The 56,693-nt window shown below is 74.4% G+C and carries 48 protein-coding genes and 1 pseudogene (1 of these 49 running past the window's edge); 25 read left to right on the top strand and 24 right to left on the bottom strand.

The window, feature by feature from the left end:
• Together D7318_RS23870 and D7318_RS23865 are read right to left on the bottom strand one after the other, a co-directional pair.
• Positions 1–1,063, bottom strand: partial view of a phytoene desaturase family protein gene (locus D7318_RS23870; RefSeq protein ID WP_120699247.1) — the 5' portion only. The gene continues 527 nt to the left of window position 1, outside the view; 1,063 of the gene's 1,590 nt are visible here — the first part of the coding sequence; its start codon is at positions 1,061–1,063; the stop codon falls past the left edge of the window.
• On the bottom strand, positions 1,060–2,088 hold the full coding sequence (locus D7318_RS23865; protein ID WP_120699286.1) for an NAD-dependent epimerase/dehydratase family protein: 1,029 nt from the start codon (positions 2,086–2,088) through the stop codon (positions 1,060–1,062). The genes D7318_RS23870 and D7318_RS23865 overlap by 4 nt, the downstream gene beginning before the upstream one ends.
• A gap of 252 nt (positions 2,089–2,340) precedes the next feature.
• Between D7318_RS23865 and D7318_RS23860 the strand changes: the two genes are divergently transcribed.
• Positions 2,341–3,162, top strand: coding sequence for a SigB/SigF/SigG family RNA polymerase sigma factor (locus D7318_RS23860; protein ID WP_120699246.1), 822 nt, complete (start codon positions 2,341–2,343; stop codon positions 3,160–3,162).
• Between the two features lie 218 nt (positions 3,163–3,380).
• Here D7318_RS23860 and D7318_RS23855 read toward each other — a convergent pair whose 3' ends face one another.
• Entirely contained in the window at positions 3,381–4,526 is a 1,146-nt protein-coding gene (locus tag D7318_RS23855) for a methyltransferase domain-containing protein (RefSeq protein ID WP_120699245.1), read from the bottom strand.
• Positions 4,523–4,735 carry a hypothetical protein gene (locus D7318_RS23850; RefSeq protein WP_183091756.1) on the bottom strand — a complete coding sequence of 71 codons (213 nt, stop codon included), beginning with the start codon at positions 4,733–4,735 and terminating at the stop codon, positions 4,523–4,525. Before D7318_RS23850 ends, D7318_RS23855 begins: the two co-directional genes overlap by 4 nt.
• Before the next feature lie 173 nt (positions 4,736–4,908).
• Here D7318_RS23850 and D7318_RS23845 point away from each other — a divergent pair, with 173 nt between their 5' ends.
• Together D7318_RS23845 and D7318_RS23840 are read left to right on the top strand one after the other, a co-directional pair.
• A complete protein-coding gene (locus D7318_RS23845) occupies positions 4,909–5,259 on the top strand; it encodes a Scr1 family TA system antitoxin-like transcriptional regulator (protein WP_183091577.1) in 351 nt (116 codons plus the stop codon).
• Positions 5,259–5,459, top strand: coding sequence for a DUF397 domain-containing protein (locus D7318_RS23840; protein ID WP_120699244.1), 201 nt, complete (start codon positions 5,259–5,261; stop codon positions 5,457–5,459). The genes D7318_RS23845 and D7318_RS23840 overlap by 1 nt, the downstream gene beginning before the upstream one ends.
• An 85-nt stretch (positions 5,460–5,544) precedes the next feature.
• Here the strand turns inward: D7318_RS23840 and D7318_RS23835 are convergent, their stop codons facing one another.
• Positions 5,545–7,365, bottom strand: coding sequence for a thiamine pyrophosphate-requiring protein (locus D7318_RS23835; RefSeq protein ID WP_120699243.1), 1,821 nt, complete (start codon positions 7,363–7,365; stop codon positions 5,545–5,547).
• 74 nt (positions 7,366–7,439) lie between these two features.
• Positions 7,440–8,537 (bottom strand): NAD-dependent epimerase/dehydratase family protein, encoded by a 1,098-nt coding sequence (locus D7318_RS23830; RefSeq protein WP_120699242.1) that lies wholly within the window; start codon positions 8,535–8,537, stop codon positions 7,440–7,442.
• 217 nt (positions 8,538–8,754) lie between these two features.
• Here D7318_RS23830 and D7318_RS23825 point away from each other — a divergent pair, with 217 nt between their 5' ends.
• From D7318_RS23825 to D7318_RS23800, 6 genes are all read left to right on the top strand, one after another.
• Complete coding sequence (locus D7318_RS23825) at positions 8,755–9,708, top strand: NAD-dependent epimerase/dehydratase family protein (protein ID WP_120699241.1); 954 nt, start codon at positions 8,755–8,757, stop codon at positions 9,706–9,708.
• A 97-nt stretch (positions 9,709–9,805) separates the two neighbouring features.
• The gene (locus D7318_RS23820) at positions 9,806–11,485 is read left to right on the top strand and encodes a carbamoyltransferase family protein (protein ID WP_120699240.1); all 1,680 of its coding nucleotides are present in this window, start codon (positions 9,806–9,808) and stop codon (positions 11,483–11,485) included.
• Positions 11,482–12,618, top strand: coding sequence for a glycosyltransferase family 2 protein (locus tag D7318_RS23815; protein WP_120699239.1), 1,137 nt, complete (start codon positions 11,482–11,484; stop codon positions 12,616–12,618). Before D7318_RS23820 ends, D7318_RS23815 begins: the two co-directional genes overlap by 4 nt.
• Positions 12,619–12,676: 58 nt before the next feature.
• Positions 12,677–13,255, top strand: coding sequence for a D-glycero-alpha-D-manno-heptose-1,7-bisphosphate 7-phosphatase (locus tag D7318_RS23810; protein ID WP_230424014.1), 579 nt, complete (start codon positions 12,677–12,679; stop codon positions 13,253–13,255).
• On the top strand, positions 13,252–14,370 hold the full coding sequence (locus D7318_RS23805) for a glycosyltransferase family 9 protein (protein WP_120699237.1): 1,119 nt from the start codon (positions 13,252–13,254) through the stop codon (positions 14,368–14,370). The genes D7318_RS23810 and D7318_RS23805 overlap by 4 nt, the downstream gene beginning before the upstream one ends.
• Entirely contained in the window at positions 14,367–15,335 is a 969-nt protein-coding gene (locus D7318_RS23800; protein ID WP_120699236.1) for a glycosyltransferase, read from the top strand. Before D7318_RS23805 ends, D7318_RS23800 begins: the two co-directional genes overlap by 4 nt.
• Positions 15,336–15,354: 19 nt before the next feature.
• Here the strand turns inward: D7318_RS23800 and D7318_RS23795 are convergent.
• Positions 15,355–15,732: pseudogene (locus D7318_RS23795) on the bottom strand (zinc ribbon domain-containing protein); the annotation flags it as partial.
• Positions 15,733–15,815: 83 nt separating this feature from the next.
• Between D7318_RS23795 and D7318_RS23790 the strand changes: the two are divergent.
• The 4 genes from D7318_RS23790 to D7318_RS23775 are packed head-to-tail and all read left to right on the top strand — an operon-like array spanning position 15,816 to position 20,178.
• Positions 15,816–17,072 (top strand): glycosyltransferase, encoded by a 1,257-nt coding sequence (locus tag D7318_RS23790; protein ID WP_120699235.1) that lies wholly within the window; start codon positions 15,816–15,818, stop codon positions 17,070–17,072.
• Positions 17,073–17,132: 60 nt separating this feature from the next.
• Positions 17,133–17,777 carry a D-sedoheptulose-7-phosphate isomerase gene (locus tag D7318_RS23785; protein WP_120699234.1) on the top strand — a complete coding sequence of 215 codons (645 nt, stop codon included), beginning with the start codon at positions 17,133–17,135 and terminating at the stop codon, positions 17,775–17,777.
• Positions 17,774–19,204, top strand: a complete 1,431-nt coding sequence (gene rfaE2 / locus D7318_RS23780; protein ID WP_120699233.1) for a D-glycero-beta-D-manno-heptose 1-phosphate adenylyltransferase — start codon at positions 17,774–17,776, stop codon at positions 19,202–19,204. The genes D7318_RS23785 and rfaE2 overlap by 4 nt, the downstream gene beginning before the upstream one ends.
• A complete protein-coding gene (locus D7318_RS23775; RefSeq protein WP_120699232.1) occupies positions 19,201–20,178 on the top strand; it encodes a glycosyltransferase family 9 protein in 978 nt (325 codons plus the stop codon). Before rfaE2 ends, D7318_RS23775 begins: the two co-directional genes overlap by 4 nt.
• 1,067 nt (positions 20,179–21,245) lie before the next feature.
• Here D7318_RS23775 and D7318_RS23770 read toward each other — a convergent pair.
• Positions 21,246–21,791, bottom strand: coding sequence for a hypothetical protein (locus D7318_RS23770; RefSeq protein ID WP_147437791.1), 546 nt, complete (start codon positions 21,789–21,791; stop codon positions 21,246–21,248).
• 137 nt (positions 21,792–21,928) lie between these two features.
• Here D7318_RS23770 and D7318_RS23765 point away from each other — a divergent pair, with 137 nt between their 5' ends.
• Entirely contained in the window at positions 21,929–23,116 is a 1,188-nt protein-coding gene (locus D7318_RS23765) for a helix-turn-helix domain-containing protein (protein WP_120699230.1), read from the top strand.
• A gap of 11 nt (positions 23,117–23,127) precedes the next feature.
• On the opposite strand, the gene D7318_RS23760 is transcribed toward D7318_RS23765, so the two are convergent.
• Complete coding sequence (locus D7318_RS23760) at positions 23,128–24,027, bottom strand: glycosyltransferase family 2 protein (RefSeq protein WP_120699229.1); 900 nt, start codon at positions 24,025–24,027, stop codon at positions 23,128–23,130.
• Positions 24,014–24,895: a glycosyltransferase family 2 protein gene (locus tag D7318_RS23755; protein ID WP_120699228.1), complete on the bottom strand. Its 882-nt coding sequence runs from the start codon at positions 24,893–24,895 to the stop codon at positions 24,014–24,016. The genes D7318_RS23760 and D7318_RS23755 overlap by 14 nt, the downstream gene beginning before the upstream one ends.
• A gap of 91 nt (positions 24,896–24,986) precedes the next feature.
• Here D7318_RS23755 and D7318_RS23750 point away from each other — a divergent pair, with 91 nt between their 5' ends.
• Complete coding sequence (locus tag D7318_RS23750) at positions 24,987–25,952, top strand: polysaccharide pyruvyl transferase family protein (RefSeq protein ID WP_120699227.1); 966 nt, start codon at positions 24,987–24,989, stop codon at positions 25,950–25,952.
• Between the two features lie 74 nt (positions 25,953–26,026).
• A complete protein-coding gene (locus D7318_RS23745) occupies positions 26,027–28,183 on the top strand; it encodes a catalase (protein WP_120699226.1) in 2,157 nt (718 codons plus the stop codon).
• Positions 28,184–28,383: 200 nt separating this feature from the next.
• Here the strand turns inward: D7318_RS23745 and D7318_RS23740 are convergent, their stop codons facing one another.
• A complete protein-coding gene (locus D7318_RS23740) occupies positions 28,384–29,694 on the bottom strand; it encodes an NAD(P)/FAD-dependent oxidoreductase (RefSeq protein ID WP_120699225.1) in 1,311 nt (436 codons plus the stop codon).
• A 129-nt stretch (positions 29,695–29,823) separates the two neighbouring features.
• Positions 29,824–30,519: an ANTAR domain-containing response regulator gene (locus D7318_RS23735; RefSeq protein WP_120699224.1), complete on the bottom strand. Its 696-nt coding sequence runs from the start codon at positions 30,517–30,519 to the stop codon at positions 29,824–29,826.
• Between the two features lie 81 nt (positions 30,520–30,600).
• Here D7318_RS23735 and D7318_RS23730 point away from each other — a divergent pair, with 81 nt between their 5' ends.
• Positions 30,601–31,767, top strand: a complete 1,167-nt coding sequence (locus D7318_RS23730) for a PAS domain-containing protein (RefSeq protein ID WP_120699223.1) — start codon at positions 30,601–30,603, stop codon at positions 31,765–31,767.
• Here D7318_RS23730 and D7318_RS23725 read toward each other — a convergent pair.
• Together D7318_RS23725 and D7318_RS23720 are read right to left on the bottom strand one after the other, a co-directional pair.
• Positions 31,664–32,227, bottom strand: a complete 564-nt coding sequence (locus D7318_RS23725) for a DUF6328 family protein (RefSeq protein WP_220729778.1) — start codon at positions 32,225–32,227, stop codon at positions 31,664–31,666. The genes D7318_RS23730 and D7318_RS23725 overlap by 104 nt on opposite strands.
• Positions 32,228–32,231: 4 nt before the next feature.
• Positions 32,232–33,041 carry a SigB/SigF/SigG family RNA polymerase sigma factor gene (locus tag D7318_RS23720; protein ID WP_120699222.1) on the bottom strand — a complete coding sequence of 270 codons (810 nt, stop codon included), beginning with the start codon at positions 33,039–33,041 and terminating at the stop codon, positions 32,232–32,234.
• A 295-nt stretch (positions 33,042–33,336) separates the two neighbouring features.
• Here D7318_RS23720 and D7318_RS23715 point away from each other — a divergent pair, with 295 nt between their 5' ends.
• Together D7318_RS23715 and D7318_RS23710 are read left to right on the top strand one after the other, a co-directional pair.
• Positions 33,337–34,944, top strand: coding sequence for an SLC13 family permease (locus tag D7318_RS23715; RefSeq protein WP_230424013.1), 1,608 nt, complete (start codon positions 33,337–33,339; stop codon positions 34,942–34,944).
• A 131-nt stretch (positions 34,945–35,075) separates the two neighbouring features.
• Positions 35,076–35,279: a hypothetical protein gene (locus D7318_RS23710; protein WP_147437789.1), complete on the top strand. Its 204-nt coding sequence runs from the start codon at positions 35,076–35,078 to the stop codon at positions 35,277–35,279.
• A 143-nt stretch (positions 35,280–35,422) separates the two neighbouring features.
• Here the strand turns inward: D7318_RS23710 and D7318_RS23705 are convergent, their stop codons facing one another.
• Together D7318_RS23705 and D7318_RS23700 are read right to left on the bottom strand one after the other, a co-directional pair.
• Positions 35,423–36,589 (bottom strand): Gfo/Idh/MocA family protein, encoded by a 1,167-nt coding sequence (locus D7318_RS23705; protein ID WP_120699219.1) that lies wholly within the window; start codon positions 36,587–36,589, stop codon positions 35,423–35,425.
• Complete coding sequence (locus D7318_RS23700; protein ID WP_120699218.1) at positions 36,586–37,359, bottom strand: sugar phosphate isomerase/epimerase family protein; 774 nt, start codon at positions 37,357–37,359, stop codon at positions 36,586–36,588. The genes D7318_RS23705 and D7318_RS23700 overlap by 4 nt, the downstream gene beginning before the upstream one ends.
• A gap of 612 nt (positions 37,360–37,971) precedes the next feature.
• Here D7318_RS23700 and D7318_RS23695 point away from each other — a divergent pair.
• From D7318_RS23695 to D7318_RS23680, 4 genes are read left to right on the top strand one after another with little or no spacing between them, the layout of a single operon-like run.
• The gene (locus tag D7318_RS23695) at positions 37,972–39,030 is read left to right on the top strand and encodes a PhnD/SsuA/transferrin family substrate-binding protein (RefSeq protein WP_120699217.1); all 1,059 of its coding nucleotides are present in this window, start codon (positions 37,972–37,974) and stop codon (positions 39,028–39,030) included.
• Positions 39,027–39,893, top strand: a complete 867-nt coding sequence (locus D7318_RS23690) for an ABC transporter permease (protein WP_120699216.1) — start codon at positions 39,027–39,029, stop codon at positions 39,891–39,893. The genes D7318_RS23695 and D7318_RS23690 overlap by 4 nt, the downstream gene beginning before the upstream one ends.
• Positions 39,869–40,645, top strand: a complete 777-nt coding sequence (locus D7318_RS23685) for an ABC transporter ATP-binding protein (RefSeq protein ID WP_120699215.1) — start codon at positions 39,869–39,871, stop codon at positions 40,643–40,645. Before D7318_RS23690 ends, D7318_RS23685 begins: the two co-directional genes overlap by 25 nt.
• On the top strand, positions 40,642–41,985 hold the full coding sequence (locus D7318_RS23680) for an LLM class flavin-dependent oxidoreductase (RefSeq protein ID WP_120699214.1): 1,344 nt from the start codon (positions 40,642–40,644) through the stop codon (positions 41,983–41,985). Before D7318_RS23685 ends, D7318_RS23680 begins: the two co-directional genes overlap by 4 nt.
• A 92-nt stretch (positions 41,986–42,077) precedes the next feature.
• Here the strand turns inward: D7318_RS23680 and ssuE are convergent, their stop codons facing one another.
• The 7 genes from ssuE to D7318_RS23645 form a co-directional block, all read right to left on the bottom strand.
• The gene (gene ssuE, locus D7318_RS23675) at positions 42,078–42,635 is read right to left on the bottom strand and encodes an NADPH-dependent FMN reductase (RefSeq protein WP_120699213.1); all 558 of its coding nucleotides are present in this window, start codon (positions 42,633–42,635) and stop codon (positions 42,078–42,080) included.
• A gap of 56 nt (positions 42,636–42,691) precedes the next feature.
• A complete protein-coding gene (locus tag D7318_RS23670) occupies positions 42,692–43,828 on the bottom strand; it encodes an LLM class flavin-dependent oxidoreductase (RefSeq protein ID WP_120699212.1) in 1,137 nt (378 codons plus the stop codon).
• 450 nt (positions 43,829–44,278) lie between these two features.
• A complete protein-coding gene (locus tag D7318_RS23665) occupies positions 44,279–46,024 on the bottom strand; it encodes an ABC transporter ATP-binding protein (RefSeq protein ID WP_120699211.1) in 1,746 nt (581 codons plus the stop codon).
• Positions 46,021–47,553 (bottom strand): ABC transporter transmembrane domain-containing protein, encoded by a 1,533-nt coding sequence (locus tag D7318_RS23660; protein ID WP_120699210.1) that lies wholly within the window; start codon positions 47,551–47,553, stop codon positions 46,021–46,023. Before D7318_RS23660 ends, D7318_RS23665 begins: the two co-directional genes overlap by 4 nt.
• A gap of 40 nt (positions 47,554–47,593) precedes the next feature.
• Positions 47,594–49,525 carry an ABC transporter ATP-binding protein gene (locus D7318_RS23655; RefSeq protein ID WP_230424012.1) on the bottom strand — a complete coding sequence of 644 codons (1,932 nt, stop codon included), beginning with the start codon at positions 49,523–49,525 and terminating at the stop codon, positions 47,594–47,596.
• Between the two features lie 16 nt (positions 49,526–49,541).
• A complete protein-coding gene (locus D7318_RS34150) occupies positions 49,542–50,000 on the bottom strand; it encodes a hypothetical protein (RefSeq protein WP_230424010.1) in 459 nt (152 codons plus the stop codon).
• A complete protein-coding gene (locus D7318_RS23645; RefSeq protein WP_120699209.1) occupies positions 49,906–52,155 on the bottom strand; it encodes a type I polyketide synthase in 2,250 nt (749 codons plus the stop codon). Before D7318_RS23645 ends, D7318_RS34150 begins: the two co-directional genes overlap by 95 nt.
• 497 nt (positions 52,156–52,652) lie before the next feature.
• Between D7318_RS23645 and D7318_RS23640 the strand changes: the two genes are divergently transcribed.
• The gene (locus D7318_RS23640) at positions 52,653–53,927 is read left to right on the top strand and encodes an FAD-binding protein (protein ID WP_120699208.1); all 1,275 of its coding nucleotides are present in this window, start codon (positions 52,653–52,655) and stop codon (positions 53,925–53,927) included.
• 76 nt (positions 53,928–54,003) lie between these two features.
• On the opposite strand, the gene D7318_RS23635 is transcribed toward D7318_RS23640, so the two are convergent.
• Positions 54,004–55,659 carry a cellulase family glycosylhydrolase gene (locus D7318_RS23635; protein WP_120699207.1) on the bottom strand — a complete coding sequence of 552 codons (1,656 nt, stop codon included), beginning with the start codon at positions 55,657–55,659 and terminating at the stop codon, positions 54,004–54,006.
• Positions 55,660–55,846: 187 nt separating this feature from the next.
• Here D7318_RS23635 and cutA point away from each other — a divergent pair, with 187 nt between their 5' ends.
• Positions 55,847–56,170, top strand: coding sequence for a divalent-cation tolerance protein CutA (gene cutA / locus D7318_RS23630; protein ID WP_120699283.1), 324 nt, complete (start codon positions 55,847–55,849; stop codon positions 56,168–56,170).
• Positions 56,171–56,693 lie beyond the last annotated feature (523 nt).

Genomic DNA, 56,693 nt, shown 5'->3' with positions numbered 1-56,693 from the left:
GCGTCAGGTGGTCGACGCTGTCGGCCAGGTGGACGGTGCCCGCGGCGCCCGCCTGGGGCGAGGCCCACGGGATGGGCCGGGTCAGCGCCCAGTCGACCTTGAGCGTCGGGTGGTCCCACTGGAAGCGGCGCACATCGGCGCGCAGCCGGTCGGGCAGGTGCTCCCAGCCGACCAGGCCGCCGTAGAGCGCGGGCGCGGGAACGTCGGCCAGCACGGCGCGCCCGGCGCGGATCGGCTCGCCGTCCGCGGTGGTGACGCCGAGGCAGCGGCCTTCGCGGACGACGATCCGGGACACGGGCGCGGAGCAGCGCAACTCGCCGCCGCGGTCGGCCAGTCGGCGGACGAGCGCGTCGGTCAGCGCGGCGGCGCCGCCGACGGGCACGGGCCAGCCGTGGCGTTGCCCGAGCATCACGAGCAGCCAGCCGAACAGGCCGCTGCCCGCGGACTCGGGCAGGAAGTCGGCGTGCAGGCCGCAGCCGGTGAGCAGCAGCGGGGCGCCGTCCCCCGCGAACTCCTCCTCGCCGAGCCGCCGCGCGGGCAGCGTCAGCATCCGCAGCAGCCGCAGGCCGCCCGCCGCCCTGAGCCCGGGCAGCAGCGCGGCCAGGCGGCGCACGGGCGGGAAGGGGCCGAGCAACGCGCCCAGCAGCCCGGGGTCGAGCCGGTCCCAGCGCGCGAGCAGCCGCAGATACGCCTCGCCGTCGCCGGGCGCGAACCCCTCGAGGCTCATGGCCGTGCGCTCCTGGTCGCGGTGCAGGACCGCGCAGCGCCCCTCGGGCGTGGGGTGGGCCAGCACGGCGGGGGCGTGGCTCCAGGTGACGCCCCAGCGTTCGAGGTCGAGGGCGCGCAGCGCGGGGGACGCGACGGCCAGCGGGTAGAACGCGCTGAACAGGTCGTGCACATAGTCGGGGTGCACGCCCCTGTCGCTGCGCACCGCGCCGCCTGGCTCGTCCTCCGCCTCCAGGACCAGGACGCGCCAGCCCGCGTCGGCCAGGACGTTGGCCGCGGTCAGGCCGTTGGGCCCGGCGCCGATCACGACCGCGTCATGGGCCCTGCCCCGGGTCATGGCCTGCCTCCCCCGTCGTGGGCGCCGAGCTCTTCGCCGAGCTCTTCGACGAGCGCGGCGACGGCGGCGCGGGCGGAGTGCCGCGGGGCCCAGCCGAGGACGCGGCGGGCGCGGGCGGTGTCCATCAGCGGCAGGGTCCGCACGGAGTCGAGGGTGTGCGCCGACGTGGGCACCAGGCGCAGCGCGAAGGCGGCGGCCAGGGCGGCGCGCGCGGCCCGCGCGGGGACGCGGACGCGGCGGGCGCCGGTCAGCTCGGCGAGCAACGCGGCGTCCACGGGCGGGTCGGCCGCCACGTTGAACGCCCCGCGCGCGCCCTGGTCGAGCGCGGCGCGGCGGAACGCGTCGGCCGCGTCGTCGGTGTGCACGGTCTGGAAGCGCAGCCCCGGCACATCGGGCAGGACGCGCAGCGGGCCAGGTGGCAGCCGCCGGGGCGCCAAAGGTCCGGCGAAGCGCCGCCGTTGACCGTGCGCCCCTGCGCCGTGCAGCGCGATGGCGGGGCGGACGCGGGCGACCCTGACCTCGGGATGGCGGCGTTCGAACGCGTCGAGGAGCCGCTCGGCGTACGCCTTCTCCCTCGGATAGGCCGCGGCGGGCCAGCCATGGGTGGGCCAACGCTCGTCCACCGCACGGTCCTTGGGCCCGGGGGCGTAGGCCATCACCGACGAGGCGTGCACCAGCGCGGGAACGCCGGCGGCGGCGGCCGCCTCGAACACCCGGTCGCTGCCGATGACGTTGGTGCGCCATGTGGCGGCGGGGTCGCGCGCGGGCGGGGACAGCGAGGCCAGATGGACCACGGCGTCGGCGCCCGCGAAGAGGCCCGCGAGGTCGGGCTCGGCGGTGACGTCGGCGCGGGCGAAGCGCACCCGTCCCGGCGCCGGGTCATCGCCGGGGTCCCGTGGGTGCCGGGAGAGACCGACGACCGTGCCGACGCGCGGGTCGGCGGCGAGCCCGCGCACCACCGCGGGGCCAAGCGCGCCCGTCGCCCCGGTGACCACGACGCGCAGCGCCGCGGATTCGGTGTGCATGGCCATGCTCGCTCCCGGCGCTTTCCGTGGAAGGGTGGGAAATCCGGGGCCGGGTATCCGCCCTGGGCCCTGAGAAACGTGCCGTTCCGCCGATCACCGCGCGGCGGCCGGGGCGGCGGCCGGGCATACCCGGGAATGGTGGGGGTGAATCCGCTCGAGATGTGCGTGACCCGGACAGCAGGCAGACTTGTCGGAACGGCCTCTTCCCGTGGCGAGCAGAGCGGCACGCCCACCCTCACCTGGGAGAGCAGAATGAATACACCCGCGCATTCCCGCAAGACCCGCAAGAATCGCCATCCGCACGACGACGCACCGGACACCAGCTGGCAATTCAAGCGCATCGCGGAATTGCCGCCCTGCCCCGAGCGCGAGGAGCTGTGCCGGGATGTGATCTGCGCCTGGATTCCCATGGCGGACCGGCTCGCCCGCACCTTCAGGGACCGCGGCGAGGCGCTCGAGGACCTGGAGCAGGTGGCCGCGCTGGGTCTGGTGAAGGCCGTGCACCGCTATGACCCGAGCCGGGGACGCCCGTTCGAGAGCTACGCCGTGCCGACGATCGTCGGCGAGGTGAAGCGGCACTTCCGCGACCACATGTGGGGGCTGCACGTGCCCCGGCGCACGCAGGAGCTGCGCAACCGGGTCAGGGCGGCCATCAGGCAGCTGAGCTTCCGCCTGGACGACCGTGGCCCGAGCGTCGAGCAGATCGCGGGCCACTGCGGGCTCACCGAGGAGGAGGTCAAGACCGGGCTCGAGGCGCTGGAGAGCTACAGCACCCTGTCGTTGAACGCCGAACTGCCGGGCGCCGACGGCGACTACTCGCTGCTCGACACCCTCGGCGCGCACGAGCCCGGGTTCGACCGGGTGGTGGACAGGGAGGCGGTCAAGAGCCCGCTGCGGGCGCTGCCCGAGCGGGAGCGGCAGATCCTGTACCTGCGGTTCTTCCACGGGATGACGCAGAGCCGCATCGCGCGACAGCTCGGGATCTCGCAGATGCATGTGTCGCGGCTGCTGAGCCGGGCCTGTGAGCGGATCAGGGCCGAGGTGGAGGACGTCGAGGCGGGCCGCGCGGCCTGATGCCGCGCGGCCTGATCCCGGCGCGTTCGGGCAGAAGAGGGGGGACGGGGGCTTTCGTCGGCCGGACGTCGGCCGGAAGGAGGCGGCGCGCGATGCGTCTTGGACCACTCAAGCGGCCCCTGGTCGCGCTCGGCGTGGCCCGCGTGGTGTGGCGGGCGGTGCAGCGGTACAGGGCCCACAAGCGCGGCACTCCGTCGCGTTGACCGCTCACGCGGCGGTCAGGTCAAGGCCAGCGAGAGACGGTCGGGCCCTTCCCTCCACAGCGTGTGCCCGCCGCGTGGGTCCACGCTGAGGCCGTAGCGGCCGGGGCCGGGGCGTCCGGCCCTGAACCAGGGAACGAGGAGTGCGCGGCGTTCGGCCCACAGGTCCCTGGGGCCGCCGGTGGTGACCTCGGCGACGGCACCGGCGCCGTCGGGAACGACGCGTGCCCACGATGCGGTGGGCGGGTGGACGAGGCCGTGCGTGGTCTTCTCCCCGTCGCGCAGGGTCATGCCAAGGACACCGTGGTGGACCAGGACCACCTCCATGGCACGGGTGAGGGCGAGGGCACGGTAGAAGTCCGCCGCTTCCTCGCGGGCGACGGGGAGGGGTTCCACGCGGGTGCGCCCCGGGGTGCGGACGATGAGGGCGCTGTACCGGCCCGCGGTGGCGGCCACGTGGTCGGCGACGGGACGGGCGGGCATGAATCCGGCCTCTTCGGGGAGGTAACGACCCGTGGCGCCGCCGTCCTCCCGGGTGACCAGACGGACGATGCCGGCACCGATATTGGCGACGATGACCGCGCCGGGGCGGAGCTGGTCAAGCCAGGCGCGCGGGATGCGGTGGACGCCGCAGGTGGCCAGGATGCCGTCGTAGGGGCCGCTGCCGGGATGACCGGCGGTGCCGTCCCCGGTGATGATCTCCGGCTCGTACCCGATGCGGCGGAGCTTTTCGCGTGCCGCCTCGGTGAGCACCGGGTCGATGTCCACACTCACCACGCGCTCGGCACCCAGGCGGTGGCACAGCAGCGCGGTGTTGTAGCCGGTCCCCGTGCCGATCTCCAGCACCCGGTCACCGTCGTTCACCGTGAAGGCCTCGAGCATCCGAGCCATCAGCGACGGCTGGCTCGAGCTGCTGATGGCGGTGCCAGCCGCGTCACGAAGGGTGATCAGGGAGTCGTCGCTGTACACGGTGGCCCAGAAGTCGGGGTCGGCCGCGGTGCAGTCCCGCAGCCCTCGGGGGGTGCGGATGGAGAAGGCCGGGGCGAAGACCTCTCGCGGCACGGCGGCGAAGGCCGCCTGCCATCCGGGGGTGCGCAGGGCGCCGCTGGTGGTCAGCGTGTGGGCCAGGTCGGCGCGTGCTTCCTCGGCGGTGAGCGGGCTCATGCGGGGGTGTTCCCTTCCAGTTCGTCGGCGATGGCGTGCGTGATGGGGTCGCGCAGAGCGGGGATGAAGCCGTACTGGCCGTTGGGGTTGATGTCCACAAGGAACCAGTCGTCGGTCCGGTCAACGAGGAAGTCGCGGGCCAGGTAGCGCAGGCGAGACGGTAAGTCGCCGATCTCGCACGAGGACTTCATGAAGGAGCTGGAGGCCAACGAGTGAGCCGCGTGCAGTGGGACACCGCCGAGCAGCCGACGCGTTGCTCGACATATCGAGCACATCGGCCGCGGCAATACCCCGTGACCTGCGGACGTGTCACTCGTCTCGAAGGTCTGGCACTGTCCCTTGGTACTGTCCGCCCCAACGCCGCGGACGTTCCGTCACCGCGTTGGGGCAGACCGGTGGAACGCTATGCGCTCAGCTTCGCGAGGAAGTCACCGTTCGCGCCGAGATCGTGGTGTGGCCGAACGTCACGTTGCAGGTACTACCCTTCTCAGTCGGGGCTTACCGCGGTGGACCCTTCCCTTTCAAGGTCTACCGGTTCCCCGAGCCGTCCGAGATGCAGGTCGTGTTGCTGGAGAACCACGTCAGTCATACGTACCTCGAAGACCCGAGCGATATCGGGTTCTACGCAGATGTCTTCAACCACCTGCGAGCAACGGCTCTGGGCGAGTTGGAGAGCAAGACCCTCATCGAGGGGATCATCGCAGAAGCAAGCGCAGAGAGAGACCGAGGGTGATGCAGGCAAACCAGTCCGGTTGGTTCAAGAGCAGCTCCAGCGCACAGAACGGTGACTGTGCCGAAGCGCGTCGCCGCGCTGACGGCGGCATGGACCTCCGGGACTCCAAGGACGCAGGCAGCCCGGTCCTGACCTTCGATCGAAGCGACTGGGCGGCATTCACCACGGCTGTCAAGGACGGCTCCTTCGAGAGTCGTTGACTGCGCCCGAGACGTTGGTCCCGTGCCACCGGAACGCGGCACGGGCCACTGGTGTGCCTGCATGAATCCCCCGGCGCCGGCCGGGTCAGTGCCGTTGATCGGCCTGGTCGTCGGGGCGGCTCGACAGGTACTCCTGGAGCTTCGACTTCAGCCCCTTGCGCACCACGTCGGCGCGGTCCCGGTCGCCCCTGAGGAGCGCCTTCGCCAGGGACTCCAGCTGCTCCCACGTGGCCTGCGGCGGGATCGGGGGAACGGACGGGTCGGTGAGGAACTCCACCACCGCGGGCCCGGGGGCCGAGAGCGCCTCGCGCCAGGCCGCCTCGACGTCCTCGGGGCGCTCCACCCGGATCCCCGTCAGGCCGAGGGAGCGGGCGAACGCGGCGTAGGGGACGTCGGGCAGCTCCTGGGACGGCAGGAACTGCGGGGCGCCGGTCATGGCGCGCATCTCCCAGGTGACCTGGTTGAGGTCGCGGTTGTTCCAGACGCCGACCGTCAGGTGGGGGTTGTCCCACGCGTGCCGGTACTTGGCGGCGGTGATCAGCTCGTTCATGCCGTTCATCTGCATCGCGCCGTCGCCGACCAGCGCCACGGCGGGGCGCTCGGGGTGGGCGAACTTGGCGCCGATCGCGTAAGGCACGGCGCAGCCCATGCTGGCCAACGTGCCGGAGACCGAGCCGCGCATCGTGCCGCGCATCCGGATGTGGCGGGCGTACCACGTGGTGACCGAAGCGGAGTCCACGGTGAGGATCGCGTCATCGGGCAGCAGCGGGTCGAGCGCGTGCGCGACGTACTGGGGGTTGATCGGGTCGGCGGAGACCAGCTCGGCCTGGCGGGCGAGGGTGTCGTGCCAGCGCTCCATGGACGCGGCGATGCCCGCGAGGCGTTCGCGGGCGCCCTCCTTGGGGTGGATGAGCGGCAGGAGCCGTTCGAGGGTCGCGCGGGCGTCGCCGACCAGGTTGACCTCGAACGGGTACCGCATGCCGATCAGCCCCGGGTCCACATCGATCTGCACGGCCCGCGCCGTGCCGTACTCAGGGAGGAACCGGCTGTAGGGAAAGCTGGAGCCGATGACCACGAGGGTGTCGCAGCCCTCCATCAGGTCCTGCGAGGGGCGGGTGCCCAACAGCCCGACGCCGCCCGTGACATACGGCAGCGTGTCGGGCAGCGCGTCCTTGCCGAGGAGCGCCTTGGCGACGCCCGCGCCGACCGTCTCGGCCAGCTGCTCCACCTCGGGCCCCGCCGTCGCCGCGCCCTGGCCGACGAGGATGGCCACGTCGGTGCCCTCGTTGATGACGTCGGCGGCGCGGGCCAGGGCGTCGTCGGTGGGCGTGGTGGTCCAGGCGCCCAGGTCGAGGCTCGAGGGGACCATCGTGGCGGCGTGGTCGGGGGGCACGTGGTCGAGGACCTGCACATCGGCGGGGACGATCAGCACGGCGGGGGCGCGCCGTGACAGGGCGGTGCGGATGGCGCGGTCCAGGACGTTGGGCAGCTGCTCGGGGACGGTGACGGTCTCCCGGTAGGCGGCCACGTCGGCGAACAGCGCGTGCAGGTCCACCTCCTGCTGGTACGCGCCGCCCAGGGCGCCGCGGCTGGTCTGGCCGACGACGGCGAGCACGGGTACGTGGTCGAGCGCGGCGTCGTAGAGGCCGTTGAGCAGGTGGATCGCGCCGGGGCCCGAGGTGGCGACGCACACGCCGAGACCCCGGCCGAACTTGGCGTGCCCCACGGCCTCGAACGCCGCCATCTCCTCGTGCCTCGCCTGGATGAAACGGGGCTGGTCGGCGGCTCGGCCCCAGGCGGCGAGCAGTCCGTTGATCCCGTCGCCCGGGTAGCCGTAGACGGTCTCGACGCCCCAGGCGCGCAGTCGGCTCAGCAGATGATCGGCGACCGTCTCGGTGTGGCTCACATCATTTCCCTTTCAACGGAAGCGGGCGGGCCGGGCCGGGTAACCCCGTGGCGGCGCCGGGAAACCCCGCGCGGTCAGGCGCGCCGCCCTACGCCGGTGGCCACCTCGGCGAGCCGACCGCCCGGCGGCTCGGGGCGGAGCGGCGGGGTGTCGAGCCCTGTGCGGTGGCGCAGGCCGTGGACGAGGTCGGCGAGGGCGTCGCGCGCGTCGCGGCGCGGGGTCCAGCCGAGCTCTTCCTCGGCGCGCGTGCGGTCCATGAGCGGCAGGCGCACCAGCGCGTCGAACAGCCCGGGCGCGGCGGGCGCGAGCCGCGCGCCCCACGCGGCGGCGAGCGCGGCGCGCAGGAGTGGACGCGGCACCCGCACCGTTCGGGCGCCGAACATGTCGGCGAGCAGCGCCGGGTCGACGACGGGGTCGGCGGTGAGGTTGAACGCCCCACGCACCGGGCGGTGCACGGCCAGCCGGTACGCCTCGGCCGCGTCGGCGGTGTGCAGCACCTGGAAACGCAGCCCCGGCGCGTCGGGAACGACGGGGGTGCGGCCCGGGCGGACCAGTGGCGCGGGGAGGAGCGGGCCGAGGAAGAGGCGGCGCTGCCCGGACGCGGCGTGCCGCGCGAAGAGGAAGCCGGGGCGCATCCGCACCACGCGGATGCCGGGGTGCTCGAGCTCGAAGGCGTCGAGCATCCGCTCGACATACGCCTTCTCGCGGGTGTACGAGGCGGTGGGCCAGCCATGGGTGGGCCAGCTCTCGTCCACGAGGCGGTCCTTGGGGCCCGGCGCGTAGGCGCCGACGGACGAGGCGCAGATCAGCGCGGGAACGCCGGACGCGGCGGCCGCGGCGAGCACCTCGTCGGTGCCGAGGACGTTGGTGCGCCACGTCGTCAGCGGGTCGCGCGCGGGCTGGATCATCCAGGCCAGGTGGATCACGGCGTCGGCCTCGGCGAAGTGGGCGGCGAGCGCGTCGCGTGCGGCGCCCGCGTGTCCGATGTCCACGGCGGCCCAAGTGGTCTTCTCCATGGACCAGTCGGGGACGCGGCGGGCGATGCCGACGACCGAGGTGACCCGCGGGTCGCCCGCGAGGGCGCGGACGACGGCGCTGCCGACGTTGCCGGTGGCGCCGACGACCACCACGCGCCTGCCGTCGTCGGGGCTGCTTTCGCTGGCGGCTGTCATCGGGGCTTCCCTTCGGGCGTGGGGGGCGGCCAGGGGCGGGTACCCTGCCGGGCCTTACGCCACACAATGCGGCATTTGTGGGCGTTTCATCTGATATGCCGCGGGTACCTGGGGACGGTCGCTGACGGTCGCCGACCGAAGCTGACCGAAGCCGACCGAAGCTGGGGCCGACCGACGTTGATCGGAAGTCGACCGGAAGTTGACCGGAGGAGATGTCATGCGTTTTCGACACGCCGTCGTCACCGGCGGGGCCGGGTTCCTCGGCTCGCACCTGTGCACCGCGCTGCTCGACCGGGGAGCGGCCGTCACCTGCATCGACGACCTGAGCACGGCCGACCCACGGCATGTCGACCACCTCCGCGACCGGCAGGGCTTCTCGCTCATCGAGGCCGACGTGTGCGACCCGTTCGACGTGGCGCGCCCGGCCGACCTGGTGCTGCACTTCGCGTCGCCCGCGTCGCCCGCCGACTATCTGAGGCTGCCGATCCACACGCTGGAGACCGGCAGCCTCGGCACGCGCAACGCCCTCGCGCTCGCCAGGCGGCACGGCGCGCGGTGCGTGCTGGCCTCGACGTCCGAGGTGTACGGCGACCCGAAGGAGCATCCGCAGAACGAGGAGTACTGGGGGCATGTCAACCCGGTCGGGCCGCGCAGCGTATACGACGAGGCCAAGCGCTTCGGCGAGGCGCTGACGGCGGCCGAGGCCGCGGTGCACGGGACGGACACCGGGATCGTGCGGCTCTTCAACACCTATGGCCCCCGGATGCGCGGGCACGACGGGCGGGCGGTGCCGACGTTCGTCCGGCAGGCGCTCGACGGGGAGCCGCTGACGGTGACGGGTGACGGGCACCAGACGCGTTCGCTCACCTATGTGGACGACACGGTGCGCGGCGTGCTGGCGATGGCGGAGTCCGACCTGCGCGGCCCGGTCAACATCGGTAATCCAGCGGAGATTTCCATGCTGGATCTGGCACATCTGGTCATCCGGCTAGCGGGTTCGGACTCGACGGTGCGGTTGATCGAGCGGCCCGTGGACGATCCGACGGTGCGGTGCCCCGACATCGCGCTGGCGCGCGGCAAGTTGCAGTGGGAGCCGCGCGTGCCGCCCGACGAGGGGCTGGCGCGCACGATCGCGTGGTACCGGGAGCGGGCGGCGGCCGCGGCGCGCTGAGGTACTTCCCGGGGCTTCTCAAGGCTTTTCAGGGCCCGGGCTTTTCAGGGCCCGGGTTTTCAGGGGGCGACAACCGACCGGTGTGCGCGGAGGGTTCATGCGAGTTCTAGGTATCAACGCCCTGTTCCACGACCCCTCGGCGGCGCTCGTCGTCGACGGGCGCGTGCTGGCCGCCGCCGAGGAGGAGCGTTTCTCCCGGCGCAAGCACGGCAAGCGGCCCGTGCCGTTCTCCGCGTGGGAGCTGCCCGAGCGCTCGGCCGCCTGGTGTCTCGGGCAGGCCGGTCTACGGCCCGAGGACCTCGACGCGGTCGTCTACTCGTTCGACCCGACGCTCGCCAGGCCCGCCGAGGCCATGGGCCTCGACGACCCGTGGGACGAGCTGCGGCTCACCTACGCGAGGGAGGCGCCGCGCTTCCTCGCGACCGCCCTGCCCGGGCTCGACCCGGACATCGTGCGCTTCGTGCCGCACCACATGGCGCACGCGGCGTCGTCCGCGTTCGCCGCGCCCTCGGCCGACACCTCGTCGGTGCTCGTGCTCGACGGGCGCGGCGAGTCGGCATCGCACCTGGCGGCGCGCCGGGTCGGCGACCACCTTGAGCCGCTCACCGGCCAGGCGCTGCCGCACTCGCTCGGCCTGGTCTACGAGGAGTTGACGGAGCACCTGGGCTTTCTGCGCTCGAGCGACGAGTACAAGGTGATGGCGCTCGCCTCCTACGGCACGCCGCGCTTCGCGCCCGAGCTGCGGCGCCATGTGTACCCGACCGGCGACGGGGGGTTCCACGCCATGGGCGTGCCATGGGCGGAGCTGACCCCGCCGAGGGACGGCGAGAAGGCGTGGACGCAGGACCACGCGGACCTGGCGGCCAGCGCGCAGACGGTGCTCGAGGAGACGCTGCTCGACCTGGTGCGCTGGCTGCACGGCCGCACCCACGACGAGACGCTGACGATGGCGGGCGGCGTCGCGCTCAACTGCGTCGCCAACGCGCGGATCGCCCGCGAGGGCCCGTTCTCCCGCGTGTGGGTGCAGCCCGCGGCCGGTGACGCGGGCACCGCGCTCGGCGGCGCGCTGCTGCACGCGGCGGTGGAGGACACGGCGCCGACGGTGCCGCCGCGCGGCGCCGACCTGGGGCGCGGCTGGTCGGACGCGGAGATCGAGGCGTGGCTCAAGACGGCGGCCGTGCCGTTCGAGCGCCCGCAGGACGTGGCGGTCGCGGTGGCGGAGGCGCTGTCGGAGAACGCCGTGGTGGCGTGGTTCCAGGGCAGGTCCGAGTTCGGCCCGCGGGCCCTCGGCCACCGTTCGCTGCTCGCGCACCCCGGCAGGTCGGGCAACCTGGAGCGGCTCAACGACATCAAGGGGCGCGAGCAGTTCAGGCCCGTGGCGCCGATGGTGCTCGCGGGGCGGGCCGCCGATGTGTTCGACGGCCAACTGCCCAGCCCCTACATGCTGTTCGTGCACGAGGTGCGGCCCGCGTGGCGCGAGAGGATCCCGGCCGTGGTGCACGTGGACGGCACGGCCCGCGTGCAGACGGTCGACCCGGCGAACGAGCCGCTCGTGGCGCGGATGCTGGCCCGCTTCGAGGAGCGCACGGGCCTGCCGGTGGTCGTCAACACGAGCCTCAACACCGCGGGCCGCCCCATGGTGGACGACCCGAGGGACGCGCTCGAGTGCTTCGGCTCGGCGCCCGTGGACGTGCTGGCGATCGGCCCGTTCCTGGTGCGCAGGGCCGCGTTCTTCGCCAGCGGCGGCGGGGGCGCGAACGGCGGGGGCAGGTCGTGAACGAGGAGGCGGGCGCGGTCGCGTACGCGGTGGTGATCCCCACGCTCGGGCGCCCCAGCCTCGGCCGCGTGCTGACGGCGCTCGCCGCGGGCGAGGGGCCGCGCCCCGCCCGCGTCGTGCTGGTGGACGACCGCCCGCCCGACGACCCCAACCCCCTGCCCGCCGCGGTGCCCGCCGCGCTGCGCGACCTGGTGGAGATCGTGCCGGGCCGGGGCGCCGGGCCTGCCGCCGCGCGGAACACCGGCTGGCGGCGTTCGCCCGAGCCATGGATCGCGTTCCTCGACGACGACGTGGTGCCGGGGCCCGACTGGGCGGCGGCGCTGGCCGGTGACCTGGCGGCGGCCGACCCCGACATCGCGGGCGTGCAGGCCAGGATCACCGTGCCGCTGCCGCTCGACCGGGCCCCAACGGACTGGGAGCGCTCCACCGCGGGGCTCGCCACGGCGCGCTGGATCACCGCCGACATGGCCTACCGCAGGGCGGCCCTTGAATCGGTGGGCGGCTTCGACGAGCGGTTCCCGAGGGCGTTCCGCGAGGACGCCGATCTGGCGCTGCGCGTGCTGGCCAAGGGCTGGATCCTGGCCGTGGGCGAGCGGCGCACCCAGCACCCCGTGCGCCCCGCGGACGCGTGGGTGTCGGTGCGCCAGCAGGCGGGCAACGCGGACGACGTGCTCATGCGGCGGCTGCACGGCCCCGACTGGTGGGCGCGCGCCGACGCGCCCCGTGGGCGGCTCGCGCGCCACGCGGCGATCACGGCCGCGGGCCTGGCCGCGCTGGGCGCGGCGGCTCTCGGGCGGCGCGGGGCGGCGGCGGCGCTCGGCGCGCTGTGGCTCGTGGGCACGGGGGAGTTCGCGGCGGCGCGCGTGCTGCCGGGGCCGCGCACGAAGGAGGAGGTGCGCCGGATGCTGACCACCAGCGCCCTGATCCCGCCGATGGCGGTGGCCCACTGGCTGGCCGGGCACGTGCGGCACCGCTCGGTGGTGAGCGAGCGCGAGGCGGCGGCCGAGGCACAGGCGCAGGCCGAGGCGGACGCGCGGGCGCGCGCGAGGCCGGACGGGCGGGCGAGCGATCGCGCCGAGGGATATATCCCGTTTGATTCCGCTATTTCGGGCAACTCAGACGCTTATGAGTAGCGCCTCGATACCCACGAGCAGGAGACCGCCCGCGGGGTCTCCCCCCGGCGGGCCCTGGATGCTGCCGCCGTGGCCCGGCGGCCGCCCCGCGCGGCCGACCGGGAGGGGCCCCGACGCGGTGCTGTTCGACCGCGACGGCACGCTGATCGAGGACGTCCCCTACAACGCGGACCCCGAGCTGGTGCGCCCCCTTCCCGGCGCCAGGGAGGCGCTCGACCTGCTGCGCGCGCGGAACGTCGCGGTGGGCGTCGTCAGCAACCAGTCGGGCGCGGCCCGCGGCCGCTTCACCCGCTTCGGGATCGAGGCCGTGCGGCGGCGCATGGAGGCGTTGCTCGGCCCGTTCGACGTCTGGGCGATCTGCCCCCACGCCGCCTGGCAGGGCTGCCAGTGCCGCAAGCCCGCGCCAGGGCTCGTCTACGCCGCCTGCGGGCGGCTCGGCGTCTCGCCGCGCCGCTCGGCCGTGATCGGCGACATCGGCACCGACATGGCCGCGGCCCACGCGGCGGGCGCGCGCGGCGTGCTCGTGCCGACGCCCGTCACCCGGCGCGCCGAGATCGCCGCGGCGCGCGAGTGCGCCCCCGACCTGCTGAGCGCGGTGCGCGCCGTGCTCGCCACCCCCGAGGGGCGCCCGTCATGAGCCACCCGCCCCCGACCACGCCACCGACCCGGCCCCCGACCAGGCCCCACGCGCCCCGCACGCTGGTCGTGCGGCTCGACAGCGCGGGCGACGTGCTGCTCGCGGGGCCCGCGATCCGCGCGGTCGCGGCGGGCTCCGCGGGGACGACGCTGCTGTGCGGCCCACGCGGCGAGGCGGCGGGGCGGCTGCTGCCCGGGGTCGACGACCTGGTCACGCACGACGCGCCCTGGGTCAGCCTCTCTCCGCCCCCGGTCGAGCGCGGTGCGGTGGACGCGCTCGTGGAACGGCTGGCCGCGGGCCGGTTCGACCGGGCGCTGATCCTGGCGTCGTTCCACCAGAGCCCGCTGCCCACCGCGCTGCTGCTCAAGATGGCGGGCGTGCCCTGGGTCGGCGCGGACAGCGAGTACTACCCGGGCTCGCTGCTCGACCTGCGCCACCGGCGCGCGCCCTACCGGCACGAGGCGGCGGCGGCCCTGGAGCTGGCCGAGGCGGCCGGGTTCGCCCTGCCGCCGGGCGACGACGGCGCGCTCGAGATCACTGGGCACCCGGACACCAGCGCGCTCGCGGGCGACGAGCCCTATGTCGTGGTGCACCCGGGCGCGGCCGTGCCCGCCCGCACGTGGTCGCCGCCGCGCGCCGCGCGGGCCGTCGAGGCGCTGGCCGAGGCGGGCCACCGCGTCGTGGTCACCGGCAGCCCCGGCGAGGAGGCGCTGACCCGGCGCGTCGCGGGGACGCACGCGACCGACCTGGGCGGGCGCACCGAACTGCCCGAGCTGGCAGGGGTGTTGGCCCGCGCCCGGGTGGTCGTGGCGGGCAACACGGGCCCCGCGCACCTGGCGGCGGCCGTGCGCACCCCGATCGTCAGCCTGTTCTCGCCGGTGGTCAGCGCCGACCGGTGGCTGCCCTACCGCGTGCCGCACCTGCGCCTCGGCAGGCAGGACACGGCGTGCGCGGGCACCAGGGCACGGCTGTGCCCGGTGGCGGGCCACCCGTGCCTCGACTCGATCACCGACGAGGAGGTCGTCAGCGCCGTCGAGGCGCTGACGGTCGCACGGCCCGGGGCGCGGAAGGCACGGTCCGCCGAACGGTCCACCGAGCGGAGGGCGGCAGCATGAACATCCTGATCTGGCACGTCCACGGCTCCTGGACCACGGCGTTCGTCCAGGGCAGCCACTCCTACCTGGTGCCGGTCCTGCCCGACCGCGGCCCCGACGGGCTCGGCAGGGCGCGGACCTACCACTGGCCCTCGTCCGTCACCGAGCTGACGCCCGACGAGCTGCGCGAGGCGCCCGTCGACCTGGTGGTCCTCCAGCGCCCGCACGAGGAGGAGCTCGCGGCGCGGTGGCTCGGCGGGCGGCGCCCCGGCCGCGACGTGCCCGCGATCTACCTGGAGCACAACGCGCCCATCGGGGACATCCCCGACACCCGGCACCCGTGCGCCGACCGTGACGACCTGCTGCTCGTCCATGTCACCCACTTCAACCGGCTGTTCTGGGACAGCGGCACCACCGCCACCGCGGTCGTCGAGCACGGCGTGGTGGATCCAGGGCACCGCTGGACCGGCGAGCTCGAACGCGCCGCCGTCGTGGTCAACGAGCCCGTGCGCCGCGGCCGCACCACCGGCACCGACCTGCTGCCGCTGCTCGCCGGGTCGGCGCCGCTCGACGTGTTCGGGATGCGCACCGAGGGCCTGGCCAGGCGGCTGCGCGTGCCGTGGGACCGCTGCCGCGGCTACGAGCTCGCGCAGGCGCGGCTGCACGACGAGCTGGCCAGGCGGCGCCTCTATCTGCACCCGGTGCGCTGGACCTCGCTCGGCCTCTCGCTGATCGAGGCGATGCACCTGGGCATGCCGATCGTCGCCCTGTCCACCACCGAGGTCGCCGACGCGGTCCCCGAGGAGGCCGGGGTGCTCTCCACCCGCCCCGAGGTGCTGGCGCGGGCCGCCGTCCGCTATCTGCGCGACCCCGACGCGGCGGCGGAGGCGGGCCGCGCCGCGCGCCACGCGGCGCTCGAGCGCTACGGCCTGAAGAGGTTCCTCGACGACTGGGACCTGCTGATGGAGGAGGTGATCCGCTGTTGACTTCCTCTCCCGCCTCATGGCGGGGGGTTCCAGCGGTCGCCCGCTGGGGTTCCTGCTTCATCGACGACTGCCCTGTCCGGGAGGACTCCCGTTGAGGTCTTACACCGTCTCCACAGGCCGCTGCCGCCAGCCCGGCGGCCAGGACGTTGCGTGCCGCGTTCACCTCACGGTCGTGCACCGCGCCGCACTCGCACGTCCACGTCCGGACGTTCAGCGGCAGTTTCTCGCGGACCGTGCCGCAGGCCCCGCACAGCCTGGAGCTGGGGAACCATCGGTCGATCACCACGAGTTCACGCCCGTACCAGGCGCACTTGTACTCCAGCATGGAGCGCAGTTCCGTCCAGGCCGCGTCCGAGATGGCGCGCGCGAGACGGCCGTTCCTCAGCAGGTTACGGACGGCTCCGCCTTCCCCTGCCTTGCTCCACAGGAGCTTCGTTTCCTCCCCGGCCCGAAGGCCGGAGCATCCACGAAGGAGACCAGATGAAGCACCCCACGAGGAGGGGGGAACGCGGCGGGCGCGACGGGCTGCGCATCGCCCTCGTCTCCGAGCACGCGAGCCCGCTCGCCGCGCTGGGCGGCGAGGACGCGGGCGGCCAGAACGTGCACGTGGCACAGCTGGCGGCCGAGCTCGCCGACCGCGGCAACACCGTGACCGTCTACACCCGCCGCGACGACCCCGCCCTGCCCACCGTGGCGCGGCTGCGCGACGGCGTGGCGGTCCGCCATGTCACCGCGGGCCCGGCCACGGCCGTGCCGAAGGACCGGCTGCTGCCGTTCATGCCGGAGTTCGGAACGGTGCTCCAGCGGGAGTGGACGACGGACCCGCCCGACGTCGTGCACTCGCACTTCTGGATGTCCGGGGTCGCCACCCTCCAGGCCGCCCGGCGCCTCTCCCTGCCGTTCGCGCACACGTTCCACGCGCTCGGCACGGTGAAGCGCCGCCACCAGGGCAGCGCCGACACCAGCCCGGCCGACCGGGTCACCTGGGAGCGCTACATCGGCCTGAGCTGCGACAGGACCGTGGCCACATGCCGCGACGAGGTCGAGGAGCTGGCCGCGCTCGGGCTGCCCGCCGACCGGATCAGGGTGGTGCCCTGCGGCGTCGACCCCACCCGTTTCACCCCCGAGGGACCGGCCGAGCCGCGCGGCGAACTCCCCTACCGGCTGCTCCAGTTGGGCCGCCTGGTGCCGCGCAAGGGCGCCGAGGTGTCGCTGGCGGCGCTGGCCAAGATCCCCGATGCCGAGCTGGTGATCGCGGGCGGCCCGCGCGCCGGGCGCCTGGAGAACGACCCCGAGGTGCGGCGGCTGCGCCGGGCGGCCGACGCGCTCGGCGTGGCCGACCGGGTCCGTTTCACCGGCGGCCTCGCGCGCGCCGACGTGCCGGTGCTGCTGCGCGGCTCCGACCTGGTGCTGTGCCCCGCGGACTACGAGCCGTTCGGCATCGTGCCGCTCGAGGCCATGGCGTGCGGCGTGCCCGTGGTGGCGAGCGCGGTCGGCGGGATGCGCGACACGGTCGCCGACCCGGCCACCGGGCGCCTCGTGCCGCCGGGCGACCCGGCCGCGCTCGCGGACGCGGTCACCGCGCTGCTGGCCTCGCCCGACGAGCGCGCCGCCAGGGGTGCGGCGGGGCGGCGGCGGGTGCTGACCCGTTACTGCTGGGCGGCCGTGGCCGCGGGCACCGAGGAGGTCTACCGCGAGATCAGCAGCCGCAGCCCGGCGCAGGTCAGCGGCGCCTGAGGCCCGACCCCGTTCCGCCCGACCCCCGTTCCGCCCAGGCCCCTTCAGGAGGACCCGCCCATGGACGCACCGCGCACCGACGCATCGCACACCGCCCGCGAGCACTGCGCGGCGCTCACGGACGCGCTGCGCCGCTACGAGGCCGAAGGTCTTGACGAGACCGTCGCCTGGGGCCGTCACCTGGCGGACGTCCTGCCGCGCGGCGGGCGCCTGCTCGCGGCGGGCAACGGCGGAAGCGCCGCCCAGGCGCAGCATCTGACGGCCGAGCTCGTGGGGCGTTACGCGGCCGACCGCCGCCCGTTCTCCGCGATCGCGCTGCACGCCGAGACCTCGAGCGTCACCGCGATCGGCAACGACTACGGGTTCGACGAGGTCTACGCGCGCCAGGTCGCCGCGCACGGCAGGCCGGGCGACGTCCTGGTGCTCATGTCCACCTCGGGCCGCAGCGACAACCTGCTGGGCGCGGGCACCGCGGCCCGCGCCGCCGGGCTGCGGGTGTGGGCGATGACCGGGCCCACGCCCAACCCGCTGGCCGCGGCGGCGGACGCGGCCGTCAGCGTGGACGCGCCCACGGCGGCCACCGTGCAGGAGGCGCACCTGCTCGCGCTCCATGTGCTGTGCGAGGCGTTCGACGCGGCGCTCGCCGAGCCCGCCGCGATCGAGACGCCGATGCCCGCGGCGCTGCCCCGGGGGGAGACGCCATGACGCACGGAGGCAGGGGTGTCAGCGGTGTCGACGGTGTCAGGGGCAAGCCGCTCGTCGTCGTCGGCGACGTGCTGCTCGACGAGGACGTGGAGGGCGACGCCACGCGGCTGGCGCCCGACGCGCCGGTGCCGGTCGTCGAGGTGGCGGGGCGGCGTTCGCGCCCCGGCGGCGCCGGGGTGGCCGCCGCGCTGGCCGCGCGGGACGGGCGCGAGGTCGTGCTGGTCGCCGCGCTCGGCGGCGACCCGGCGAGCGACGCGGTGCGGTCGATGCTGCCGCCCGGCGTGCGCCTGGCCGAGCTGCCGCTCGACGGAACGCTCCCGGTGAAGTCCCGTGTGCTGGCCGGGGGTCGGCCCGTGGTGCGGATGGACCGGGGCGGCGGAACGCCTGGCCCGGCCGGGCCCACGGTGCGGCGCGCGCTCGCGGAGGCGGGCGCGATCCTGGTGGCGGACTACGGGCAGGGCACGGTCGCCGCCGTGCGCGGGGCGCTCGCCGAGGCGGCCAGGCGCGTGCCCGTGGTGTGGGACCCCCATCCGCGCGGGCGCGCGCCGGTGCCGTCGACGCGCCTGGTCACGCCCAACGAGCGCGAGGCCCGGCTGTTCTGCGGCGCGGAAGGCGGCGAGGGGGACACGCTCAGGGCGCACAGCAGGCGCGGGGCGCTGCTCGCCGAGCGCTGGGGCGCGGCGGCGGTCGCGGTGACCCTGGGCTGCCGGGGCGCGGTGCTGGCCCGCGCCCACTGCGACGACCCGCTCTACGTTCCCCTGGCGAAGGAGCACGACGGCGACCCGTGCGGCGCGGGCGACTGTTTCGCGGCGACGGCCGCGTGCGTCCTGGCCGACGGCGGGCTGCCGCCCGAGGCGGTCGGCCTGGCCACCGAGGCGGCGGCCACGTTCGTCGGCCTGGGCGGCATGGCGTCGCTCGGCGCCGGGGAGGGGCCGACCGTGGGCGGCGAGCCCGCCGCGCCGCGGGCGGGCGGCGACCCGTTCGCGCTGGTGGAGGCGGTGCGCGCCGGGGGCGGCACGGTCGTCGCGGCCGGTGGCTGCTTCGACCTGCTGCACGCGGGGCACGTGCAGTTCCTCCAGGACGCGCGCCGCACGGGCGACTGCCTCATCGTGTGCGTCAACTCCGACGCTTCCGTGCGGCGGTTGAAGGGCCAGGGGCGCCCGTTCAACCCGGCGGCCGACCGCATCAGGGTGCTCGCGGGCCTCGGCTGCGTGGACGCGGTCGCGGCGTTCGACGAGGACACCCCCGAGGCGCTGCTGCGGCGGCTGCGGCCCGACGTGTGGGTCAAGGGCGGCGACTACAGCGTGCGCGACCTGCCCGAGGCGGCGGCGCTGCGCGAGTGGGGCGGGCAGACGCTCGTCCTGCCCTATCTGGACGGCCGGTCCACGACGGAGCTGGCGCGGCGCGCGGCGTTCAGGGTGCCATGAGCGGGGCGCGCGCCGGGCGCGTGCTTGCCCTGCGGGCGCTGGGTCTCGGCGACCTGCTGACGGCCGTTCCCGCGTTGCGCGCCCTGCGGCGCGCGTACCCGGAGCACGGGATCGCGCTGGCCGCGCCCGCCTGGCTCGCCGAGGCGGTCACGGCCACGGGCGCGGTCGACGAGCTGGTGCCCGTGGGCGGCGCGGGCCGCGCGGTGCCCGAGCGCGTCCCGTGGTCGGGGCGCGCGCCCACCGTGGCGGTCGACCTGCACGGCAACGGGCCCGAGAGCTTCGCGGTGCTGTGCGCGCTGCGCCCCGGGCGGGTGTTCGGCTACGCGGACGGCGGGGGCCCCCGTTGGGTGGCCGACGAGCACGAACGCGCCCGCTGGTGCCGCCTGGTGGAGTGGTACGGCGTCCCCGCCGACCCGTCGGACCTGCGGATCGCGCCGCCCGAGGGCGTGCGCTCCCCCGCGCCCGGCGCGGTGGTGCTCCACCCCGGCGCGGACGCGGGCGCGCGGCGCTGGCCGGGGGCGCGTTTCGGCGAGGTGGGGCGCGCGCTGGTGGACGCGGGCGAGCGGGTGGTGGTGACCGGTGGCCCTGACGAGGGCGACCTGGCGGCGTCGGTGGCCGAGGCGGCGGGCCTGCCGCCATCGGCGGTCCTCGCCGGGCCCGCGGCGCTGCCGTTCCCGCGCCTCGCGGCGCTGGTGGCGGGGGCGCGGGCCGTGGTGGTCGGGGACACGGGCGTCTCGCACCTGGCGACGGCGCTGGGCACCCCTTCGGTCACGCTGTTCGGCCCGGTCTCCCCCGCGCTCTGGGGCCCACCGCCCGACCCACGGCACATCGCGCTGTGGCACGGCCCCCCGAGCGGCGACCCACACGCCCCGGCCCCGGACGCACGCCTCCTGGGAATCCACCCGAACGAGGTCATCGCTGCGCTGGCCCGCGCGTTTCCCCTGCGGGGAGCGCGTTCCCCTGCGGGGAGCTGAGCCGCGTCCCACGCGGTGGTGACCTGGTGCTGCCGGTGGGCTGCGCGTACGTTTTTGCGGCCCGCGTTTCCCCCGCGGAGAGCGCATTCCCCTGCGGGGAGCTGAGCCGCGTCCCACGCAGTGGTGAGCTGGTGCTGTCTGCGGGCTGCACGTACGTTTTTGCGGCCCGCGTTTCCCCTGCGGGGTGCACATTCCCCTGCGGGGGGCTGGCGTGCAGTGGCAGGTAACACAGGCCCCCGCAGGGCCCATTCCCACACGGTCGGTGCGCAGTCCCCCGCAGGGAGCTGGCGCGCTGTCGCAGGCGACGCGGGCCCCCACGAGGGGCCGTTTCCCACGCGTGGCGTGCGGAGTTGCCTGTCGCGGTGGTGCGCGCGTTCCGCTGCCGCGGAGGGGTGCGGGGGGTTCCCCGCGGAGCGGACCGCGCGTTCGCGCTGCGGAGTTGCCTGTCGCGGGCACCAGCACGCAGGCAACTCCGCGCGGCGCGCACACCGCCCACCGGCAGCACCAGCGCACCACAGTGGCAACGCCTCAGCCCTCCGCAGGGGGGCAAGCTCCCCGCAGGGAAACAGGCCGCAAAACGCACGCGCAGCCAATCGACGGCACCAGCCCACCACCACGGCGGCAACGGACCCGCCCCCCGCGCGTTCGCTTCCCGCAGGGAAACCAGCTGACCACGCCGTCACCCCCACGCGACACCCGCTGGCGGCGCCCGCATACCCGCCTCCCGTAGGGAGGCACCCCGCACACCACCACGAGACGGACCCGCCCCCGGCGGGGGATCAGCTCCCCGCAGGGGACCCCGCACCACGCAAGCGACTCCCCACGCCGCGCGAAGCGCGCACCGCCCACTGGCAGCCCCCACGGCGGCAACGGACCCGCCTCCCTCAGGCGAACCACACCACCCGCCCAAGCGCACCAGCCCCCCGCAGGGGAACCCGCCCAGCCCACCGGCAACACCAACCCACCACAGTGGGAACCCATCCACCCCCCGCAGGGGAACGCGCGGCACCCGCCCAAGCGCACCAGCCCCCCGCAGGGGAACCCGCGCGCCACCGCGCGGAAACGGCTCAGCCCCCCGCAGGGGGGTGGCATGGGCAGGCGCATGGCTCGACGCGGACGCCGTAGACGTCGGGGTGGGCCATGGTCGGGGTGGTGCCGTGGCGGCACCCGGGGTGCTGGCCGATGCCGCACTCGACGGATCGGTAGGGGCGGGTCAGGGCGCGGTGCCCGGCCAACTCGTCGTTCAACGCCGCGCGCAGCAGCGGCGGATCGGTCAGCGGGCCCTGCGGCGGGCTGGCCCACCACAGCGCGGCGGTGGCGGGGGCGTCGGCGGCGGGGACGAGCAACGTCCGCCCCGCGGCGGCCACACCGACCCCGGGCAGCGCCCAGCCGACCGCCCCGCCCGAGGGGACGAGCCACCAGTGCTGCCCTGCCCGCTGGTCGCCCACCACGGGGCCGACGGCGCCGCCGAGGCGGGCGAACGCGCCGATGCTGACCACGCAGGGCACGCGCACGGCGTCGAACCAACGCCCGCACGGCACACGGCGGATCTCCTCCGCGGCGGCGGGCAACCACTCGGGGGCCGCGGGGTTCGTTGCACGAGGGTCCGACACGGGGGCGCCTCCCATGGGCGTGAGAGGGGTGCTTGAGTCATCACCCTGAGTAAACCGGCTGGCACCGGAAAGGTGCTTGCACACTCGTTGCACAAAGTGACCACATGAGTCGTCTGTGTCAGTGCCACCATGGTGGCATGACCTCGCATCAGATCGCGCCGGGGACCCACTTGGCGAAGCTCCGTGCCGCGCGCGGCATGTCACAGGTGGGCCTCGCGCGCAAGGCGAACATCTCGGTGTCCCTGCTGTCCAAGATCGAGGTGGGCAGCCGGACGCTCACCCCGGCCGCCGCCGCGGCGCTCGGCAGAGCCATGGGACTCACGATGGACGAGGTGCTCGGCAAGGCGCCCGTCGCGGCGGCCGAGGCCGAGTCGCTGCGCGATCTGCGCGGCGCCATGCGCGACTTCGACCTGCCGGGAGCGGTGGCCGTCGAGCCCGCCGAGGTCGCCGCGGACCTGCGGCGGGTCAGCGAGCTGCGCGACGCCGTGGAGTTGACCCGGCTCACCGGCATACTGCCGCCCCTGCTGCGCAAGGTGACGGCCCACGCGCACGACGCCCACACCACCGAGGCGTGGGCGGCGCTCGCCGAGACCTACTCGGCCGTCTACTGGCTGGCCGCGCGGCACCGTTGGATGGACCTGGCCGAGGTCGCGGTGGCGCGGCAGCGGTGGGCGGCCGAGCAGCGGGCCGACCCGCTCGTCCAGGCGATCGCGGACCGGGACAGGGCGGGGACGTATCTCAACTTCGGGGACTGCGAGGGCGGTCTGACCGTGATCGACCGCGCCATCGGCGCCGCGGAGGAGCGGCTGACGGGCGAGCGGCGCGCGATCGCCACCGGGATCCTGCACCTGCGCGGCATGACGCTGGCGGGGCGGCTGCCGGACAAGCGGGAGGCCGAGCGGCAGGCGGACAAGCACATCCAGTACGCGCGGCGGCTGTGCGCGTCGTTCCCCGACGACTTCCGCGTCCACGGGCTGACGTTCGGGCCGCGCAACGCCCTGACCCACGAGATGGCCACGCTCGTCGACCTCAAGAAGCCCAAGAAGGCGCTCGCCCTCACAGGGGACCTCGCCACCGCGCTCGCGGGCCTGCCCCCGACGCGGCTCGCGCCCAGCTTCATCGCCCAGGCCCGCGCCCAGCTCGACACCGGCGACGCGGGCGCCGCCCTCGAGAGCCTCGCGAGGGCGCACCGGATCGCCCCCCAGATGGTGCGGATCCACCCCATGGCCCTCGAGGTGCTGCGCGTCGTCGACTCGCTGCACAAGCGCAGCAATCCCCTGCTCAACAGGCTCCGCACGGTCATCGGCCCCTTGCCCGCCCCCTGAGGGGGACGGCGTCACCCCACATAACGCCGGGCCGTCGAGGCGCGTTGGGCCGTCTCGAGCGTGCGCAGCCGCGCCTCGACGGGCGGCGGGACGGGGTCGCGGGAGCGCAGGATCCACGGAAGACCCGCGGCCGCGCGGAGCAGGGCTCCGGCCGTGGCGCGGTCGCGGGGGACGGTGCGCAGCAGGTGCGCGGTGCGGCGCAGGGCCGGGCGGGCCGGGCGGCGCAGCCAGGTGAACCAGAGCGTGTTCCTGATGCCGTCCGCCCTGCGGCGCGTGGCGTCGCGCACCGCCGACGGCGCGTGGTGGATCGTCAGGCTCTCGTCGAACATCAGCCACCAACCGCGCGCCATCAGGTCGGCGGCGAGCAGCTCCTCCTCGCCGCCGAGCCACAGCCGCCGCGAGAAGCCGCCCGCCGCCCGGAACGCGTCCGTGCGCAGCACCGTGGCCGCGGCGAGGAACGAGCCGAGCGCGGGTCCAGGCAGCCACCCGGGCCGCGGCAGGGGCGAGGAGCGCAGCTCGGCGACGATCGGGTCCTCCTCTCCCCCGGGCTCCACGAGGATCCGCGCGGTCACCGCGCCGACGGCCGGGTGCGCGTCGAGCAGGTCGGCGGCGGCGGCGAGCGAGCCGGGGTCCCACCACGTGTCGTCGTCGCAGAAGGCGACATAGGGCGAGGTGACCTCGCGCAGGGCGAGGTTGCGGCCGACCGCGCCCAGGTTGGCCCCCGGGGTCAGCACGCGGACCTCGGGGTGCGCGGCGGCCACGGCGTCGGCCGTGCCGTCGGTCGAGCCGTTGTCGGTGACGAGCACGCGGGGGCGCTCGGGGAGCGCCGCGAGCCGGTCGAGGGTGTGCAGCAGCTCGGCCCTGCGGTCGCGGGTGATGATCACCACGGAGACGCGGTCATCCGGCGGCATGGCTCAGCTCCAGGCGTTCGAGTCGTCGGACATCGGCCTCCACGTCGTCGGGCAGCGTGCGGCGGCCGCGCCAGGCCGCGGGCAGCCGCGGCACCAGCTGGCCGAGGGCGCGCCGCGCCGCGCGGTCGCCTGGTGCCTCGCGGGCCAGCCGCCACGTGTCGCGCAGCGCGACGGGAAGGGGGCGGCGCAGCCACGACGTGAGGACCTCGTTGCGGCGGACCAGCGTGGACCGGCGGGCGCGGGGGTCGGTCGACGGGTGGTGGACGGCGGTGACGCGGGGCGCGTAGCAGACGTCCCAGCCCGCGGCGGCGAGGTCGTAGGCGAGCAGGGTCTCCTCGGCGCCGAAGAACAGCAGCGGGTGGTAGCCGCCGACGTCGAGGAACGCCGAGCGGCGGGCGACGGCGGCGCAGCCGAGGAAGCCGAGCACGGGCGGGCCCGGCAGGTCGGGGCGGCGGGTGAGCGGGGAGCCCGCGAGCACGGCGTTGAGCGGGTCGGGGGCGCGCCGCGGGCCGACCTCGGTCCTGGCGGCGACCAGGCCGATCCCGGGGTTGGCCTCCATCAGCTCGGCGGCGGCGGCCAGCGCGCCCGGTTCCCACCAGGAGTCGTCGTCGCTGAAGGCGATGTAGCGCGCGGGCAGGGACCGCACGCCGTCGTTGCGCGCCAGCGCGCCCCTGTTGCGGGGCAGGGCGAGCACCTGGACGCCGGGGAAGCGCTCGGCGAGCAGCGCGGGCGTGCCGTCGGACGAGGCGTTGTCCACGACGAGGACGGGTGGGCGCTCCGGCAGGGACGTCAGCCGGTCCAGCGTGGTGACCAGGCTGGACGCGCGATTGCGGGTGGCGATCACCACCCCCACCAGAGGTGTGGACACGGGCGCCGAGTGCCCCGCGGCGATGGGTCCAAACGGGCGCAACGCGGGCCCGCCGCCGTTTCGCCCCCGGGGGCCAGGGGACTCGGCCCTGATGACGAGCGACGGCGCGGGCGATGGCGCGAGCGATGGCGGGAGAACGCTGCTGACCGGCTGGTTCAGCCTGGTGGACGGCGAGGTGACGGCGGGGGACGTGCTGGCCCTCGACCGGGTGCGGCACGTGCTCGACGAGGCGGGGATGCGCTACGACGTGGCGTGGAGCCCGCGCTTCGAGCCGCGCGGGCGGGCCATCGACGACATCAGGCCCGAGGACTACGGGCTGCTGGTGTTCGTGTGCGGGCCCGTGCACGGGCCGCGGATCGCGGAGCTGCACGAGCGGTTCGCGCACTGCCGCAGGGTGGCCGTGGGGGTCTCGGCGATCGACCGCGGTGACCCCGCGTTGACGGGATTCCACGAGGTGCTCGCGCGGGACGGGACGAGCGGCCAGCCCACCAGGGACCTGTCGCTGCGCGCGCCGCGCGGGGCCGCGACGCCCGTGGTCGGGGTGCTGCTGACATCGGGGCAGCGCGAGTACGGGGACGCGCGGCTGCACGACGTGGTGGCCGCGTCGGTGCGGGACTGGCTCGCGGGCAAGGACTGCGCGCCCGTGGTGCTCGAGAGCCGCCTCGACTCGCGGGACGGGCTGCTGTGCGGGACGGCCGAGCAGTTCCAGTCGGTGGTCGAACGGCTCGACGCGGTCGTGACGGACCGGCTGCACGGCCTCGTGCTGGCGCTGCGCGGCGGCGTCCCCGCCATCGCGATCGACCCCGTGCGCGGCGGGGCCAAGGTCTCGGCGCAGGCCAGGGCGTGCCGGTGGCCCGCGCTCGTGCCGGGGGAACGCGTCGACGCGCGGCGGCTCGACGTGTGGCTCACCTGGTGCCTCGACCGGGGCCGGGTGGCGGCGCGGCGGCGTAGGGACGAGCTGATCGGGGCACCCGATCGCGCCGACGAACTGGTGGCCGCGCTGCGCGCCCCCGACGCTGGAGGGATGAGCAGCGCCGCGCCAGGGGTCGGCTCGTGAGGCCGCCGCGTGCCCACGCACCGGAGCGCCGCACCGGAGCCCAGGGAACCGGAGCACAGGAAGGGGAGTCACCCATGCCGGACGACGAAGCCTCCGCCAAGCGGGAGCAGTTGGAGCCGTCGCGCGACCACCAGGACGAGGGACCACTGACGACGGCCTCGGGCACCCCGGTCGACGACACGGACAACTCACTGCGGGTCTCGGAGCGCGGCCCGACCCTGCTCGAGGACTTCCACTTCCGCGAGAAGGTCACCCACTTCGACCACGAGCGCATACCCGAGCGCGTGGTGCACGCGCGGGGCGCGGGGGCGTACGGGCGCTTCAGGCCCTATGAGTCGCTCACCGAGTACACCAAGGCGGACTTCCTCCAGGACCCGGCGCGCGAGACGCCGGTGTTCGTGCGGTTCTCGACGGTCGCGGGCTCGCGCGGCTCGGCCGACACGGTGCGGGACGTGCGCGGCTTCGCCACCAAGTTCTACACGCGCGAGGGCAATTACGACCTGGTGGGCAACAACTTTCCGGTGTTCTTCATCCAGGACGCCGTCAAGTTCCCCGACTTCGTGCACGCGGTGAAGCCCGAGCCGCACCACGAGATGCCGCAGGCGGCGTCCGCGCACGACACGTTCTGGGACTTCTGCTCGCTCCAGCCCGAGTCGATGCACACGGTGATGTGGCTGATGTCCGACCGGGCGATCCCGCGCAGCTACCGGATGATGCAGGGCTTCGGGGTGCACACGTTCCGGCTGGTCAACGCGGCGGGGCGGGGCACGTTCGTCAAGTTCCACTGGCGTCCCACGCTGGGCGCGCACTCGCTCGTGTGGGAGGAGGCGCAGGCGATCGCGGGCAAGGACCCGGACTTCAACCGCCGTGACCTGTGGGAGTCCATCGAGCAGGGCGACTTCCCCGAGTACGAGCTGTGCCTCCAACTGGTGCCCGAGGAGGATGAGTTCAGGTTCGACTTCGACCTGCTCGACGCGACGAAGCTGATCCCCGAGGAGACGGTGCCGCTCCTGCCGGTCGGGCGGATGATCCTGGACCGCAACCCCGACAACTTCTTCGCCGAGACCGAGCAGGTGGCGTTCCACACGGCCCATGTGGTGCCGGGCATCGACTTCACCAACGATCCGCTGCTCCAGGGCCGCAACTTCTCCTATCTCGACACCCAGCTGATCCGGCTCGGCGGCCCCAACTTCCAGCAGATACCGGTGAACCGGCCCGTGTCCACCGTGACCACGACGCAGCGGGACGGCTACGGCCAGCAGCGGATCGACGTGGGGCGCACGAGCTACACGCCCAACTCCCTCTCCGGCGGCTGCCCCGCGCTCGCCGCGCCCGACGCGGGCGCGTACGCGCACCACCAGGAGCGCGTGGACGGCGCGACGATCAAGAAGCGGAGCGACAGCTTCGCCGACCACCACGGCCAGGCGACGCTCTTCTGGAACAGCATGGCCGACTGGGAGAAGGACCACATCGTCGCCGCCTACCGCTTCGAGCTGGGCAAGGTGACGTTCGCCGAGGTGCGCGAGCGGACCGTGGACCAGCTCAACCACATCGACCACACGCTGGCCACGCGCGTCGCCGAGGGCATCGGGGTGCCGCCGCCCAAGGAGCCGGCGGTCGCCAACCACGGGCGGACCTCGCCCGCGCTGAGCCTGGCCAACAGCCCCACCGGCTCGATCGCCACGCGCCGCGTCGCCATCCTGGCGGCGGACGGCGTGGACGCGGCCCATGTCGAGGCGCTGCGCGACGCGCTCGCGGGCGGCGGCGCGATCCCCGAGGTGCTGGCGGCCAGGGACGGCGAGGTGCGCTCGGCCGAGGGCCCATCGGGAACGGAGCCGGTGACGGTGGACCGCGCGATGAGCACCATGGCGTCGGTCCTGTACGACGCGGTGTGCGTGCCGGGGGGCGTCGAGAGCGTGCGGGCGCTGGGCGACGACGGGTCGGCGCGGCACTATGTCGCCGAGGCGTTCAAGCACGGCAAGCCGATCGCGGCGCTCGGCGAGGGCGTCGAGCTGCTGCGCGCGCTCGCGCTGCCAGGGGTGCGGCTCGCGACCGAAGGGGCGGGCGAGGGTGAGGACGGCGACGGGGGCCCCGGCGACGGCGTGGTGGACGAGCGGGGCGTGGTGACCGGGGCCGAGGGCGTCGACGTCTCGACGGTGATCACGGCGTTCGCCGACGCGATCGCCTGCCACCGGCACTGGGACCGGGACACCGACCGCACCGCGGCCTGAGGACCTGAGACCTGAGGACCTGAGGACCTGAGGGACAGGAGAACGGGCCCGGCCGTGGCGGCCGGGCCCTTTCCCGCGCCCGCCCGCCCCTCTTCCGGGAAGCGACGGGCGGGCGGCGGGGCTCTCCTTGCCCTGCGCTTACCCGCCGACGCCGCCCCCATACGGGCGTGCGCGGGCGTGCGGTGATGTACGCCGGCGCCTCAGCCCGGCGTACGCGCCAGCTCGGGCGACGCCGTGTCCAGCGGGACCGAGCCCGAGCGGACCATGCCCAACTGCACGGCCTGCCGGGGCTGGACGGCCTCGAGCAGCCAGTCGGTGGCGACCCTGACGCGGTTCGCGGGCATCGACATCAGGTGGTAGCCGCGGGTCACCGCGCCCGCGAGCGGGCCCGAGAGCGGGATGTGGAACGGGTTGGCCGCGCCCTGGATCCCGCCGAGGTCGACGGCGAAGCCGCGGTCGTGGTGCTCGTAGGGGCGGCGTTCGGCCACGCCCAGGTGGGCGGCGACGTTGCGGGCGACCGTCCTGCCCTGCCGCCAGGCGTGCTGCGCGGTCATCGCCGTGAACTGCCCCGGCTGCGTCACATCGGGCACCGCGGCGGCGTCGCCGCACGCGAACACCTCGGGGTGGCCCGGCACGTTGAGATACGGGTCGACGACGAGGCGGCCGCGCTCCGTGGGCAGCCCGACGTCCGACACCAGCGGGTCGGGGCGCACGCCCACGCACCAGATGAGGCAGCGGGTCGGGACGGCCTCGCCGTTCTGGAGGACCACCCCGCCGTGGGTGGCTTCCTTGACCGAGAGCTCCGTGCGCACGTCGACGCCGCGCGCCCGCAGGACGCGGTCGGCGGTGCGGGAGAGGCGTTCGTCCAGCTCGGGCAGGACCCGGGGCGCCACGTCGAGCAGCATCCAGCGCGGCTCGACCGGGTGGCCACCGGCCCTGCGGGTGCGGCGCGCGAGCGTGTCCGCGAAGATCTTGCCGTGCGCGGCGACCTCGGTTCCGGTGTAGCCCGCGCCGACCACGACGAACGTCGAACGCGCCCTGCGCTCCTCCTCGTCCTCCGCGTAGGAGGCCAGCTCGAGCTGCCGGACGATGTGGTCCCGCAGGTACAGCGCCTCGGGCAGGCCGCGGAAGCCACGCGCGTGCTCGGCCACGCCGGGGATGGGCAGCAGCCTGCTGACCGAGCCGACGGACAGGATCAGCGAGTCGTACCCGATGTCGGCCTCCCGGCCCTCGGGGTCGGTGTAGCGCACGCGGCGCCCTTCGAGGTCGACGTCGCTCGCCTCGCCCAGCACCAGCCGGACGTGCGGCAGCGTGCCGGTCAGCGAGACGGTGACGCGGCGCGGCTCCAGGATCCCCGCGGCGACCTGCGGGAGCAGCGGCAGGTACAGGAAGTAGTCGGTGGGGTTGAGGAGCACGATCTCCGCGTTCTTCCTCAGCCTGCGGGAGAGCGTGCGCGCGGCCTGGTACCCGGCGAAGCCCGCTCCGACGATCACGATCCGGGTCCGGCTCATGGGTTCGCACCTTTCGCTTGGGACCTTCTCGATTCGGACAGGGTGGGGAACGGCGAGTACCCCCGGACGGCCGAGTGATGCGGCACGTGTGATGCGGCCTTGTGATGCGGCCAGGTGCCGCGGCCGGGATCAGCGGGCGAGCGCCGCCTTCAGGCCCGCGCCCTTGGTGGCCACCACGCGCTCGGCCAGGTCGGCGAGCCTGCTGTTGGTGCGCTGCGACTGCCGGCGCAGCAGGTCGAACGCGGCGTCGGCGTCGCAGCCGAGAACGTGCATGAGGATGCCGCACGCCTGGTCGATGACGGGGCGGGAGCGCAGGGCGGTGTCCAGCTGGTCCACCTCGGTGAGGGCGCGTTCGTAGGCGCGGTCGCGCGCGATCGTGCGGGTGGCGAGGTCGCCGATCAGGGTGGCCACGATCCGGGTCCTCGCGTCCATCAGCCCGGGGCGGAAGCCACACAGCGTGACGGTCACGGTCAGCTCGTGGTGGCGGAAGGGGAGCGTGACGCTGGAACGCACGCCCCGTTCGAGCGCCAGCGCGCGGTACGCGGGCCAGCGCCGTTCGGCCAGCAGGTCGTCGGCGCCCGCGGGCTCGCCGGTGCGCATCGCGGTGGGCACGGGTCCTTCGCCCGCCTCGGCCTGCACGTCGAGCAGCGGGGCGAGGTCGGGGTGGGTCACCGCGGTCGAGGTCTCGAAGGGCGGCTCGTCGCCCCCGCCGAGGGTGGCCGCCGCGCCGCACGTGCCCGGCGCGCACAGGGCGGCCTCCTCGGCGAGCCTGACCAGCGAGCGGGCCGATACATCCACGGGCTGTTCGAGCGTGGCGTTCGACATGAGGATCGCCTGCCCGCAGAGATTTTCACCAAAACGGCCACCAGTGCGATGAGCCGATCGGGCGCCCCATAGAGTTCCCCCATGGCCGAGGCGGACGATTTTGGCGCGGAGCTCACCGAATTCCGCAATCGCGTGGCCGAGTTGCGCGCCACCCGTGCCCTGCCGGGGGGCATCCGCACGGCCAACCTGGACGCCGCCCTCTTCGAGCTCCAGTACGTCTCCGACGTGCTGTGGCCGCGCTACGAGCAGCTGGCCGCGAGCGCGCGGCGGGCGGCGGGGCCCGCCGACCAGAGGGAGCAGCAGGTGCTTCGCGCGGTCTTCCAGCGGCTGCCCCTCCCGGTCCTGCTGCTTGACCGGGACGGCGTGGTCAGCCGCCTCAACTTCGCCGCCAGTCAGCTGTTCGGCCTGCGCGCGGGCTACGCCGCGGGCCGCTCGATCACCGCGTCGCTCGCCCACGAGGAGCGGGCCGCGTTCCGTGGACAGGTGGCCGCGGTGGCCCGGCACGAGGGCAGTCGCAGCCTCTCCGTCGAACTGATGCGCGGCATAGCGGGGGGTGACCAGGGCCCGGTGCGGCTTTGGGTGACGCTGACCGCCGTGCGGCCCCCTGGGCACCGGCGCACCTCGGTGCTCGCCGTGTGCCAGCCCGCGGGCGGGCCAGGGCACATCGGGTCGGCGGACGAGCCCGAGGCTCCGCCGCGTCCTGGGCCCGATCCCGGCGAGGTCAGCAGCCATGTGGCGCTGATGGACCTGCTCGACGACATGGCCGCCACGCTGCTCGACGAGGGGAACGCCCCCGACTCCCCGCTCCTTCGCGCGGCGCGCCTGCTGCACGGCAGGTTCGCGGACTGGGTGCTCGCCGACCGCGCCGCGCCCGGCGGCGGCCCGCTGCGCCGCGTCGCCGTGCTGGCCCCCGACGAGGGCCCAGGGGCCGAGCACGCCGCCGCGATCGCCGCCCGCGACCCGGCCGAGGCGCCGCTGATCGGCGAGGCGGCCAGGGCGGGCGGCCAGGCCCTGCGCGTGCGCCCCGAGGACCCGTACGCGCTGGGCGAGGCCGAGGACGGCGTTCCGCTGCTCGCGCTCACCGAGGCGTCGTCGCTCCTGTGCGTGCCGCTGGCGCTGCCGTCGGGGGCGGTGCTCGGGGTGCTCACGTTGCTCCGGGTCGGCGGCCGCCCGGCCTTCGAGCTGGCCGAGGCGAGCGCGGCGGAGCGGATGTCTCGTCATGTCGCGCTCGCGCTGCGTGCCTCCTGACCACATGGGGCAGCCCGCCCCACACCAGGCAGGTGAGGGCGAACGCGCCGACGCCCGCCACGATCGCGGGCCCGCGGCCCAGCACCACGTCCACCACGAGGGTCAGGGCGCCGGTGAGGGCCAGGCCGAGGAAGCCGAGGCCGATCGTGGCCAGGCGCGACGACACATCGACGATCTCCCGCTTGGCGCCGCGCCGGAACAGCGCGCGGTGCAGCGCCGCGGGGGCCGTGAACATCACGGTGGCGATCATCGCGAGCACGAGCGTGGTGATGTATATGGCCTTCTGGGCCCCGTCGACGTCCTCGAAGCGCTCGGTGAACGCCAGGGTCAACAGGAAGGCGAACAGCACCTGCACGCCCGTCTGCGTCACCCGCAGCTCTTGCAGCAGCTCCTGGAAGTTGCGGTCGTCGCGCTCGGGCGGGGTCTCGTTCCGCTCGCGTTTCGGGGGCATCCCGCGCATCTCGTCATCCTGCACCGCCCGCCTCCACCTCTTGCCGAAGGCGCGAGCACGTGCGGGTGAGCAGGCGGGAGACATGCATCTGGGAGATGCCGATCCGCTCGGCGATGCCGCTCTGCGTCATGCCGCGGAAGAAGCGCAGGTAGAGGATCTGCTGTTCGCGTTCGGGAAGCTGGCGCAGCCGGGTGCGGACGGCCTCGCGGTCCACGACGCGGTCGTACCCCGGCTCGGTGCGGCCGAGGGTGTCGAGCAGCGAGTAGCCCCCGTCCTGGGTGCCCGACAGCTCGGCGTCCAGGGAGAGAACGGTGTAGCTGTTGAGGGCTTCGAGGCCGTCCTTGGCCTCCTTGGGCGTCATGTTCGCGCGCTCGGCGATCTCCTCGACGCCCGGGCCGCGGCCGTCCGGGGTGGTGCTCAGCTCGTTGCGGGCGACGCGCACCCGGTTGCGCAGCTCCTGCACGCGGCGCGGCACGTGCATGCCCCACAGGTGGTCGCGGAAGTGGCGCTTGATCTCGCCGACGATGGTGGGCACGGCGTAGCTCTCGAACGCGGTGCCGAGCGACGGGTCGTAGCGGGTGACGGCCTTGACCAGGCCGAGGTAGGCCACCTGCTCCAGGTCCTCCAGGCTCTCGCCGCGGTTGCGGTACTGCCGGGCGAGCCGGGTGGCCATCGGCATCCAGGCCCGGACGACCCGCTCGCGCAGCGCGTTCTTCTCGCGGCCCGTCGGCATCTCGGCAAGGCGCAGGAACGCCGCCCTGGTGTCGGGCGCGTCGTGGTGCGGATGCTTGCGGCCTGACCTCTTCACAGGGGTGGCGGGCATCGGTCGGCTCCCTTCTTCGCGGATGTCGTCCCGCCGCGGGAGCACATGGACGGAAGCCGCACACGCCGGGGGGCTCGAGGCCGCTCCCGCGGGTGTGCCTGCTGTCCGAAGCACGAGGATCGCGTGCCCGGCCCCGGGGGGCGCAAACGGAAAAGTCGCGAACAATCGGACCCTGACACGTCCTCGGCGATCTTTTCGTGCGCGACGTCTGTACATTCGCGCCCGCACGGTCCAACTTCGTCGGATGCAGGCCGAGCCCGCGAAGGAGCGGGCAGCCCGACCCGGAGGTGGATCCGTGACAACCAGCGAGAGCAGGCCAGGGACCCGGACGGACGTGGAGAAGGCGCTCCTTGGGCACGCGACCTATCGCAGCCTCGGCGAGCAACGGCTCTCCCCAGCGGAGGAGCGTTTCGAGAAGGGCCGCAGAACGACCGGGCTGTGGCTGGCCCCGCTGGTGGCGCTCGTCTTCCTCGCGCTGCCCCTCGACATGGCGGCCACGCAGCAGACGCTGGCCGGGATCCTGCTCGGCGTGGTGGTGCTGTGGGTGACCGAGCCGGTGCCGATCCCGGTGGGTGGCCTGATCGGGGTCGGGGCGGTGGTGCTCTTCGGGGTGGTGGGGCCCGACGAGGCGCTCGCGCCGTTCGGCTCGTCGACGATCTTCACCTTTATCGGGGCGTTCATCCTCGCCCAGGCGATGCTCAAGCACGGCCTGGCGCGGCGTTTCGCGTTCCGCATCCTGTCGCTGCCCGGCGTGGGGCGGTCGACGGCGCGGGTGATCGTGGCGTTCGGCGCGATCACGTGCCTGCTCTCGGCGTTCGTCTCCAACACCGCGACCGTCGCGATGCTGCTGCCCACGGCGCTCGGCATACTCACGGTCATAGCCAAGCTGATGCAGGACCGCGGCCTGGTCGCCGAGGACTTCGACCCGACGCGGCTGCGGGTGGGCGCGGCGCTCGTGCTGATGCTCGCCTACGGGGCGTCCGTGGGCGGCCTGTTGACCCCGGTGGGCTCGCCGCCGAACCTGATCGGGCGCGGCCTGATCGAGGAGGCGACGGGCGAGCGGATCTCGTTCGCCCAGTGGGTGGGCATGGCGTTGCCGATCTGCGCGCTGATGTTCGTCGTGCTCGCGCTCGTGCTGCTCCTGCTCAACCGCCCGGAGATCCGCCGCATCGACGGCATCGAGGAGTATGTGGCGCGGCAGCGGGCGGAGTTGGGGTCGCTCTCGCGCGCCGAGTGGAACACGCTGATCGCGTTCTTCGTCACCGTCGTCCTGTGGATCACCCCGGGCATCGTGGGCCTGGTCGCCGGGACGGAGTCGTCGGTGTACGAGACGGTCGGCGCGCGCCTCGACGAGGGCATCGTGGCGGCGCTCGGCGCGTCGCTGCTCTTCCTGCTGCCGACGAACTGGGCCCGCAGGGAGACCACGCTCAACTGGAGCGACGCCGCCAAGATCGACTGGGGCACGATCCTGCTGTTCGGCACGGGCATCATCTTCGGGTCGCTGCTCGCCTCGACGGGCCTGGCGGAGACGATCGGCACGGAGGCCAACGACGCGCTCGGCCTCTCCAGCCTGTTCGCGCTCACGGCGTTCTCGGCGATCCTGGCGATCGTCGTCTCGGAGACCACGAGCAACACGGCGTCGGCCGCGGTCGTGGTGCCCATCATCATCCCGATCGCGGCGGCGGCCGACGTCGATCCGATGGTCCCGGCGATGGCGGCGACGTTCGCGGCGTCGTTCGGCTTCATGCTGCCGGTCTCGACGCCGCAGAACGCCATCGCGTACGGCTCGGGCGTCGTCCCCATCACCACGATGATCCGCTCCGGCTTCTCCTTCGACGTCCTCGGCTGCCTGCTGATCATCCTCGGCATGCCGCTCGTGGTCGGGATGGTCGGGCTGACCTGACCCAACGCGGGCCCAACCCGCCCTCGCGCGCCGCACGTTGGCGTTCCCCCGGCGTCGGCCCCGCCGAGGGTCTACGGTGGGGTCGGGGCGGGGGGTCCGGGTGGATCAGGGGAGAATCCGGGAGGACGACGATGGCTGTGACCGGTGACGACTGCCCGGGACCGCACCGGCAGTGCCAGGCGTGCACGGGGCAGCGGGTCGAGTTCCGCGAGACGCTGTATGTCCCTTCGACCGGCAGGGCGGCGGGCGTGGCCGCGCCCCACCGCTGCTGGCACTGCAAGGGCCGCGGCTACTACTGCCAGGCGGAGCACCGCTGCACGCCGCCCCACGAGTGAACTCCCGCCGTCCGCACGGCGTTCGGCGGGGGCCTCCGGCGGACACGACGGCGGCCGGGTGAACGCCGGAGGTCGGCACCGAGCGGACGCCGCCCGGGAGCCGGACCTCTCGCGGGTGGGGGCGCGGCCAGCGCATCAGCGCGTCAGCGCGTCAGCTCGGCCGCGTGGGGGTCCCAGTCGTCGGGGAGGGGCTCCGGGGCCGTGAACGCCGCGCCGCCGGGCGCCGGGGTGGCGACCTCCTCGAACGCACCGCGTTCGCCCGAGGCCGCGATCGCCGCCATCACCCCCAGGACGTGCAGCCCCAACGCGCCCGACGCGCGGTGGGGCTGACCCGTGCGCAGCGCGCGGGCCATCTCGAGGACGCCGAGGCCCCGGCCCACCGTCGATCCGGAGACGGGGAATTCGCGCCAGTCGGCGTCGGCGTTGCCGCGCAGCAGCAGCGGGCCGCGGAAGGTGTTGGGGTCGGGGACGCCCAGCGTCCCCTCGCTGCCGATCACCTCGAACTGGATGCGCGGCACGGCGGAGTCGAAGCTGAAGACGGACGTGGCGCGCGGCCCCGAGGCGAATTCGATGAGCGCGCTCACATGCGTCGGCACGTCGACGGGGAACGTCTGGCCCGCCTTGGGCCCCGAGCCCGTGGTCCGGGTCGCGCGGGCTTGGGCCGCCGTGGCCGCGACGCGCGCGATGGGCCCCAACAGGGCGACCAGGGACGTCACATAGTAGGGGCCGATGTCGAACAGCGGTCCCGCGCCCGGCTGGTAGAAGAACGCCGGGTCCGGGTGCCAGCCCTCGGGGCCCAGGCTCTGCACCGCGGTGGCCGCGGCTATCGGGGTGCCGATGTGCCCGGCGCGTATCGCCCGCAGCGCGGACTGGAGCCCGGCGCCGAGGAACGTGTCGGGCGCGCTGCCCACCAGCAGGCCGCGTCCGGCCGCCTCGGCGAGGATCCGCCCGCCGTCCTCCGTGGTGGTGGCGAGCGGCTTCTCGCCGTAGACGTGCTTGCCCGCGCGCAGCGCGGCGATGGCCACGTCGGCGTGGGCGGCGGGCACGGTGAGGTTGACGACGATCTCCACCTCGGGGACCGCGAGCACCGTGTCCAGGTCGCCCGCCACGGGAACGCCGTGCTCGGCCGCCGCCGCGGTGGCGCGCGCGGTGTCGAGGTCGGCGACGCCGATGACCCGGACGTCGGGGAACGCGCCGAGCGTGCGCAGGTATTCGCCGCTGATCACGCCCGCGCCGACGACGGCGACGCCGACGGGGCCCGAGCCGGTGCCGGTGGCGGGGGCGGGGGGCGTCGTGGGGGCGGTACTCATGCGGCCACCAGCCCCGAGACATGCGCGTGGCTGGCCGCGAGCGCGTCGAACAGGTCGGTGGCGCACGAGTCCAGCTCGATGACGGGGATCACCGGCGGGGCCTGCGGCGGCGTCGCGGCGACGGCCGCGGCCAGGATCTCGCGGGTCGGCATCACGCCCTCGCCCACCGCCACATGGGGCGCGTCGCTGTCGGTCAACGGCCCGTCCTTGACGTGCAGGAGCTCGGTGCGCAGCCCCAACCGCCCGAGCAGCGCGGGGACATCGGCGCCGCCGAGCGCGGCCCAGTAGGTGTCGACCTCGAGGAAGACGTCGGGCGCGAGCCCGTCGGCGAGCAGCTCGATGGCGTGCCGCCCCTCGAAGACGGGCTCGAACTCCCACCAGTGATTGTGGTATCCGAGGCTGAGGCCGTGCCGTTGGACGTCCTGGTTGACGATGTTGAGCCGGTCGACGGCGCGTTCGATGCCGTCCTCGGTGGTGAAGTCCTCGGCGGGGATGCCCGCGGGGATGATGACGCGGTCGGCGCCCAGGGTGGCGACCGCGTCCAGGATCGGGCCGGGGTCCTCCGCGTCGAGCAGGACGCGGGCGTGCGGGGAGATGACGCGCAGCCCCAGGTCGTCGACGACGCGGCGGAAGCCCTCGGGATCGTCGGTGGGGTCGAAGGGCTCGACGTAGCTGAAGCCGATGTCGGCGATGCGGCGGAGGGTCGCGTCCCGGTCGGCGGCAAGCGCCTCACGGACCGTGTAGAGCTGAACGCCCAATGCGGGGGCCATGGTTGAGCTGCCTTCCCTGAGGTCCTGTCATTCAGGCCAGAGAGGAAGATAAGCCGCGTTATTCACCCGTGGCAACGCCCCTGCGGCACTCATCGCCATCGTCTTCCCCACCACCCCCACCCCCAAGCCCGCTGCGCGTTCCGGAACGGCGGCGGAGGGCGGCGGGCCGCCGGGCGCGGCCCCCGAGGGCGCCGCGCCGTTTCGCATGCTGGAATGGCATGCGAATTCATATGGTGTTCGCATGTGGTCGCATTCCCTGGATGACCTGGCAGGTAGGCCGTCGGAGCATGACGCGGCATTGCGGGGATATTGCCCGGCGCCGCACACCGAGCGCCGCGATTCTTGACCCCGCCTCCGGGCCGTCGCTACGTTCCCCTTATGCGAAGACTGCTGCGGTTCACCCGGCGCCGCGCCGTGGACCACATGCGCGTCGCCACCGCGATCTGTCGCTGATCCCCCTTTCCCCGCCCCCACCCTCCCCTGCCGCGCGCCGGGTGTTTTCCCCTGCGCCTTTCTCCCTTGCCCCGCCCCTTTACCCGCAGCGTTTCCCTCCCCGCTTTCCCACCCCGCTTTCCCAAGACTTCCCACCCCATTTTCCTCCAGGGATGAAGCATGCCCAGAAATATCCGGAGCCGCCTCGGCGCCGCGCTTCTCGCCCTCGCGCTCCTCCCCGCCCTGGCCAGCTGCGCCGAAGACGACGAAGCGTCCGCGAGCGCCGCCGAGTTGGCCGATGTGCCGATCCCCGAGGACGTGGATCCCGACACGACCCTGACCATCGGCGCCCCCGAGAGCGAGGTGGCGCTCAAGCTCTCGGGGCTCGTCGACGAGCTGCCCTTCCGCGTCGAGTGGGCCAACCTCAGCGGCGGCCCCGAGTGCTCGGAGGCGTTCCGCGCCGGGTCGCTCGACGTGTGCTCCGCGGCCGAGATCCCCGCGATCCACGCCCGTTGGACGGACCTCGACACCCGGCTGGTGGCCGCGGTCTTCCGCGAGGACCCGATCGCCAACCCGCTGTACGAGATCGGCGTCGCCCCCGGCGCGGACATCGAGACCCTGGAGGACCTGCGCGGCAAGCGCATCGCGTTCAGCCCGGGCCAGGCCCAGGGCACCCTGGTGCTGCGCGTCCTCCAGGAGGCCGGGCTGACCCCGGAGGACGTCGAGCTGGTCGAGATGCCGAGCACCGGCGACGTCTACCCCACCGCGCTCGGCAGCGGGCAGGTGGACGCCGCGCCCATCGCCGGGGTCAACATCCGCCGCTACACCGACCGTTACGGCTCCGAGGGCGCCACCACCATCGCCCATGGGCTGCGGGACGACCCCACCCATCTGTGGGTGCCGGCCACCGCCGTCGAGGACCCCGAGAAGGCGGCCGCCATACGGGAGTTCATCGAGCTGTGGGCGCTCGCCGAGGTCTGGGTGGACGAGCACCCCGATGAGTGGATCGAGGGCTGGTACATCGAGGACCAGGGGCTGTCGCGCGACGACGGCGAGTACCTGGTCGAGCAGGCCGGGCGCTCCGACCTGCCCGCCGACTGGTCCGATGCCATCGAACGCCACCAGCAGACCATCGACCTGCTCGCCGAGGAGACCGGCAACGAGCCGTTCGACGCGGAGGAGTTGTACGACCGGCGCTTCGAGTCGGTCGCCGCCGACGCGTTGGGAGGCGCGTCATGACGACCACGGCGGACTCGGCCACCTCGACGCCGGGGAAGGAGACCGCACCACCGCCGCCCGGGAACGCCGGGTCGCCGCCGCGCGCGAGGCGGCGGCTCGGCCCAGGCCGCCCCATCCCGTTCTCGTGGGCCATCGGCCCGCTGCTGCTGCTCGCCGTCTGGTCGATCGGCTCGGCCACCGGCTGGATCGACGAGCGCAACCTGTCGGCGCCCTGGCAGGTGGTGACCACCGCCCAGGACCTGATCGAGCGGGGCCGCCTCCAGGACGACCTGTGGGCCTCCGCCCAACGCGCCCTGCTCGGGCTGGCGTTCGGCATCGCCGTCGGCCTCGTGCTGGCCGTGCTCGCCGGGCTGAGCCGGATCGGCGAGGGCGTCATCGACGGGCCCGTGCAGATCAAGCGGTCCATCCCGTCGCTCGCGCTGATCCCGCTGCTCATCCTGTGGTTCGGGATCGGCGAGTCGATGAAGGTCATCACCATCGCGCTCGGCGTGCTCGTGCCCATCTACATCCACACGCACAACGGCCTGCGCACCATCGACAGCCGCTATGTCGAGCTGGCCGAGACCGTGCGGCTGAGCCGCACGGCGTTCCTGCGGCACGTGGTGCTGCCCGGCGCGCTGCCCGGCTTCCTGCTCGGCCTGCGCTTCGCGGTGACCTCCGCGTGGCTCTCGCTCGTCGTGGTCGAGCAGGTCAACGCCACCGACGGCATCGGCTACATGATGGAGCTGGCCCGCACCTACGGACAGACCGATGTGATCATCGTGGGCCTGGTGGTCTACGGGCTGCTCGGTCTTGCGTCGGACGGACTCGTGCGGCTCGTGCAGAGGAGGGCGTTGTCATGGCGACGCACGCTGGCGGACTGACCCTCGGCGGCCTGGTCAGGGCGTTCGGCGAGCGCCGGGTCCTGGACGGGCTCGATCTGACCATCGCCCCCGGCGAGTTCGTGGCGCTGATCGGCCGCAGCGGCTCGGGCAAGAGCACCCTGCTGCGCGTGCTCGCGGGCATCGACCACGAGGTCACGTCGTTCGAGCGGCTGAACGCCCCCGGCAAGGTCTCCGTCGTCTTCCAGGACGCCAGGCTGCTGCCCTGGAAGCGCGTTCTCGACAATGTGATCCTGGGGCTCACCGGGCCCGACGCGCGGGAGCGCGGCAGGACCGCGCTCGACGAGGTGGGCCTCGCGGGCCGCGAACGCGCCTGGCCCGTCGAGCTGTCGGGCGGCGAGCAGCAACGCGTCGCGCTGGCCCGCTCGTTGGTCCGCGACCCCGAACTCCTGCTGGCGGACGAGCCGTTCGGCGCCCTCGACGCGCTGACCCGGCTGCGGATGCACGCGCTGCTGCGGCGGCTGTGCGAGCGGCACAGGCCCGCGGTGCTGCTGGTCACCCACGACGTGGACGAGGCCATCGCGCTCGCCGACCGGGTCGCGGTGCTCGAGGACGGCAGGATCGCCGCCGACCTGCCCGTCGACCTGCCCACGCCCCGCACCCCTGGCAGCCCCGCCTACGCGGACCTGCGCGACCGGCTGCTGACGCTGCTCGGTGTGGACACCGGCGAGTTGGCGCTGGCGACCGACGACCGCGCCACCGAGAGGCGCGCCACCGAGGGGGAAGAACGATGAGCCGCCGGCAGCTCCGGCTGAACCTCTTCATCTACCCGGGCGGCCACCACGAGGCCGCCTGGCGCTACCGCGGGTCCGCGCCCGAGCGGCTGCTCGACATCGACTACTACCGTGACCTGGCCGTCAGGGCCGAGCAGGTGACGTTCGACGGCGTCTTCTTCGCCGACGGGCCCGCGCTCGCCGACAACGTGCGCTACGCGAGCCGGTTCCGCCTCGAACCCCTGACCTGGCTCTCGGCGCTGGCCACCGCCACGTCCCGCATCGGGTTGATCGCCACCGCCTCCACCACCTACAGCGAGCCCTACAACCTGGCCCGGCTCCTCGCGTCCCTCGACCACATCAGCCATGGCCGCGCGGGCTGGAACATCGTCACGACAGGCGCCCCGCAGGCCGCCCGCAACTTCGGCCTCGACGCCCACCCGGTGCACGCCGAACGGTACGACCGCGCGCGGGAGTTCCTGGAGGTGGTGACCCGCCTCTGGGACAGCTGGGAGGACGAGGCGCTGGTGGCGGACCAGGCCTCGGGGCTCTTCGCCGACACCGATCTGATCCACCCGATCGAGCACACCGGGCGCCATCTCTCGGTGCATGGCCCGTTGAACCTGCCTCGTTCACCGCAGGGCAGGCCCGTCTATGTGCAGGCGGGCTCGTCCGAGGACGGGCGGGGGTTCGCCGCCCGGTACGCGGAGGCGGTGTTCACCGCGCACCAGACCCTCGCCGACGGGCAGGACTTCTACGCCGACCTCAAGAAGCGGGTCGCCGCCGCGGGCCGCGACCCCGACCAGGTGCTGATCCTGCCGGGCATCAGCCCGTTCATCGGCTCGACCGAGGCCGAGGCGAGGGCGCTGCACGACGAGTTCAACGAGCTGACGCAGCCCGAGTACAGCCTGGCGATGCTGCGGCGCGTCCTCGGACTCGACCTCACCCAGGAGCAGTTGGACGGCCCGGTACCGCTCGAGCTGGTCGAGCGGGAGGGCGAGCGCGGCAACGGCAGCCGCTTCCATGTCATCCTCGGCATCGTCGAACGCGAACAGCCCACCGTGCGGCAGCTGTTGCACAAGCTCGCGGGCGCCCGAGGCCACCGCGTGGTCACCGGCACGCCCGAGCAGGTCGCCGACCAGATCCAGGAGTGGTTCGAGAACGGCGCGGCGGACGGCTTCAACGTCATGCCCCCGTGGCTGACCGGCGGCTTCGACCTGTTCGCCGACCACGTGGTCCCGATCCTGCGCCGACGCGGCCTGTTCCGCACCGCGTACACGGGCACGACCCTGCGCGACCACTACGGCCTGCCACGCCCCCGCAGCACGTTCTCCCCCGCGGGAAGCCAGCACGACACCTGAGGCGGGCCCCCTCCCGGCCGTCGGCGGGCTCAAGGTCGTCGGCGGGCGGTGTCGTTCGTGGCGGGGGTCCGGTGGGCCCCCGCCACGTGTGGTCAGGCGGCCGGTGTGGCGATCAGTGCCGCGCGGTCGAGGGCGGCCGAGAACTGTTCGAGGACCTGGTCGAGGGGCCCGGCCGCGGCCGGGTCCACGGTCACCGCGCCGTCCTGCTCCACCGTGATGTGGCGGTCGAGCACGAACCACCCCTGGGTGATGTGGGAGGCGCCCATGGAGGAGAGCACGGGCCGCAGCGCGTAGTCGATGGCCAGCACATGGGCGTTGGTGCCGCCCGTGGCCAGCGGCAGGACCGTCTTGTCGGCAAGCGCGAACTGCGGCAGCAGGTCGAGCAGCGACTTCAGCAGCCCGGAGTAGGCCGCCTTGTAGACGGGCGTGCCGATGACCACGCCGTCGGCGCTGTCTATCAGCCGGGCCACGTCGACGATGGCCGGGTGGGAGACATCGGCGCCGGTCAGGGCGCCCGAGGGCAGGCTCCGCACATCGAGCGGCTTGACGTCGTGCCCGCGCGCGGCGAGCTTCGCGTCGAGGTGGCGCAGCAGGCGCGCGGTGCGTGAGGTCGGGGACGGGCTGCCGGAGATGGACAGGACAAGGGCCATGGGACACCTCGGAGTTGTTCGGCGGAACGGGGCGGCGTGGGGGCGGGGGCGGCGGATCAGGCCGGGACCAGCTGCGGGCGGGTGGCGACATCGGCCGGGGGGACCCACTGACCGCGTTCGGCGAGCAGCGGCAGAACGCCCTCCCCGAACCAGTACGCCGCCTCCAGGTGCGGATAGCCGGAGAGGACGAACTCCTCGATGCCCAGGGCCTGGTACTCGGAGATGAGGTCGGCCACCTCCGCGTGGCTGCCGACCAGGGCGGTGCCCGCGCCGCCGCGGACCAGGCCGATGCCCGCCCACAGGCCGGGGTGGATCTCCAGGGCGTCCCTGCTGCCGCCGTGCAGGGCCAGCATGCGGCGTTGCCCCTCGGACTCGCTCGCGCCAAGACGTTCCTGGGCGGCCTTGATCGTCTCGGGGTCGAGCCCTTCGAGCAGCCGCGCCGCCTCGGCCCATGCCTCCTGGGACGTGTCGCGGTTGATGACGTGCAGCCGGATGCCGAACCGCGGCGCGCGGCCCGCCTCTTCGGCCAGGCGCCGCACCGCGCCGATCTTCTCCGCGACCTGCGCGGGCGGCTCGCCCCACGTCAGATAGACGTCGGCGTGGCGGGCGGCCACGCGGAGCGCGGCGGGCGACGAGCCGCCGAAGTAGACGGCGGGCGCGGGCTCAGGCAGCCGGGTGAGGGCCGCGCCCTCGACCCGCAGGTGCTCGCCCGCGAGGTCGACGGTCTCGCCGCGCCACAGGGCGCGGACGATGTGCAGGAACTCGCCGGTGCGGGCGTAGCGTGTGTCCTTGTCGAGGAAGTCGCCGTAGGCGCGCTGCTCGCGGCTCTCGCCGCCGGTCACCACGTTGAGCAGCAGCCGCCCGCCGGTCTGCCGCTGGTAGGTGGAGGCCATCTGCGCGGCGAAGGTGGGGGAGAGCAGCCCGGGGCGGAACGCCACGAGGAACTTGAGGCGTTCGGTGTGCTGACTGATCATCGCGGTGGTCAGCCAGGCGTCCTCGCACCAGGCCCCGGTGGGGGTGAGCACGCCGGAGAAGCCCACCTGCTCGGCGGCGCGGGCGATCTGCCCGAGGTAGGCGACGGTGGGTGGCCGATGGTGGCCGCCGGCCGCCGTGACCGCGGCCCCGTGGCCGCCGCCGACGACGTGGCGGCTGTCTCCGTTGGTGGGCAGGAACCAGTGGAAGGTGAGGGACATGGTTCTCCGTTCGTGAACGCCACGGAGCGCGGCGAGTCGGACGTCGTGCCCGGGGAGGAACGGGGGCTGGGACGCGCTCGAACAGCGGGAGCAGGGAGAGGGCGGCGCCACACGGGCGGCGACGCGGGGCGACCGGGGGAGACGGCGCGCGGACACGGTGCGCGCGGGGGGACGGCGCGCGGCGCGGGGCCCGTCAGGGGACGGGCGGCAGGGGTGAGGTCAGGCGCAACAGATCGCGGCGGCGACGCGGAGGAGGTCCACGCAGCGGCGGCGGGTCAGATTCCGTGCACCAGGCATGCTTCGATGCAAGCACGGCGCCGCAGGGGCGTCAACGCCCACCCGGCATACGAGACGGCGGGCGGGACGGTATGCGCGACGGGAGGCGCGACGGTGGGCGCCGAAAGCGTTGGCGGCGTGCGGCGGCGGTCGGCGAGGATGGCGGGCAACGGCTCACGGGCGGTCGCCGTGCCAGGAGCGCCACAGCGCCGCGTAGGCGCCGCCGAGGGACACCAACTCGTCGTGGGTGCCGATCTCCATGAGGCGCCCCTCGGCCATCAGCGCCACCCGGTCGGCGTCGTGCGCGGTGTGCAGGCGGTGGGCGATGGCGATGACGGTCCTGCCGCGCAGCACGGCGGCCAGCGCGCGTTCGGTGTGGCGGGCGGTTCGCGGGTCGAGCATCGCGGTGGCCTCGTCGAGGACCACGGTGTGCGGGTCGGCCAACACCACACGGGCGAGGGCGAGTTGCTGGGCCTGGGCGGCGTCGGGGCGGTGGCCTTCCGGGCCGAGCGGGGTGTCGAGGCCCCGGGGCAGCTCGCCCGCCCAGTCGGCGCCGACGGCCGCGAGCGCCGCGGTCAGCTCGTCATCGGCGGCGGAGGGCGCGGCGAGCAGGAGGTTGTCGCGGACGGTGCCGAGGAAGACATGGTGCTCCTGGGTGACCAACACGACCTGCCGCCGCAGCCGTTCGGGGTCGAGGTCGGCGAGGGCAACGCCCCCGGCCGTCACCGACCCGGCGTGCGGCGCTTCGACGCCGGCGAGCAGCCTGCTCAGGGTGGTCTTGCCCGCGCCCGAAGGGCCGACGACGGCGAGCCGTTCGCCGGGCCGCACGGTCAGGTCCACGCCGCGCAGCACATCGTCGCCGCCGGGGTAGGCGTAGTGGACGCCGCTGACCTCGATCCGGTCGCCCGCGGGCTCGGGCGCCGGGTGCCCGGGCGCGCGCACCGCCCCGGCCAGCCCCTCGACCCGGGCGAACGAGGCGCCGCTCGACTGGAGTTGCTCCAGCCACATCATGAGGGTGTCCAACGGCTGGGCGAGCTGCCGCAGATAGAGCGCGGCGGCCACCACGGCCCCGAGCGTCAGCCGCCCGTCGTCGAGCAGGGCGCCGCCGACCAGCAGCACCGCGACCACGGGGACGGTGTGGGAGACATCGAGCGACGGGAACAGGACGCTGCGCAGGAACAGCGTGCGGACGCGGGTGCGGCGGCACTCGGCGATCGCCGCGCGGCTCGCGGCCAGGCGCCCCTCGCGCAGCCCGAACGCCTCGACGGTGCGGGCCCCTTGGGCGGTGGTCGCGAGCAGATCCGCCAGCGCGGCGTTGGCGGCGCCCTCGGCCAGATAGGCGGCGCGGGCGCGGCGCAGATACCAGCGCACGGCGAACGACAGCCCGGCCAGCCCGGTGAGCCCGCACAGGCCGAGCAGCGGGTCGATGGCGAAGACCGCGCCGAAGACGAACAGCGCCTGGAGCGCGGCGATCAGCACCTCGGGCGCGGCGTCGCGCAGCGCGGTGCCGACCGCCGCGACATCGGTGGTGCCGCGCGTGGTGAGATCGCCCGTGCCCGCGCGCTCGACGGTGGCGGGCGGCAGCGCCAGGGCGCGTTCGACGAAGCCCTCCCTGATCCGGGCCAGGGTGCGCTCGCCGAAGCGGTGGCCGACCAGCCGCGCCCAGCGCGTCAGCAGCAGCTGCGCCAGCGCGAACACCACGATGGCCAGGGCGAGTCGGTCCACGGTGTCGGGCCCCGCGCCCGCCCTGACCTCGTCGATGACGCGGCCGAGGAGCCAGGGGCCGACCAGGCCCGCGGCGGCGGCCAGCGCGTTGAGCAGCAGCATCGCGGTGAACGCGCCCCGGTCCGCGCGGATCAGCCGGGCTGCGGCGCGGCGGACGGCGGGGCGCTCGGCGACGGGCAGCGGGCGCTCGGTCACGACGGCGCCCCGTTCCCGTTCCCGCCGTTCCCGTTCCCGTCGTCCTCGCCGTCCTCACCGCGGGAGATCAGGCGCCGGTAGCCCGGCTGGTGGGCGAGCAGGTCGCGATGGCGGCCCGACGCGACGACCCGGCCCGCCCGCAGATAGTGCACGGTGTCGGCGCGGTCGAGCAGCAGCGGCGACGTCGTGGCCACGACGGTGGCCCGGCCCGCGCGCGCCTCGCGCAGCCGGGCGGCGATGGCCGCCTCGGTGTGGGCGTCCACGGCCGAGGTGGGCTCGACGGCCAGCAGCACCTCGGGGTCCGCGGCCAACGCCCGTGCGAGCCGGACGCGTTGGCGCTGGCCGCCGGAGAGGTCGCGGCCCCCCGCGTCGACGGGCGAGTCGAGCCCGGCGGGCAGGGCGCGGACGACGTCCTGGGCCAGGGCGGCGCGCACGGCCTCGGCGACGGGACCTTCGGCGGCGGCGCGGCCCGCTATCACCTCGCGCAGCGGCCCGGCGAACAGCGCGGCGTCGTGATCCGCGACCAGGATCCGCTCCCTTATACGCGGCGGGTCGATCTCCGCCAGGGGTGTGCCGCCCCACAGGGCCGCCGAGTCCGTGAACCGCCCGAGCCGGTCGACAACGGCCGCCGCGTCCCTGGGGCGTTCGGCGACCAACGCCACATAGCCGTAGACCGCGACGAGTTCGCCGACGCTCAGCGTCCCCTCCGCGGCCATGCGGGCGGCCAGCCAGGTGACCACCGCGAGGAACAGCGTGGGCAGCCCGGTGGCCAGCGCCTGGATCCAGCTGGTGACCGCGCCGACCCGGTACCCCTCGCCGCGCAGCGCGTCCGACTCGCGCCGATGGCGTTCGGCCCAGGCGTCCTTGCCGCCGAGCCCGCTCAGCACCCGCAGCCCGCCGACGATGTCGACGACGCGCGCGGCCAGCCCGCTCTGCCGCTCGCGGTAGTCGGTCTCCGCGCCCTGGAGGCGCCCGAGCAGCGGCCCGACGAGCACCACGAGCAGCGGAACGCCGAGCAGCACGACGGCCGCGATCGCGGGGGAGATCGACAACAGCAGGGCGGCGACGGCGAGATACGACAGCACGGAGCCCACGCCTGGCCCGGTGATGGTCAACGCGTTGGCCAGCGCGAACACATCGCCCATCCCGATCGTGACGACCTCGCCCGCGGTGACCCGCCGTGGCAGCGCCGCGCCGAGTCGCGTGGCGTGCTCAACGACGGCGCGCGCGGTGCGGAACGCCGCGTCCATCCGCACCCGGGTCATCGTGCGGTGGCGGGCGATGGCCAGCCAGGCGTTGAGCGCCCCGGTGGCGAGCAGCGCGGCGGCCCACCCGGCCAGGGCCGTTCCGTCGCCGCGTTCGAGGCCCTCGTCGATGGCGCGCGACAGCAGCCAGGGCGGCAGGGCCAGGCACAGCATCCAGACGGTGCCGAGCGTGGCCCCCGCGGCGACGCGGCGCGGCTGGCTGGTCACCAGCCACCACAGATAACGGGCGGGGCCGCGGCGGTCGGGGGTCTCCTCCGCCGTCATCAGGACCGGGCCCCCCTCCGCTGCGCCTCGGAGGGGAAGCCTAACGACCCGCCATGCGGTCGAACTGGGCGGCCTGGATCTCGTACAGCTCGCGGAAGTGGCCCTCGGGCAGCTCCAACAGCTCGCGTGGCGTGCCCGATTCGACGAGGTGGCCCCGGTCGAGCACATGGACGAGGTCGGCGTGGCGCACGGACGCCATGCGGTGGGTGATGAGGATGACGGTCTGCCCGCCCTCGGCCAGCTCGCGGATCTGGTCGAACACCCGCTGCTCCTCGCGGGCGTCGAGGGCCGCGGTGGGCTCGTCGACGATGAGGACGGGGGCGCCGCGGTAGTGGGCGCGGGCGATGCCGAGCCGCTGCCACTGGCCGCCGCTGAGCTGGTGGCCGCCCTGGTAGCCGCGGGCCAGCAGGGTGTCCCAGCCGCGCGGGAGGTCCTTGATCACCGCGTCGGCGCCCGCCTGCTGGGCCGCGGCGTGCAGGCGGTCGTCGTCGATGGGGGCGTTGGGGTCGCCGATGGCCACGTTGACGCGGGCGGTGAAGCGCCAGCGGTTGAAGTCCTGGGCGACCATGGCGATGCGCGCGAACACCTGGTGCCGGTCGGCCTGGCACGTGGGAACGCCGTCCCAGCTGACGCGCCCGCCCTCCGGGAGGTAGAGCCCGGCGAGCAGCTTGACCAGGGTGGACTTGCCCGAGCCGTTCTCCCCGACCAGCGCGGTGATCCGCCCGGTCGGGATGGTGAGCGAGACGTCGGCGAGCGCGGGGGGCGCGTCCGGGTCGGTGCCGGGGTAGCGGAAGGTGACCCGCTCGAACGTGATGCGGCGCGGGCGCGGCGGAACGGGCCGACCGCCGGTCGGGATGGCCCAGTCGGCGGCCTGCACGCACAGCCGGTCGAGGTCGCCGACGAACAGGCTCTCGTCGTACAGGTTGTTGATCGCCTGCACCATGCCGCTCAGGCTCGACGACCCGGTGCGGATGGCGAGCACGGCGGTGCCCGCGACCGACATCGCCATCGTGCCGCTCCAGGCGAGCGCGCCCAGGGTGAGATAGGTGGCCGCGCCCGCGAGCCCCGTCCACGCGGCGGCCCACAGACCGGTGCGGGCGTCGAGGCGGGCCAGGCGGGTCTGCTCGGCCTCCGAGCTGGCGGACATGTTGCGGAAGTGCTTGAGCAGGAACGGGCCCACCTGGTGGACGCGGATCTCGGACGCCGTCTCGGTGGCGGTCAGCTCGGAGCTGAGGACCCGCCCGGCGCGCGAGTGCTGCACCCAGGTGCGGAAGCTCTGGTAGCGGCGGCGGGTGGTGACCAGCGTTCCCCACATGCGCGGGACGGTCATCAGGGCGAGCAGCGGCAGCAGCACGGGGTGCAGCACGGTCAGCACGCTCGCGGCGGCGACCAGGGAGAGCAGGGCGTTGATGACGCGCGTGCAGTAGTCGATCATGCGGCGCGCGGCGGTCGCGCCGTACTGGGCGGTGTCGAGCAGCCGGTGGAACTGGTCGTCCTCGATCGCCGCCAGCTCCACGCGCGAGGCACGCGCCAAGTACCGCTCGGTGGCGACCCGTTCGACCTTGGGCTCGAGGCGCCCCGAGCCATAGGTGGAGGCGGCGGCGAGCAGCGCGCCGAGCACCGCGGCGACCGCGACGAGCACGAGCGACGGCAGCGCCTCGCGCAGCCGGTCGGCCGCGCCGCCGTCGGCGAGCACGGCGGCGAGCACGGCGTTGACCGCGACCAGGCCGACGGCCTGGACGACGCCGCGGCCGATCTCCGCGGCGGCGACCAGGCGCAGCGCGGCCCGGTCGGCGTCGCGCGCGAGGCGGACGGTGGTGAGGACGAGCGGGGGCAGCGTGCGGACCATCGACCACAGGCTGAGCCGGGTGAAGGCGCCGTCGTGGCTGCTCCAGCCGGTGTCGTAGAGGAGGGGGCCGCCGAAGAGGAGGTGCTCCGACGGGGACGTGCCGGGCGATGAGGGGGTCTTCACGGGGACCTCACGGGAGTCAGGCCGGGTGGGGGACGTGGGACGCGCCACCCTGGTCGGCCGCCGGGCCGCGCGCCGGGGGCTCGCGCGGGGAGATGTCGAAGAGGTCGGCGCCCAACGGGTCGGCGCCGAGGGCGGGTCGGGCATGGACATCGGCGAACGGGTCGGGCGGGGCATCGGGGTGGGGCTCGGGGGCGAAGAGCGACGCGGGGTCCCAGCCCCGGTCCCCTGGGAACGCGGCCCTGCCGTCGTCCTCGGTCCCCAGGAGGTTCCACAGGTCGTCGGGGGTCCCCTCGGCGGCCCCCTCGACGGCCTCGACGGCCTCGTGGGCCCACCCGGCGGCGCCTTCGGCGGCCTTCCCCGCGGCCCGCTCGGCGGCCCGCTCAGCGAAGGGGCCACCGGCGACGGCGATCGGCTCGCGCGCCGTCGCGTCGAGGTGGTGGAGCCGCCGCCTGGTCTCGTCGAGCTCCGCCGTCACGCGCCGCAGGAGGCAGCGGAGTCTCTGCTCGTGGTCCATCGGTGGGCACCCCTCGAACTCGACGTGGTGAAACGGCTGTCGGCACCCGCACCAGCCCGTGGAACAGCGCGGGCAACGCTCCCTCGACGGCCCGCGCCCGCAGCGCGCCCGGGTCGAGCCGCAGCGGAACGGTCACCGCGTCGGGCGCGGTGAGCGCGGCGTCCATCAGCGCGAGCCCCTCGTGACAGGCGAGCGGCAGCGCCCCCTCGCCCGCCCCTGGCGGCCGCCAGGCGATCGACACGGCGGGCAGGCCGAGGGCCCTGCGGCGCTCGGCCAGCGCGTCGAGGGCGGCGCCGGCGGCGGCGTGGGGGGCCGCTCCCCGGCCGCCGAGGATCCCGGCGGGCGACGAGAACAGCACGAACGCCGACAGGTCCATGCCGCGGGTCAGCTCGTGCAGCCGGGCGGCGGCCAGGGCCGTGGGCCGCAGCGCCCGCGCCAGCCGCTCGGGCGCGAGCGAGGCGACCGCTCCCCCGCTCTCGGGCGCACCGGCGCAGTGCACCACGCCGGTGAGCGGTCGGTCGGCGAGCAGCGCCCGCAGCGCGGCCCGTTCGCCCACGTCGCACAGGGCGGCGCGGACGGTGGCGCCCCGCCCGGCCAGCGCGGCGACCACATCGCCAGGCACGCCCCTGCGGCCGACCAGCAGCAGATCGGTCACGCCGTGCGCGGCGACCAGGTGGCGGGCCACCAGGCGGCCCAACGCGCCCCCCGCGCCGGTCACCAGCACCGTGCCGGGCCCGAACACCGGGCCGGTGCGGGGCACTTCGGCGACCCGCTCGGCCCTCACCAGGCGGGGAACGAGCAACCGGCCGCCGCGCACGGCCAGCTGGGGCTCGCCGCTGGCCAGCGCCGCGCCCAGGTCCTCATCGGGGTCGGCGTCCACGAGCACCAGGCGGCCCGGATGCTCCGACTGCGCCGCCCGCACCAGCCCCCACACGGCCGCCTGCGCCGGATCCGGCGACTCACCCGGCAGCGCCACCCCGCCGCGGGTCACCACGGCCAGGCGGCCCTCGCCCCGCTCGCCGTCGGCCAGCCACGCCCGCACAAGCCCGAGCGCCCACAGCGCGCCCGCGAGGACGTCGCCCCCGCGCCGTCGGGCGTCCCGGCGCGCCACGACGTCGCACCCACCGGGCCCGGGCCAGGGGGGCGGCAACGCCTGCCAGTCCACCCGGTGCGGCGCCGGGCCCGAGGCGGCGCGGTCCGCGGCCAGGGCGGCGGCCGACAGCGGGCGCAGCACCAGCGCCCCGACCTCCACCACCGGCCGGTCGGCGCCGTCCACCGCCACGAGCGACACCGCGTCGGCCCCCACCCGCGCCAGCCGCACGCGCAGCGCCCGCGCCCCAGGGCGCCACACCCGCACGCCCGAGGCCGCGCACGGCACGCGCGCCCGCCCCTCGTCCGCGAGCAGGCCCCCGGCGCCGACCGCGTGCAGGGCGGCGTCGAGCAACGCCGGGTGCACGCCGAACCCTTGGGCCTCGATGCCGTCGGGGAGCGACACCTCGGCCCACGCCTCGCCCTCCGCGGCCCACGCCGCGCGCAGCCCATGGAACGCGGGCCCGTGCACCAGGCCGAGCGCCGCGAGGCGGACCCGGTGGGCGCCCGGATCCACGGGCACGGCCCCGGGCGGCGGCCCACCGCCGAGCCCGGCCGCCCGCGCGTCCCCGCCTCGCGACGCGCGGCCCGCCGCGTGCCGCGTCCACGGGGCGTCGGGACCGGCGCTCTCCCGGCGGGACGAGACGGTGACCGCCCTGCGCCCCTCCGCGTCCTCGGCGCCCACGGCGACCCGCAGCTGGAGCGCGCCCCACTCGGGAACGGGGACCGGCCGCTCGAACACCACCGCGTCGAGGCGGTCGCAGCCCGCCTCCCTGGCGCCGCCCGCCGCCAGGTCGAGCAGCGCGGTGGCCGGGAGGAGCACCGCGCCGAGCACCAGGTGATCACCCAGCCATGGCTGCTCGGCCAGGGAGAGCCGCGCGGTGCGCACCACACCGCCCCACCGCCGCGGTCGGCTGGTCCGCGGCCATGGGCGTGCCGCGGACCACGGGGGCGCGTCCCCGCCCGGCCGGTCCGCGCCGGGCGGCGGCTCGTCCGAGCGTATGGCGGCCATCACGTTCTCACTCATCTCAGCGCTCCAACACCCCGTCGAACGAGCGGCGATCGATGCCGGATCGACCCGGCGGTCTGCGAAGTGGTCGGCGGAATCGGCACGGCGCGACACCCCGTGGTCGCGGCGCGGGGGGATGGGCGAGCGGCGAGCGAGCGGTGGGCCTCCCCACCGGGCCCTATCTCAGCGCAATCGTCGCGCTACGCACAGCTCACGCGGGAGCTTTTCGGACAATCCTCCGCATCGGCGTTTACGGGGCGAACGAGCCCGGTGACGCTCGGTGTTCACCCGACCTCGACCTGGCACACAGGGCGCCCACGCGCGGCCACCCGCACCGTTGGCGTTGCCGATCGGCCACGGAAAGTGACCGGATCCCGCCAGGAAGAAACGTTCAGCCACCGTTTCCGCCAACCCCCTTCGAGTGAACGCCCCTTGGCGCGCGTTGACGCGCGTGGCCCCCGAGCAGGGTCTGACGCCCCTGTCCCTCCCGAGGGGGCGCGTATTACGGTCGGCGCATGCTGACATCCGGCGCCTCCGCGCACAATTGGGCAGGAAACATCACGTTCAGGGCCGAACGGCTGCACCAACCCGCCTCGCTCGACGAGCTGCGGCGCGTCGTCGCGGGCGCCGAGCGCGTGCGGACGCTGGGGAGCGGCCACTCGTTCAACCGCATCGCCGACACCGAAGGCGACCTCGTGCGGGTGGACGGCCTGCCGCGCCGCGTGGAGATCGCCCCGGACGGCGCGCGCGTCACCGTGAGCGCCGGTCTGCGCTACGCCGAGGTCGCGTCCGCGCTGCACGCCGCCGGGCGCGCGCTGGCCAACATGGCCTCGCTCCCCCACATCTCCGTCGCCGGATCGGTCGCCACCGGGACCCATGGCTCCGGCAACGCCAGGAAACCGCTCTCCTCGGCCGTCTCCGCCGTCGAACTCGTGAGCCCCGAGGGGGATCTGCTCACCCTGACCCGCGACGCCGACCCCGACCGCTTCCCCGGCGCGGTGGTGAACCTCGGCGCGCTCGGCGTGGTCACGGCGCTCACCCTGGACATCGAGCCCTCCTACGAGGTGGCGCAGTGGCTGTACACGGGGGTGCCGCTCGACGCGCTCTCGGCCCGTTTCGACGAGATCAGCGGCGCGGCGTACAGCGTCAGCACGTTCACCGACTGGCACAGCGGCCTCGGCACCGTATGGCTCAAGCGCCGCGTCGACCAGGAAGGGCCGGGGCACCCCGGCGACGACTGGCTCGGCGGGACGCCCGTGGGGGAGCCATGGCACCCGATCCCCGGCATGCCCGCGCACCACTGCACCGAACAGCTCGGCGTGCCGGGGCCCTGGCACGCCCGACTGCCGCACTTCCGCATGGAGTTCACGCCGAGCAGGGGCGAGGAGCTCCAGTCGGAGCTGCTGCTGCCGCGCGCCGCCGCACCGGCCGCGTTCGCCGCGCTGCGGGAGCTCGGGGCGGCGTTCGCGCCGGTGCTCCAGACCTCCGAGGTGCGCACCGTCGCAGGCGACGACCAGTGGCTGAGCCCGGCGTACGGGCGGGACTCGGTCGCCCTGCACTTCACATGGACACCCGACGCCCCGGCCGTGCGGCCCGTGATCGCCGCGATCGAGGAGCGGCTGCTGCCGCTGGGCGCGCGCCCCCACTGGGGCAAGGTCACCACGGCGTCGCCCGCGGCCGTGGTGGCGGCCTACGAGCGGTTCGGGGACTTCGCCGAGCTGCTCAAGGCCCATGACCCGGGCGGCCGTTTCCGCAACGCGTTCGTCGACGACCTGCTTGCGGCCCGCTGACCCCGACCCCCCGCGGGGCGGGGCCGTTCCTCGCGAACGGCCCCGCCCTCACACGGCGGCTTCCGGGGTTCGACGCTCAGGCGAGGGCGCAGAGCCCGCCGCCGAGCGTGAACTCGGCGGGCTCGGCGTTGCTCCCGCCCTTGTCCGCGATGAAGCCCACGGTCACCGAGCCGCCCGGCGCGATGACGCGGGTGTAGGAGGCGGGCGTGACGGTGACCGCGCCGCCGTTCTGCGCGGCGGTGCCGCCCCACATGGTGGTGACGCGCTGGCCGTCGGCGAACGAGAAGGCCAGCGTCCAGTCCGTGATCGGCGATGAGCCGGTGTTGCCGATGACGATCTCGCCCTGGAATCCGCCGGACCACTCCCCCACGACCCGGTAGCCGACCGAGCAGGCCGCGGGCGTTCCGGCGCCGCCTTCCGTGGTGACCTGGACGGTGGCGGAGCGCGGCGAACGGTTCCCGGCCGCGTCCCTGGCGTAGACCGCGAACGCGTAGGCCGTGTCGGCGCTCAGGCCCGTGACGGTCACCGAGGTGCCGGTGCTCGTGGCCACCTGCGTCTCGGCGCCGCCGCCGACGCGGACGATCTCGTAGCGGGCGACGCCGACGTTGTCGCTCGCGGCGGGCCAGGAGAGGCGCACGGAGCCGCCGGTGACGTCGGACGCGGTCGGCGTCCCCGGCGCGGTCGGCGCCTCGTTGTCAACGGGGCCGCCACCGCCGAAGATCGTGGCCTCTTCCGACGTTTCGCCTATGCCGTCGGGCCCGTTGAGGAACCGCTCGCCCCAGGGCGTCAACGAGGCCGGGTCGAAGCCGTTGACCATGTCAAGGTACTCCACACCACCGCTGTTCCCGCTCCAGGACCAGCCGATGTAACCAAGCCCCAACTCCCGCGTCACGGACATGATCGCGTCCTCGTCCGGATTCCCGTCGGAATGATCGTGCCCGAACTCACCCACCAGAATCGGCAGCCCGGCGTCGACAAAGCCCGTCAGATACGAACGCACCGTGGACTCCGCGCTGAAGACCCCGTACATGTGGATGGAGAACACCAGATTCCCCGTCGGATCGGCGTCATACACCTCCCGCGCCGTGTCCCGCATCGTGAACGACCAGTCCTGACCCCAGTTCGGCGCGTCCACCAGCAACGTGTGCTCGAAACCCCCACCCCGCAACGTCGCCACCGCGTCGATCGTCGCCCGTGTCCACTCCGCGTAACCCGTGTTCCCGTACGGCTCGTTACCGATGTTCACCACGACGTAGTCCTCCTGGCCCACCACCGCGCTCCGCACACTCAGCCAGTACTCCGCCGCACGCTCCAGCGACACCGCGGCCGACGCCTCCGGATACCCCGTCGTGTCATGCACCTCGAGCACACAGATCAACCGGTTCGCCTTGCACTCCGCCACGATCCCCGACAACTCGGCCGCCGACGTCTCCGCCCACTGATCACCACTGGAGAGCACCACCCGCACGGAGTTGGCACCCTCCGCCTTGATCGCCGCCAACGACTCCGACGTCTCCCCCGCGTACCAGGCATGCGGATGATTCACCCCACGAAGCACCAGATCACTCCCCGTCGACTCCACCAACCGACCACCCTGCACGGTCAAACCGGTGGCGGCGGGAACAACGGGCCCCTCGGCCCTGGCGACCTGCCCGAGCCCGATCAGGCTGACCAACACGGCGAGCGTCGCGCCGAGGACGAACACGAGCGGATGTGCGCGTAGCGCTTTCATGGCGGCTCCATGGAAGAGATGTATTGGCACGTTGCAATTTTTTGGGAGCGCTCCCATAGATGCACCGGTGGCGTGGGTCGTCAAGGGGTCGCGCGCGCTTGGGGCGTTGACTCGCCAGGGGGCGGCTGTCACGTTCGGTAGCCTCGGTGCGGTCGCGGTGCGCCGTCCCGAGTCAGCGGAGGAACAGATGGCCGATCACATCACGGTGTTGACGACAACGGACAGCAGGGAGGCGGCCCAGGCCCTCGCCCGCTCGGCCGTCGAGGCCCGCGTGGCGGCGTGCGCCCAGATCGACGGGCCGATCACGAGCGTCTACCGGTGGGAGGGCGCGGTCCGGACCGAGGAGGAGTGGCGCGTCCTCTACAAGACACCGGCGTCGAAGTACCCCGCCCTCGAGGCGCACATCAAGAGCGTGCACACGTATGACACCCCGGAGATCATCGCGGCGGAGATCGCCCTGGGGAGCGGGGAGTACCTGGCGTGGCTGGACAGCGAGACGGGGATGGACTGAGCGCGGCTACGGAGGGTCCGGTGGTGTTCGCCGTCTGCCGCTGTTTCTGTTTCGTGGTGGGTGCGGGTCAGGGCTGGCACCTACGGGAGGGAGGGTGGTGGGTGGCGGTCGTCCCGGTCACCGGTCTGTACGTCGGCGGGTTGCGACCGTTCGCCGAACGGGCGCGGCCGCGACCGTACTTGGCGGCCGTCTTCCCGGGGGTCGGCTGAGGTGGCGCGCACCCTTCGGGCCTGCCCTGGCCGCCCGAAGCGTTTTCATCCCGCGCGCACGATGAGCTGATGTAGCGCGCCGGTGCTTATCTGCGGCTTATGCCGGGGCAGGTGCTCTTTTGAAACGGCGCACGTTCTGTTCAACACAAAGTGTGCCCCGTTTCAGAAGAGGCCCCGTCCTCGCGTAAGCTTGTTCTTTTTCTTCTGGCCTCGAACGGTGTCCCGAACGTGGTCACTCACCTGGGCATTCGCCTGACATGAGGGCGGCCTTCGTCTGATCCTGTGCTCCGTCACGAGGAGAACCAGTCGAAGGC

Source organism: Streptomyces radicis (assembly GCF_003626575.1).
GTDB lineage: Bacteria > Actinomycetota > Actinomycetes > Streptomycetales > Streptomycetaceae > Streptomyces > Streptomyces radicis.
This window is presented reverse-complemented; position numbering and strand designations above follow the sequence as displayed.

Coding starts and splice junctions, on each gene's coding strand:
- D7318_RS23865 (WP_120699286.1), bottom strand. CDS start 2,088: ATGCACACCGAATCCGCGGCGCTGCGCGTCGTGGTCACCGGGGCGACG.
- D7318_RS23860 (WP_120699246.1), top strand. CDS start 2,341: ATGAATACACCCGCGCATTCCCGCAAGACCCGCAAGAATCGCCATCCG.
- D7318_RS23855 (WP_120699245.1), bottom strand. CDS start 4,526: ATGAGCCCGCTCACCGCCGAGGAAGCACGCGCCGACCTGGCCCACACG.
- D7318_RS23840 (WP_120699244.1), top strand. CDS start 5,259: ATGCAGGCAAACCAGTCCGGTTGGTTCAAGAGCAGCTCCAGCGCACAG.
- D7318_RS23830 (WP_120699242.1), bottom strand. CDS start 8,537: ATGACAGCCGCCAGCGAAAGCAGCCCCGACGACGGCAGGCGCGTGGTG.
- D7318_RS23825 (WP_120699241.1), top strand. CDS start 8,755: ATGCGTTTTCGACACGCCGTCGTCACCGGCGGGGCCGGGTTCCTCGGC.
- D7318_RS23820 (WP_120699240.1), top strand. CDS start 9,806: ATGCGAGTTCTAGGTATCAACGCCCTGTTCCACGACCCCTCGGCGGCG.
- D7318_RS23810 (WP_230424014.1), top strand. CDS start 12,677: ATGCTGCCGCCGTGGCCCGGCGGCCGCCCCGCGCGGCCGACCGGGAGG.
- D7318_RS23805 (WP_120699237.1), top strand. CDS start 13,252: ATGAGCCACCCGCCCCCGACCACGCCACCGACCCGGCCCCCGACCAGG.
- D7318_RS23800 (WP_120699236.1), top strand. CDS start 14,367: ATGAACATCCTGATCTGGCACGTCCACGGCTCCTGGACCACGGCGTTC.
- D7318_RS23790 (WP_120699235.1), top strand. CDS start 15,816: ATGAAGCACCCCACGAGGAGGGGGGAACGCGGCGGGCGCGACGGGCTG.
- D7318_RS23785 (WP_120699234.1), top strand. CDS start 17,133: ATGGACGCACCGCGCACCGACGCATCGCACACCGCCCGCGAGCACTGC.
- rfaE2 (WP_120699233.1), top strand. CDS start 17,774: ATGACGCACGGAGGCAGGGGTGTCAGCGGTGTCGACGGTGTCAGGGGC.
- D7318_RS23775 (WP_120699232.1), top strand. CDS start 19,201: ATGAGCGGGGCGCGCGCCGGGCGCGTGCTTGCCCTGCGGGCGCTGGGT.
- D7318_RS23765 (WP_120699230.1), top strand. CDS start 21,929: ATGACCTCGCATCAGATCGCGCCGGGGACCCACTTGGCGAAGCTCCGT.
- D7318_RS23760 (WP_120699229.1), bottom strand. CDS start 24,027: ATGCCGCCGGATGACCGCGTCTCCGTGGTGATCATCACCCGCGACCGC.
- D7318_RS23750 (WP_120699227.1), top strand. CDS start 24,987: ATGACGAGCGACGGCGCGGGCGATGGCGCGAGCGATGGCGGGAGAACG.
- D7318_RS23745 (WP_120699226.1), top strand. CDS start 26,027: ATGCCGGACGACGAAGCCTCCGCCAAGCGGGAGCAGTTGGAGCCGTCG.
- D7318_RS23740 (WP_120699225.1), bottom strand. CDS start 29,694: ATGAGCCGGACCCGGATCGTGATCGTCGGAGCGGGCTTCGCCGGGTAC.
- D7318_RS23735 (WP_120699224.1), bottom strand. CDS start 30,519: ATGTCGAACGCCACGCTCGAACAGCCCGTGGATGTATCGGCCCGCTCG.
- D7318_RS23730 (WP_120699223.1), top strand. CDS start 30,601: ATGGCCGAGGCGGACGATTTTGGCGCGGAGCTCACCGAATTCCGCAAT.
- D7318_RS23725 (WP_220729778.1), bottom strand. CDS start 32,227: ATGCGCGGGATGCCCCCGAAACGCGAGCGGAACGAGACCCCGCCCGAG.
- D7318_RS23720 (WP_120699222.1), bottom strand. CDS start 33,041: ATGCCCGCCACCCCTGTGAAGAGGTCAGGCCGCAAGCATCCGCACCAC.
- D7318_RS23710 (WP_147437789.1), top strand. CDS start 35,076: ATGGCTGTGACCGGTGACGACTGCCCGGGACCGCACCGGCAGTGCCAG.
- D7318_RS23705 (WP_120699219.1), bottom strand. CDS start 36,589: ATGAGTACCGCCCCCACGACGCCCCCCGCCCCCGCCACCGGCACCGGC.
- D7318_RS23700 (WP_120699218.1), bottom strand. CDS start 37,359: ATGGCCCCCGCATTGGGCGTTCAGCTCTACACGGTCCGTGAGGCGCTT.
- D7318_RS23695 (WP_120699217.1), top strand. CDS start 37,972: ATGCCCAGAAATATCCGGAGCCGCCTCGGCGCCGCGCTTCTCGCCCTC.
- D7318_RS23690 (WP_120699216.1), top strand. CDS start 39,027: ATGACGACCACGGCGGACTCGGCCACCTCGACGCCGGGGAAGGAGACC.
- D7318_RS23685 (WP_120699215.1), top strand. CDS start 39,869: ATGGCGACGCACGCTGGCGGACTGACCCTCGGCGGCCTGGTCAGGGCG.
- D7318_RS23680 (WP_120699214.1), top strand. CDS start 40,642: ATGAGCCGCCGGCAGCTCCGGCTGAACCTCTTCATCTACCCGGGCGGC.
- ssuE (WP_120699213.1), bottom strand. CDS start 42,635: ATGGCCCTTGTCCTGTCCATCTCCGGCAGCCCGTCCCCGACCTCACGC.
- D7318_RS23670 (WP_120699212.1), bottom strand. CDS start 43,828: ATGTCCCTCACCTTCCACTGGTTCCTGCCCACCAACGGAGACAGCCGC.
- D7318_RS23660 (WP_120699210.1), bottom strand. CDS start 47,553: ATGACGGCGGAGGAGACCCCCGACCGCCGCGGCCCCGCCCGTTATCTG.
- D7318_RS23645 (WP_120699209.1), bottom strand. CDS start 52,155: ATGAGTGAGAACGTGATGGCCGCCATACGCTCGGACGAGCCGCCGCCC.
- D7318_RS23640 (WP_120699208.1), top strand. CDS start 52,653: ATGCTGACATCCGGCGCCTCCGCGCACAATTGGGCAGGAAACATCACG.
- D7318_RS23635 (WP_120699207.1), bottom strand. CDS start 55,659: ATGAAAGCGCTACGCGCACATCCGCTCGTGTTCGTCCTCGGCGCGACG.
- cutA (WP_120699283.1), top strand. CDS start 55,847: ATGGCCGATCACATCACGGTGTTGACGACAACGGACAGCAGGGAGGCG.